Genomic DNA, 54,824 nt, shown 5'->3' on the forward strand with positions numbered 1-54,824 from the left:
ACGGCCCGAACGCCCCGGGCACGTCTCGCCAGGCGATCCCACACCGGTACCGATAAATAATGCCCTCGACCATCGAGCGGGCATCCTGAAAGGGCCTGCCCCGCTTGCCTGTCCGAGTCGGAAGCAAATCTTCAATCAACGACCACTGAGCATCGGTGAGCAACTGAAACCGCGACATGACTCAAGCCTCGGGCACAACATCCAAAATCTTTGCCAGACACGCCCTAGCCGAAGCGGCCGGAGATGTAGTCCTCGGTGGCCTTTTGGCTCGGGTTGGAAAAGATCTTCTCGGTGTCGTCGACTTCGATCAGCCGCCCAGGTTTTCCGACCGCCTCTAAGTTGAAGAACGCCGTGTAGTCGCTGACCCGCGCCGCCTGCTGCATGTTGTGGGTGACGATGACGATGGTGTAGTCCTGTTTCAATTCGCTGATCAGCTCTTCGATGGCCATCGTCGAGATGGGGTCCAGCGCCGAACACGGCTCGTCCATCAGCAGCACGTCGGGCTGCACGGCGATGGCCCGCGCGATGCACAGGCGCTGCTGCTGGCCGCCGGACAGTCCGCCACCGGGCCTGTCCAACCGGTTCTTGACCTCATCCCAGAGATTCGCCCCGCGTAGCGAATACTCGGCCGTCTCGTCGAGCACCTTGCGGTTGCGCACCCCCTGCAGCCTCAGGCCGGCGACCACGTTGTCGCGAATCGACATGGCGGGGAACGGGTTCGGCCGCTGGAACACCATCCCGATGGCCCGGCGCACGCCGACCGGGTCGACGCCGGCGCCGTAGATGTCTTCGTCGTCGAGCAGCACGCTGCCCTCGACCCGGCCGCCGGGCACCACCTCGTGCATGCGGTTGAGGGTGCGCAACACCGTCGTCTTGCCGCACCCCGAGGGGCCGATGAACGCGGTCACGCTGCGGGGCAGAACCGACAGCGTCACATCCGAGACCGCGTGAAACGATCCGTAATAGATGTTGACGCCCTTGAGGTCCAACCGTTTGGCCACTTAGTGCTCCTGCCTATGACTTCCTGGCGCTCAAAAATTTCGCTATCACTCGGGCCGCGATGTTGATGGTGGCGATCACCAGGATGAGGGTTAATGCGGCGCCCCACAACCGATCCGTGGGGATGGGGTTCAGGCCCGCACCCGCCGACGTCTGGTTGAACATCATGCCAGGCAGCGTCCCCATGAACCCGCCGAAAATGTCGAAGTTCATCGACTGTGCGTACCCCACCAGGATCAGCAGCGGCGCCGTCTCGCCCATGACCCTGGCCATCGCCAGCAGTATCCCGGTGACGATGCCCGACAGCCCGGTGGGAATGACCACTCGGACAATGGTTTTCCACTTGGTGATGCCCAGCGCGTAACTGGCCTCGCGAAGATCCACCGGCACGATTCGCAGCATCTCCTCGGTGGCGCGCACGATCACCGGGAGCATCAACAAGACCAGCGCCAGCGATACCGCGAACTCCGACCGCGACAGCCCCAGCGTCGCCACGCACAACGCGTAGATGAACAGCGCCGCAACGATTGACGGCACACCGCTCAAGATGTCCACCATGAACGAGGCGGATCTGCCCAGTGGGGTCCCGCCGCCGTACTCGACCAGATAAATCGCGACCATCAACCCGAGGGGGACGGAGATGACGGCGCATACCAATCCCTGCAGCACGGTGCCGACCAGCGCGTGGTAGGCGCCGCCACCGGTCACGAATGCCGTCATCCCAGCTTGCGAGTGCGACCACCACGTGGTCGACGCGATGGCCGTGAACCCTTTGGCCACCACCGACCACAACACCATCACCAGCGGGGTCACAGCCACCAGCAGCGACAGCGAAACCAGGAGCGTCGCAACGGAATTCGTGATACGGCGGCGCCGGCTGACCGGCGAGAAGGTCCGCGGCTTGAGGGGGCGGTCCAACATCGAGGTCATTGCGCCCCCTTCCGCGCCGCCCCGGCGACGGCGCCGCGCGCCAGGGCGTCGACCACGAAGGTGAGCACGAAGAGCGTCAGCCCTGCGGCGATGTACGCGCCGGCCTTGTATCGGTCGTCGAATTCCGCCGCCGCGCCGGCGATCTTGGTCGCGAAGGTGGAGCCGCCATCGAACAGCGACCAGCCGAACGCCGACTGGGTGCCGCGCAGGATGATCAGCAGCGCCACCGTCTCGCCCAGCGCACGGCCCAGCCCCAGCATCGACCCGCTGACATAGCCCGACCGCCCGAACGGCAGCGTGACCGTCTTGACCACTTCCCAACGGGTGGCACCGAGCGCCAGCGCGGCCTCGATCTGGTCTTGCGGCGTCTGGACGAACACCTCGCGCGTCACCGCGGTGATGATCGGCAAGATCATTACCGCCAGGACGATCCCGCCGGTGAAAATGGTGCCGCCGCCGGCGGGCGACGCGTTGCCGTTGGCGAACAGGAAAAACCAGCCCAGGGACCCATTGAGCCAGGTGGCGACGGGACGCAGCTGCGGCGCCAACACGTACAGACCCCACGCTCCGTAGATGATCGACGGCACCGCGGCCAGCAGGTCAACCGAGTAGGCCAGCGGCGCGGCGACCCGCCGCGGCGCGTACTGCGTGAGGAAGATGGCGACGCCCAACGCGACCGGCATGGCCAGGATCAGCGCGAACAGCGACACGAACACCGTGACCTGCACCAAGCTGGCGATGCCGAAGTGCATCGCCGAGGTGTCCGTGGTGACCCAGGTCCCGCCGTAGCTGAAGAAGTTCTCCCTGTTGCGGTGCAGCGCCGGTATCGCGCGCCCGAGCAGGAAGGCCGCAATCGCGGCGATGACCACGATGATGAACACGCCCGACGACTGCGCCAGCCAGCGGAAGATCCGGTCCCCCATACGGGGCCGGCCGTCGCCCCAGGGACTGATGGGCGTCGCCCGCAACTCCGGAAACGGCGCGGCGACCACCGCACCCGAACCCGCGTCATTGGGATTTGCCCCTGAAAACCCCGTCACTGTGATCCCGTCACAGTCCTGTTATCGCTCCTTGAATGCCGATTCACTTGGCTACTGCATCGCATCGATCGCCGTAACCAGTCGCTCCCTGACTTTATCGGGCAGCGGCACGTACCCGGCCCTAGCCAGCTCGCCCTGCCCGCTACTGGCGGCTATGGCGAGGAACGATTTGATGGCCGCGGAGGTCTGGGCGTCGTAACCCTTCGAGCACACGATCTCGTAGGTGACCAGCAGCAAGGGATAGACGCCTGGCTCCTCGGAGCCGTACATCGCGTGGAGGTCGAGCACCAGGTCATCGCCCTCGGCCAAGAATTTCGCGGCTTTGACGGCGTTTCGTGCCGTGTCGTCGGTCAGCGGGATCACGCCGCCGCGGGTGGCGATTTTGGCGTAGGGCATGCGGGCCTGGTCGGCGAAGCCCTTCTCGACGTATCCGATAGAGCCCGGGGTGGCCCGCACCGCCTGGATGACGCCGGCCGACTTAGCGGCACCCTCTCCGACGCCGCCCTGAAATTCGGTGCCGACCCCTTTGGACCAGCTCTGCGGCGCGGCCGCGGTCAGATACTTCTGCACGTTGTCGGTGGTTCCCGACGAGTCGATCCGGTAGATCGGGGTGATCTTGGTGTCGGGCAGTGCCGTGCCCGGGTTGAGGGCCAGCAGGATCGGGTCATTCCAGCTGGTGATCCTGCCGGTGAAAACCTTGGCCAGCGCGTCACTGTTGATCACCAGGCCCGGATTTCCGGGCAGGTTGTAGACGATCCCGATCGGACCGAAGACCAGCGGCAGATCCCACGCCGGATTCCCGTTGCAGCGTCGGGCGGCGGGGCCGATCTGGTCGGCGACCAAGGGCGAGTCCGCGCCAGCGAAATCGACGTGTCCGGCGATGAATTGCTCACGGCCGGCGCCCGACCCGGTTGGGTTATAGGACAGGGCCTTGCCCGGGCAGTACTGGCCCCACACTTGGTTGAAGACCGTGATCGCGTTCTCTTGGGCTGTCGAGCCTTCCGCCGTCAGCTTGTTCTTGCCCCCGCAGCCCGCCGTGCCGGTGACGCCGGGCACGCTGGGCGCGGTGGCCCCGGGACGGTTCTCGTCGCTACCGCAGGCGGTCAGCGCTCCGGCACCCAGCGCTGTCGCCAACGCCGCGGCGACCAGCGCCCTGCCCTGCCTGTCGAGCCTCACCAATCTCGCTTTCATGATGCGTTCCGGACGCCCGTGGGTGCCGCGGCCGTCTCTGATGTGAGGTTGCCAAGCGACGGCGAAACTATGCGCCGACGCCGGCCATAGCAACGTCTGGGTAGCCAGGACCAGACTAGCGATTCGGGTCGCTGGCGCTGGTACCCGCGGTCAGTTGGCCGCGGGCAGGACCGCGTATGCGGTGTCGACGCTGTAGGTGGTGAAGCCCAAGCGCTGGTAGGTGCGCACCGCGGCGACGTTGTCCGACTCGACGTAGAGCATCACGGTGGGGTCGGCTGCGTCGGCCAGGCGCCGCGCCAGCCACTCGATGCCGACGGCGGTCAGCGCCTGCCCCAGTCCGCGGCCCTGCGCCGACGGATCGACGCCCACGACGTACACCTCGCCCAGGCCGGGGCGATCGTGGTGCAGCTTCGTCCAGTGGAAGCCCAACAGCGCGCCGGCCTGATCACTTTGGGAGTCGCCGAACGCGAGGAACAGGCCCGCCGGGTCGAACCAGGGTTCATCACGCCGCTCCGCCAGCTCGACGTCCGTCCAGCCGCCCTGCTCGGGGTGCTGGGCGAACGCGGCGTTGTTGACCCGCAGCAGCTCGGCGTCGTCGGAGGGGCCCGCGTAGGTGCGGATTTCCACCCCGGGCACCGTCGGCACAGTGCCGGGCAGACCGCGCAAAGAGCGCCGCATTTGCAGCAGTTCCCGCACCGGGGTCAGGCCCAACGCGGACGCGGTCGCGCGGGCCGGTTCCAGCGTACCGTGCGCCCAAAACCGGTTGCCCGCACCGGTTTTGGCCAACGCCGCGCGCGCGAGCGTCGACCCGATGCCGCGGCGGCGCGCCTGCGGGTGCACCACGAGTTCGGCCATCCCGGTTTCGCCGTCGCGCGGCGGGCTCAGGTTGAGGTAGCCGACGATCGCGTCGGCGGCCGTCGTGGCTGTATCCTTGAGCAGCAGATGCTCGGTGCGGTCATGGCCGAGCTCGCGTAGTACCTGCTCGCCCACGGGCGCGACTCCGTCGTATTCGGTTGCCGCGCCGATGAGTTCGCGTACGCCCCGCTGCTCTTCGGCGGTCAGGGTGCGGCGCCAGTCGGGCGAAGTCACTGCGTGTGCAAGGGATCGGTCAGCGAATCTTGGATGTCCTGCGGTTCGGATTCGGATTCGGGTTCGGCGGCGTCGGCGTCCTCCGGCTCGGCAACCGGCGTGCGCCCGCGCGCCGGGCGGACGGCCTTGTACCCCACGTTGCGCACGGTGCCGATGAGCGCCTCGTACTCGGGGCCGAGTTTGGCCCGCAAGCGACGCACGTGCACGTCGACGGTGCGGGTGCCGCCGAAGAAGTCGTATCCCCACACCTCGTGCAGCAGTTGTGCGCGGGTGAATACCCGCCCGGCGTGCTGCGCCAGGTACTTGAGCAACTCGAATTCCTTATAGGTCAGATCCAGGGGGCGGCCCCGCAGCCGGGCGGTGTAGGTGCCTTCATCGATCACCAACTCGCCGAGGCTGACCTTGCCGGCGCTCTCCTGGTCCGCGAGCCCGCCACGCCGGCCGACCACCAGCCGCAACCGCGCGTCAACCTCGGCCGGCCCGGTGGTGGGCAGCAGGATGTCGTCCAGACCCCAATCGGAGCTGACGGCCACCAGCCCGCCCTCGGTGACCACGGCCAGCACCGGAACCGACCGGCCGGCCGTGCTCAGCAACCGGCACAGTCCGCGCGCCGATGACAGGTCGGTGCGCGCGTCGACGATCACCGCGTCCGCGGTTCCGGCCTCGAGTAAGGAAGAGGGCTCTGCCGGCGCCGTCCGGACCGTGTGCGGAAGCAGGGACAACGACGGCAAGACCGGGTCGGGATGCAGCTCCGAGGTCAGCAGTAGTAGCTCCAACTAGCCCCTCCAGCTCGGGGGAACGGCATCTCCCAAATTCACGACGCCATTAAGCGTTAGTTACCAGGTCATCTAACGATAACGTGTCACCTGTTTTTTTCGCGTGGTGGACGAGCCAGTGTGAGCCCCGCCACGACGGATCCGGCGGCGACCCGCGCCGCGACGCTGCGCCACAATGTGCGGGTGCGCAAGGTGCTGTTTACCGTGACCGCGACGGCGATCCTGGTCGCGGTGATCGCCGTCAGCGCGATCGGCGTCGATTACGGGACCAGCATCTATGCCGAGTACCGGCTGTCGTCCAGCGTCCGCAAAGCGGCCAACCTGGGCACCGACCCGTTCGTCGCGATCGTGGCGTTTCCCTTCCTTCCCCAGGCGATGCGCGGCAGGTACAGCCAGGTGGAGATCAAGGCCAATGCCGTCGACCATGCGATGACCGGCAGGGCCACGCTGGAGGCCACGATGTACTCGGTGGACCTGGCGCAGGCCTCGTGGTTGATCGGCCCGGATGCCAAGCTCGCCGTGGGCAAGCTGGAGAGCCGCATCATCGTCGACTCGACGCACCTGGGCCGGTTCATGGGCATCAGCGACCTGATGGTCGAGGCGCCGCCCAAGGAAACCAACACCTCCACCGGGGGCGTGACCGCATCGGGCATCTCGGACAGCCACGGCCTGGTTTTCACCGGGACACCCAAAGCGGCGGGCTTCGATCGCCGGGTCAGCGTCTCGGTCGACCTCTCCATCGCCCCGGACGACCCCGCGACGCTGGTCTTCACCCCGACCGGCGTGCTGACCGGATCGGACACCGCCAACCAGACCGTTCCAGCGGATAAGCAGGACGCAGTGCTGCATGCGTTCAGCGGCCGGCTGCCCGACCAGCGGCTGCCCTTCGGTGTCGCGCCGACCACCGAGGGGGCCCGAGGATCCGACGTCATTATCGAGGGCATCACCCGCGGAGTAATTGTGACCCTGCCGGCGTTCAAGCAGTCATGACCGACCACGACGCAGCGGGGATACCGCCCGCTTGCGGCGGACGAAACGATGAGGCGGGGGTACCTCCCGCTTTCGGGGGAGAGTGGGGCGGATGACCACAGTCGTCGTGATCATCGCGGTGCTCGCGGCGGCCACCCTCGCCGGCTGGTTGCTGACCCGTCGCTCCGGAACCATCAGGGAAGTCGACGCCGGGCCGGACGTGGACGCCGACGCCGACATCGCGGCGCTGGGGCTTTCTCGCAGTGGCCCCACGGTGGTGCATTTCAGCGCGCCGTGGTGCGGGCCGTGCGACCGGGTGCGCAGGGTCGTGGAGCAGGTCTGCGAGGACCTGGACGACGTGGCTCACGTCGAGATCGACCTGGATGCAAACCCCGACGCCGCGCGCCGGTACGCGGTCCTGTCCCTGCCCACGACGTTGATCTTCGACGGCGCCGGCCGGCAGCGGTATCGCACCTCCGGAGTGCCCAACGCGGCCGACCTGCGGTCCGCGCTGGAACCGCTGTTGGCTTGACCGCGGTGTCATTGGGTAAGCTGACCGACGTGTCAGCCCGCCCCGAGCCCATGCTCATCCAGCGTCGCGCAGTTGAACTGTGCCGCACGCCGGGCTGTTGTTGTTGCTGTTGCTGCTGAGTAGCCGCGTTTTCGCGTAGCACTCGGAGCGGCCCCGGATCCAAACCGCGGCACGTCTCCATGCATTTCCGTCAGCAATAGGGGTATCGAGGAGCAGCACCTTGCCGAGCAGCAACACCACCGCGCAGCGTGACCTGGTCGACGTGCGCGGCCCACGATTCGCCGCATGGGTCACCACCACAGTCCTAATGCTGGCGCTCGTCGTCTCGGCGGCCAGTGCGCCGGCCGCGGCGGTGATCCTGGCCGCTCAGGCCGTCATCTTCGCCGTCGGCGCGGTCGGCGGGCCGCGCAAGCATCCGTATGGCCGGATCTTTGCCGCCGTCGTCGCGCCGCGCCTGGGCCCGGTGCAGGAGCGCGAACCGACCCCACCGCTGAAGTTCGCCCAACTCGTCGGCCTGATCTTCGCCGCGCTGGGAGCCGGCGCGTTCGCCACCGGCGCCGTCCCGGTCGCCGTCGTGGCCACCGCGGCCGCTCTGGCCGCCGCGTTCCTCAACGCGGCCTTCGGCATCTGCCTGGGCTGCCAGCTCTACCCGCTGGTCGCCCGCTTCCGACCCCCCGCGCGTTCCACCTGACCTGCTGTAACAAAAGCGATTGAAAGGATCCACTCCATGGCACGCTCCGACGTCCTGGTCTCCACCGACTGGGCCGAGAGCAATCTCGAGGCCCCAGGCGTCGTCTTCGTCGAGGTCGACGAAGACACCAGCGCTTACGACGCCGGCCACATCCCCGGCGCGATCAAGCTGGATTGGCGCTCCGATTTGCAGGACCCGGTCAAACGCGACTTCGTCGACGCCCAGCAGTTCTCCAAACTGCTCAGCGAGCGGGGCATCTCCAACGACGACACCGTGATCCTTTACGGCGGCAACAACAACTGGTTCGCCGCCTACGCCTACTGGTACTTCAAGCTGTACGGCCACGAAGACGTCAAGCTGCTCGACGGCGGCCGCAAGAAGTGGGAACTCGACGGTCGCACGCTGACCAACGAACCGGTCAGCAGGGCGGCGACCTCGTACACCGCCGCCGGGCCCGACAACAGCATCCGGGCGTTCCGCGACGACGTCATCGCGGCCATCAACGTCAAAAACCTGGTCGACGTGCGCTCCCCCGACGAGTTCTCCGGCAAGATCCTGGCGCCCGCGCACCTGCCGCAGGAGCAAAGCCAGCGGCCCGGCCACATTCCCGGCGCCATCAACGTGCCGTGGAGCAAGGCGGCGAACGAGGACGGCACCTTCAAGTCCGACGAGGAGCTGGCGAAGCTCTACGCCGACGCCGGCCTGGACGGCGACAAAGAAACGATCGCCTACTGCCGCATCGGCGAGCGATCGTCGCACACCTGGTTCGTTCTTTATGAATTGCTCGGGCATCGGAATGTGAAGAACTACGACGGCAGTTGGACGGAATACGGCTCCCTGGTGGGCGCCCCGATCGAGTTGGGAAGCTGATATGTGCTCTGCACCGAAACAAGGACTGACGTTGCCCGCCAGCGTCGACCTGGAGAAGGAAACGGTGATCACCGGTCGCGTCGTGGACGGCGACGGTCAGGCAGTGGGTGGCGCGTTCGTCCGCCTGCTGGACTCCTCGGACGAGTTCACCGCCGAAGTGGTGGCGTCGGCCACCGGTGACTTTCGGTTCTTCGCCGCACCGGGATCCTGGACCTTGCGCGCGCTGTCGAAGGCCGGCAACGGCGACGCCGTCGTGGCTCCGTCGGGTGCGGGCATCCACGAGGTCGACGTCAAGATCGCCTGACTCGCCAGCCGCCCCCGACGGGGTCGCCGCGCGACGAATAGACTTGTCCGCGTGGTGCTGTTCTTCGAGATCATGCTGGTGGTGGCGGTCGTGGTGATTTCATGGTTCGCCCTGTACACCCTCTACCGGCTCATCACTGACGAGTCGTGAGTCCCGACGAACCGCTGAGTTCGGCCGGCTCCGGCGACCGGGCGGTGGCCGCCGCCGCTGAGCGCGCCAAGCTGACCGCCGGGCGCAACATCCCCTCCTACGATGACCTGCCGCTGCCCGCGGACACCGCGAACCTGCGCGAAGGCGCGAACCTCAGCGACGCCTTGCTGGCGTTGCTGCCCCTGGTCGGTGTCTGGCGGGGCGAAGGCGAGGGCCGCGGACACGACGGCGACTACCGGTTCGGCCAGCAGATCGTGGTCTCGCACGACGGTGGCGATTACCTGAACTGGGAAGCCCGTTCATGGCGGCTGAGCGAGACGGGGGAATACGAGGAACGTGGCCTGCGTGAGACGGGTTTCTGGCGTTTCGTCACCGATCCCGACGACCCCGGCGAATCCCACGCGATCGAACTGCTCTTGGCCCACTCGGCGGGCTATGTCGAGCTGTTTTACGGCCAGCCCCTGACGCAGTCGTCGTGGGAGCTGGTCACCGACGCGTTGGCGCGCAGCAGGTCGGGTGTGCTGGTCGGCGGGGCCAAACGGCTCTACGGCATCGTCGAAGGCGGCGACCTGGCCTACGTCGAGGAGCGAGTGGACGCCGACGGCGGTCTGGTGCCGCATCTTTCGGCGCGGCTATCCCGTTTCGCCGGTTAGCAGTAATCACCCCGAACATGGAACGGCCCCCGAGCCGTATTCCCGGTTGGACAAAAGCCGGAAGCTCGGGGGCCGGGTGACTGCGGGGAATTCGCTAGCGCACGCGTGACGCCAGCTCTTCCGAGCAGGTGCTGCTAGCGCGCAGCCACCTCACATGTCCATGAAGCTATCAATTTTTGGGACCACCTCCTTCCTTGTGTACGACCGACCGTACCGACGGATCGACCAGCCGACAACACAATTCAGCGCTCAGCGATCGCTGACGATGGCGGCGTCGACCAGGCCGGCGAATTCCGCCGCCATCGGTGCCAGCGGCAACGGGCGGCCATCGAGGGTGTGCACCCGGGCCGCCAACGTCATGCTGGAGATCAGCCAAACACCTTGGGCTGCAACCAGATCCGCGACGCGCAGCGCCCGGTAGTCGCAGTCATAGCCCTTGTCCCTGGCCACCTCGAACAGGGCCTGCTGGGTGGTGCCGCGCAGGATCGGATACCACGGCGGCGGTGTCAGCAGGCACGGCTGACCGTCCGGCGTCTCGGGGGCGGTGGCGATCACCACCGTCGACCGCGGACCTTCCAGGACGTAGCCGTCGGTGCTGACGAAGATCACGTCGCCGGCGTCCTGGCGGGCGGCATGGCGCAGGGCCGCCATATTGACCGCGTAGGAAAGGGTCTTGGCACCGGCCAGCAGCCACGGCATCGCGTCGACCCCGGTGGCGGGCAGCCCGCGATCGAGCGTGATCGCCGCCAGCCCGCCCCGCCGGACCGCCGTCACCCGGTCCGGAACCGCGTTGACCATCACATAGGCCGTCGGCGTCGAACCGCCCTCGCGCCCGCGGCTGTAGATCAACCGCATCGCGCCCTCCTCGGCGGTGGCGGCGCACCACTGGCGGGTGGCCGCCCCGATCGCGCTGCGCCACCGCGGCAGCTCGGGCGCGGGCAGATCGGTCATGGCGGCCGACTGGGTCAGCCGCTGCAGATGCGGCTCGATCAGGCAGGCCCTGCCGTCGCGGACCAACAGCGTCTCAAAGACTCCGTCGCCGCGGACCGCCGCCAGGTCGTCGGCGTGCAGCAGGGGCGCGTCGGGCGAATGCATTTCGCCGTCCAGCGTGACGATCACACCCGTCTGGCCGGCCATGGTCGAGAAGCCTATCCAATGTGGCCCAAGGTGCCCGCGGCGCGACCGGAAGCATGTCGACGCCGGGGCCTGGTGAGCGTGAAGCTAGCCGCACATTCGGCTGTGAGCGTGAAGCCAGCTTCGCACTCGTTGAAGGTGCCGGCCGGTCCGTAGAGTTGACTCGTGACCCGCGCTGTTCCCGCACCCGAAACCGGACCCGACGCCGGCGCCGTCTGGCATTACGGCGATCCGCTGGGCGAGCAGCGTGCGGCCGACAGCGAAGCGCTGTTGGTCGACCGCTCGCACCGCGGCGTACTCACATTGGCCGGCAAAGACCGGCAGACCTGGTTGCACAGCATTTCGACGCAATTCGTCAGCGACCTCCCCGACGGCGCCAGCACGCAGAACCTCAGCCTCGACGGACAGGGCCGCGTCGAGGATCACTGGATCCAGACGGAGCTGGGCGGCACCACCTACCTCGACACCGAACCCTGGCGGGCCGAGCCGCTGCTGGCCTACCTGCGCAAGATGGTGTTCTGGTCCGAGGTCACCCCGGCCGGGGCGGAGCTGGCCGTGCTGTCGCTGCTCGGCCCGAAACTGGCTGACCGAGCGATTCTCGACGCGCTCGGGGTGGATGCGCTGCCCGCCGAGCTGACCGCGGTTCCCACCGGCGACGGCTTCGTGCGCCGGATGCCGGGCGCCCCGGCCGGCCGGCTCGAACTGGACCTCCTGGTTCCGCGCGCCACGGCGGGCGAGTGGCGAAAGCGCCTGACGCGGGCCGGAGTGCGGCCCGGCGGTGTGTGGGCCTATGAAGCCCACCGGGTCGCGGCCGTGCGACCCCGCCTCGGCGTCGACACGGATGAGCGCACAATTCCGCACGAAGTGGGGTGGATCGGCAGCCCCGGCGTGGGGGCCGTCCACCTGGACAAGGGCTGTTACCGCGGGCAGGAGACGGTCGCGCGGGTGCACAACCTGGGCAGGCCGCCGCGGATGCTGGCACTGCTGCACCTCGACGGGTCGGTCGACCGGCCGTCGACCGGCGATCCGGTGCTGGCCGGCGGCCGCACGGTCGGCCGTCTCGGCACGGTCGTCGAACACGTGGATCTCGGGCCGATAGCGCTGGCGCTGCTCAAGCGCGGGCTGCCCGCGGAGACGGATTTGGCGACCGGTCCGGACGCCTCGGTCGCCGCGGTGATCGACGCCGATTCGCTGCCCGGAACCGAACGAATCGGCGCGGGGCGGCTGGCTGTTGAACGGTTGCGGGGCGGTGCGGGATAATGAACGGTAACGTCCGCCACAGCGAGCAGGGGGCGCCAACGCCCGGTGGCGGGGCACGGTAAACTGTTGGCAGGACAATACGACACCAGGAGATCGGAGCCGCCTACTCGTTAGGCCGCTCCGTTATTGCGCGAGGGGGTTCCCCCATGGGCCGCGGCCGGGCTAAGGCAAAGCAGACCAAGGTTGCTCGAGAACTCAAATACAGTTCTCCACAGACCGACTTCCAGCGGCTTCAGCAAGAGCTGTCCGGAACGGGTTCGGACGCGTCCACTGAACTGGACAGCGACGGATCCGACGAATCCTGGGAAGACCAGGACAGCTGGCGTCGCTAAAACCAACGCTTCGGCGGTGATGCGTAGCGCACCGGGGCCGCGCTGGTCCTGCCCGAGCCCAAATTCCTAGAACCTCGGGTGCTGACCGACCATCTTGGCCCGGGGACCCTCTTTTCCGCCTTTGCCGACGGTGCCCAGCACCCAGCAGCTCAAGTGCCGGGCGGTCAGGATGGCCAGGGCCCGGTCGGTGTCTTCGGGGGCCACGACGGCGATCATGCCGACGCCCATGTTGAACGTCTTCTCCATTTCCTCGCGCGTCACCCGGCCGCGCTGGGCGATCATGGCGAACACCGGCGCGGGCGTCCAGGTGCCACGATCCATCTCGGCGACCAGGCCGTGCGGGATGACGCGTTGCAGGTTGCCGGCCAGCCCGCCGCCGGTGACGTGGCAGAACGTACGCACATGGGTTTCGGCCGCGAGCGCCAGGCAGTCCTTGGCGTAGATTCGGGTGGGTTCGAGCAGCTCCTCGCCCAGGGTGCGGCCGAACTCCTCCACATATCCCTCGAGGTTCATGCGGTCGATCTCGAGCAGCACGGTGCGCGCCAACGAATATCCGTTGGAATGCAGACCCGACGAACCCATCGCGATGATGACGTCGCCGGGTTTGACCCGGTCGGGCCCCAGCACGTCGTCGGCCTCGACGACACCGATGCCGGTGGCCGAGATGTCGTAGTGGTCGGGTTCCATCAGACCCGGATGTTCGGCCGTCTCGCCGCCCAGCAGCGCGCAACCGGCCCGCACACATCCCTCGGCGATGCCGCTGACGATGGCGCTCAAGCGTTCCGGCACCGTCCGGCCCACCGCGATGTAATCCTGCAAGAAAAGCGGCTCGGCGCCGCACACCACAAGGTCGTCGACCACCATGGCCACCAGGTCAAGCCCGACGGTGTCGTGCTTGTCCATCGCCTGGGCCACCGCGAGCTTGGTGCCGACGCCGTCGGTGGAGGCCGCCAGCAGCGGCTCGCGGTAATCGCCACGGAGCGCGAACAGGCCGGCGAATCCGCCCAAGCCGCCCCGGACCTCGGGTCGCGTGGCTTTCGTCGCCAGCGGCTTAAACAATTCGACGGCGCGGTCGCCGGCTTCAATGTCCACCCCGGCCGACGCGTAAGTGATGCTCTGACCGCCTTGGTGGCGCCCTGGACTCTTTCCGGGATCCGTCATCGCGATAAAGGCTACCGGGCGGCGCTGACGGCCGGGATCAAACGTCGATGAAGGAGCGCAAACCGAGTTCCCTCAGTGCACGACCGGCACTTCGTCGGGCGCAAGTTCCTCGAGCCCGGCGCCGCGGGCGGCATTGGCGAGCATGTGCTCGATGACGTTCTTGCCCAACGCGGTTTCCCCGGGCAGTTCGATCGGGTACTGGCCGTCGAAGCAGGCGGTGCACAACCGCGAGGCCGGTTGCTCGGAGGCCGCGACCAGGCCGCGCAGCGAGATGTAGCCCAGCGAGTCGGCGCCGATGGCATGCCGCACCGCTTCGAGCATCTCCTTTTTGTCCTCGACCGCGTTGGCGATGAGCTCCGCCGGCGACGGGAAGTCGATGCCGTAGAAGCAGGGCCATTTGACCGGGGGCGAGGCGATCCGCACGTGCACCTCGACGGCGCCGGCCTCGCGCAGCATCCGCAGCAGCGCCCGCTGGGTGTTTCCTCGCACGATCGAGTCATCGACCACGATGAGTCGCTTACCCCGGATCACCTCGCGAAGGGGGTTGAGCTTCAGCCGGATACCGAGCTGGCGGATGGTCTGGGACGGCTGGATGAAGGTGCGCCCGACGTAGGCGTTCTTCATCAGCCCCTGGCCGAAGGGAATGCCCGACTCCTGCGCGTATCCGACGGCGGCGGGCGTGCCCGACTCGGGGACGCCGATCACCAGGTCGGCCTCGACGGGACGTTCGCGGGCCAACCGGCGTCCGATCTCCACCCGGGTCGCGTGGACGGACCGTCCGACGATCGTGCTGTCCGGTCGCGCCAGGTAGACGTACTCGAAGACGCAGCCCTTGGGGGTGGGGTTGGCGAAACGCGTGGAGCGGACGCCGTCGGCGTCGATCGCCAGCAGTTCACCCGGTTCGATGTCGCGGACGAACGAGGCGCCGACGATGTCGAGCGCCGCCGTTTCGGAGGCCACCACCCAGCCGCGGTCGAGCCGTCCCAGCGAAAGTGGCCGCACGCCATGGGGATCGCGACAGGCGTAGAGGGTGTTCTCGTCCATGAACGTCAGGCAGAACGCGCCGCGCACGGTCGGCAACAAATCCAGCGCGGCCTGCTCCAGCGTCGCGTCGGCCGCGCCGTGGGCCAGCAGCGCGCCCAGAATGTCGGAGTCGGTCGTCGCCGGCGCCGGGGCGCGTTTGGCGATCAGCCCCTCGTCGCGGGCGCGGGCCGCGAGCTCGGCGGTGTTGACCAAATTCCCGTTGTGCCCCAACGCCACCCCGGTGCCGGCCGCGGTGTTGCGGAACACGGGCTGGGCATTTTCCCACGTCGTGTCGCCGGTGGTCGAGTAGCGGCAGTGCCCGATGGCGACGTGGCCCTGCATGGCCCCCAGCGTCTGCTCATCGAACACCTGGCTGACCAGGCCGAGATCTTTGAAGACCAGCACCTGGGAACCGTCCGCGACGGCGATGCCGGCGGCCTCCTGGCCACGATGCTGCAGCGCGTACAAGCCGTAATAGGTGAGTTTGGCGACGTCCTCGCCGGGGGCCCAGACCCCGAATACACCGCATTCTTCTCGGGGCGCGTTGAAGTCCTCTTCGGGTTCTTGGACGGTCACGATTGGGCGGCTCCCCGGGGAACGGTTGGTGACGTAACGGAGTCTACGGGCAGCGACGCCGCGCCGACGAATCCGCCGGGCGTGTTGAGGCACAAAATGCCAGCGCAAACAGCTGAACCTGCAGTTCAGGGTTATGTTCAGCTCAGATCGAACAGCGGCAGCCAGTGTTCAATCTCACCCGCTCGTGAGCCGGAAAGGCGCAGCGCATTGGTGCGCTTGGCCTCGGCGAACGGCACCTCACCGGTGGCCAGCAGCAGCCAGGTCCGCGGTTCGGTTTCCACCACATTCGGCGGTGTGCCGCGGGTGTGCGTGGGCCCGGCGATGCACTGCACCGCGACGAACGGCGGGACGCGCAACTCCACGCTGCGCCCGGGCGCCACGGCCGCCAGGGTGCGGGCGGTCAGCCGGACGGCCGTCGCCAATTCTTGCCGGTCGGGCTCCGGCCCGGACTCGTCGCGCAGCCAGTCCGCGACGGCCAACACGGCCTGCCGGGTCTTGGCCGGATCGGCTTTCTCGCGGGGGGCCATGCCCTAGGGTCTCAAAATCATGGAGCCCCGTCGCGAGAGGACGCGGCCGCCGTACAAGACCGCCGGCCTGGTGACGGTCGCGGTCATGGCATTGCTCGGGTCGCTTCTGTACCTGCAATTTCGGGGCGCCCTCACGCCGACCACGAAGCTGACCATGGTGGCCGCCCGGGCGGGCCTGGTGATGGATCCCGGCTCAAAGGTCACCTACAACGGGGTGCAGATCGGCCGGGTGTCCAGCATTTCGGAGGCCACGCATGCCGGCAGGCCGGCCGCCAAGATCGTCTTGGACATCACCCCGAAATACGTCAAGCAGATCCCGGCCAACGTGACGGCGGCCGTCCAGGCGACCACCGTGTTCGGCAACAAATATGTCGCCCTGAGATCGCCGAAATACCCTGCGAAGCAACCGATCACACCGTCGACGGTGATCGATGCGACATCGGTGACCACCGAGTTCAACACCCTTTTCGAGACGCTCACCTCGATTGCGGAGAAGGTCGATCCGGTCAAGGTAAATCTCACGCTCAGCGCCGCCGCTGCGGCGCTGAGCGGGATGGGCGAGAGGTTCGGCGTCTCGATTGTCAATGGTAACGCCGTCCTCGATGACCTGAATCCGCGAATGCCGGTTCTGCGCAACGATATTCGTCGATTGGCGACTTTAGGAGATACCTATGCGAACGCCTCGCCCGACCTTTGGGACGCGCTCGACCACGCGGTGACGACCGCGCGCGCACTCGACTCGCGGCAACGCGACCTCGATGGCGCGCTGCTGGCGGCCGCCGGGCTGGGCAACGCCGGCGCCGACGTCTTGGGCCGCAGCGGGCCATTCTTCGTCCGCGGCGCAGCCGACCTGGTTCCCAGTAGCCAACTGCTCGACGAATACAGTCCCGAAATCTATTGCACGATCCACAATTTCGCCGAAGTCGCACCGCGAATCCACAACGCGCTGGGCGATAACGGCTACTCGCTGGGCGCCCACGCGTCGGGAGCCATCGCGGGAGCCCCCAATCCCTACATCTGGCCGGAGAACCTGCCGCGCATCAACGCCAGAGGCGGGCCGGGCGGAAAAGCGGGCTGTTGGCAAAAGATCACCCGGGATCTGTGGCCCGCGCCGTTTTTGGTGATGGACACCGGCGCCAGCATGGCCCCGTACAACCACTTCGAGGTCGGCTCGCCGCTCGCGGTCGATTTCGTGTGGGGCCGCCAACTCGGCGACTACACCATCAATCCCTGACGATCAGCAGCGCGCCGACTGCACCGCCAGCACCGCGATCGCCCCGGCTTCGTTGATGGCCAGGTGCGCCAGCATGGGTGCGGCCAGGCTGCCGGAACAATCGGCCAGCCAGCCGAACAGCCAGCCCGCGATCCCGGTGACCACCACGGTGGCGGCCACCGGCTCGCCCGTCGCGCGCGCGTCGGCGATGTGCGAAAGACCAAACGCGGCGGCCTGTAGCAACCGCCCGCCGCGTGCACCGAAAGCGGCGGAGCCGACGGCGGCCAGCGCCCCGCGGAAGGCGGACTCCTCCGACCACACGGTGCCCAGGGGTATCCGCAGCAGGAGCCAGTCCGGGGCCGCCGCCGGCGGCTCGCGGCCGGCCATCGACCGGCGCACCGGCGCCAGCTGGGCGGTCGCGGCCACGGCGCCCGCCGCGGACAGGGCGACCGGGCAGCCCATGCGCAGGCCGGACGATAGCCGGGGCGGGCCCAAGCCCAGCGGTGCGCGCGTGATCACCACCAGCAGCCCGCCCACCACCGCCTGCAGCGCTGTCCGCCAGGCCGCCGGCAGCCTAGGGCTGACGAGACTCCAGCCGACCAGGGCGGCGGCCAATGATAGCGCTTTGGTCCGACGAAAACGCCTGCCGGGCATCAGGATACGCCGCGAGCAGTCATCCGAAGAGCCGCGGCAGCACCGCCTCGGAGGTCTCGCGCAGTTCGGCCAGCGGGATCGTGAACAGGCCCTGGACCTCCAGCGCGTCGGAGGCCTGGTCGACCACACCGATGCGCACCGCCGGCAGTCCTCGCGCGTCGCACATCGACCGGAACCGGCTCTCCTCGGTGCGCGGCACCGCCACCAGCACGCGGCCGGCCGACTCGGAGAACAACGTCACGAACGGATCGGCACCCTCGGGAAACACGATGCGGCAACCGGTTTCACCGGCCAGGGTCGCTTCGACGACGGCCTGCGCGAGGCCGCCTTCGGACAGGTCGTGTGCCGCGGACACCAGACCGTCGCGCGATGCCGCGCCCAGCACCTCGCCCAGCAGCTTCTCGCGGGCCAGGTCGACCTGGGGCGGCAGCCCGCCCAGATGGTCGGCGGTCACCTGAGCCCAGACCGAGCCGTCGAGCTCGTCGCGGGTATCGCCGAGCAGCATCAGGGTTTCCCCGGGCTCGGTGCCCAGGCCGGTGGGGATGCGACGGCCGACGTCGTCGATGACGCCGAGCACCCCGACCACCGGGGTGGGCAGGATCGCCGCCGAGCCCGTCTGGTTGTAAAAGCTGACGTTGCCGCCGGTGACCGGAATCCCCAGTGCCACACAGCCATCGGCCAGGCCCTTGACGGCCTGCGAGAACTGCCACATCACACCCGGGTCCTCGGGCGAACCGAAATTCAGGCAGTTGGTCACCGCGACGGGGGCCGCTCCGGTGACCGCCACGTTGCGGTATGCCTCGGCCAGCGCGAGCTGGGCCCCGACGTACGGATCCAGCTTCGTGTAGCGGCCGGACGCGTCGGTCGACAAGGCGATGCCGCGGCCGGTGGACTCGTCGACGCGCAGCACACCGCCGTCGGCGTGCTCGGCCAGCACGGTGTTGCCGCGCACGTAGCGGTCGTACTGCTCGGTGATGAACGCGCGGCTGCACAGGTGCGGGCTGCCCAGCAGCGCAAGCAAAGTGGCGCGCAGTTCGTCACCGGTGGCCGGTCGTGGCAGCCGGGTCGACCTGTCCGCGTTCAGGGCGTCCTGCGTGTCGGGGCGGGCGACCGGCCGCTGGTAGACCGGGCCCTCGTGGGCGACGGTGCGCGGCGGGACGTCGACGACGGTCTGGCCGTGCCAGGTGATCCGCAACCGGTCACCGTCGGTGACCTCGCCGATCACGGTGGCCAGCACGTCCCACTTGCGGCACACCGCCAGGAACGCGTCGACGTTGTCGGGGGTGACCACCGCGCACATCCGCTCCTGGGACTCGCTGCACAGGATCTCTGCCGGGGTCATGCCGGTGGTGCGCAGGGGAACGGTCTCGAGTTGGATCGCCATGCCGCCGTCGCCGGCCGAGGCCAATTCCGAAGTGGCGCAAGATAACCCAGCACCGCCCAGGTCCTGTATGCCGACCACCAGGTGACCGGCGTACAGCTCGAGGCAGCACTCGATGAGCACCTTCTCCATGAACGGGTCGCCCACCTGCACCGAGGGCAGCTTTTTGCGCGAGTTCTCGGCCCCTCCGTCGGCGCTGAAGGTGTCCGACGCCAGGACCGAGACCCCGCCGATGCCGTCCAGCCCGGTGCGGGCCCCGAACAGGATGATCTTGTTGCCGGCGCCCGAGGCGAAGGCCAGATGCAGATCCTCCTGGCGCAGGACGCCGACGCACATCGCGTTCACCAAGGGGTTGCCGGCGTAGCACGCGTCGAAGACGGTTTCGCCGCCGATGTTGGGCAGGCCCAACGAGTTGCCGTAGCCGCCGATGCCGCGGACCACGCCGTCGAGCACGCGGCGGGTGTCCGGCGCGTCGGCCGCGCCGAACCGAAGCTGGTCCATCACCGCGACCGGTCGGGCGCCCATCGCCATGATGTCGCGGACGATGCCGCCGACGCCGGTGGCCGCGCCCTGGTAGGGCTCGACATAGGACGGGTGGTTGTGCGATTCGACCTTGAAGGTGACCGCCCATCCGTCGCCGATGTCGACGACGCCGGCGTTCTCGCCGATGCCGGCCAGCATGCCGCTGCGCATCTCGTCGGTGGTGGTCTCGCCGAAGTAGCGCAGGTGCACCTTGGATGACTTGTAGGAGCAGTGCTCGCTCCACATCACCGAGTACATCGCCAGCTCGGTGTCGGTGGGGCGGCGGCCCAGGATCTCGCGGATGCGCTGGTATTCGTCGTCTTTGAGGCCCAGCTCGGCGAACGGTTGCGGCTCGTCGGGCGTGGTGGCGGCGTGCTCGACGGTGTCGATGGCCTGGGCGGGCGCGGTTGTCACGGGGACAGTCTAGAGAGCTGGTCCCCGCGGAGCAGGCGGACGCTTTCGGCGTCGGCCGGATAGAACAGCTCGACGGCCAGTTCGGCGAGCGTGACGTCGAGCGGGGTCCCAAACGTCGTCAGCGTGGTGAACATCGACAGCCGTTGACCGCCGCCGGCATCGAGCTCGAACGGAACGAGCAGCGAAGCGCTGTCGGCCGGCGAGCGCCATGCCCTGGCCGCGCTCGCGACTCCCGGATACCCGCGCACCTCGTCGTCGAGCGCCTGCAATCTTGGGTCGCCGGTGAGCGCGATCGTGCGCCGCAGCTGGTCCAGCAGGTAGCCCGCCCAGTCGGGGAAATTCAGGGTCCGCCTGGCGAGGCCGTCGGGGTGCAGCGACAGCCGGTACATGTTGGCCGGTGGGCCGAGCAGATCTTCGGGCAGGCCGGCGGTCAGCGCCGACGCCGCGGCGTTGGCGCCCACGATGTTCCAGCAGCGGTCGATCACGACGCCGGGGTACGGGTCGTGGGCGTCGAGGAGGCGCTGCACGGCGTCACGGGCCGGGGACAGCGCGGCGTCCTCGAGCGGACGCGACTGGTAACGGGGCGCGAAGCCGGCCGCAAGCAGCAGCGTGTTGCGCTCCCGCAGCGGAACGTCGAGGCCCTCGGCGAGGGCGAGCACCATCTCCGCGCTGGGGCGCGAGCGCCCCGTTTCGATAAAGCTCAGGTGCCGCGCCGACACTCCCACAGACAGCGACAGGTCGAGCTGACTGACCCGTCGACGCTCTCGCCAGTCGCGCAACAGGGCGCCTACCGCCGCGTGGCTCACCAGGCCACGGTAACCACCCCGCGTACCCGTGGCGATGACCTCGGAGGTAATTGTGCCGCCACACCCCGTCGGGACACGCTTGGCACGACGCGCCCCGCCGGAGCGCCCGAACCAAGGAGGAACGATGACCGACGTCCAATCCGCACCCAAGTTCAGCGCCGAGACGTTCGCGGCGTTTTGGGCCGCGCCCACCATGTCGGGCGGCTTCGACATCCTGGCCGACGACATTGTGGGCTACTGGCCGGGCGACCCGGAGCCGGTCCGGGGCATCGAGCCTTACACGGCGAAGATCGCCGAAATACTAAACGCCGCACCGGATTTAAAGCTTGAGGTGATCGACAGCGCCACCGTGCCGGGCGACGACCCCGGAGAGGAACTGGTGTTTTTGCACTACGTCGGCCGGGGCACCGGCCCCGACGGACCGTTCCGAATTCGGGGGCTCGACCGGGTTCGCACCCGCGACGGGATCGTCGTGGAAAACGTCATCCGTTACGACCCGCTATTTCTCGCCCGGGGCTGAGCGGCGAGCTACTGGCCCACGACGCAGAACACGTTGCCCTCGGGGTCGGCCAGCACCACCCAGCGGAAGTGGTCGCCGAATCGGTGCCGGCCGACCTCGGTCGCTCCGGCCGCGGTCAGCCGGGACGCCTCGGCGTCGACATCGGCCGCACCCAAATCCAGGTGCACGCGGTTCTTTCCGGGCGTCGGATCGGGCACCTTCTGGAATCCGAGCCGCAGCCCTTCCGAAAAGGTCACCGCGGTGAACTCACCGGCGAGCACATCGTGCGTCGTGCCGCCGAACTGTTCGGCCCACCAGCCGGCCAGCTTCGCCGGGTCCTCACAGTCGAAGGTCAGCATCTCCACGTTGAGGGCCATACGGCAGACCCTATGCCGCTAATCGGCGGAAAGGAACGCGTGCATCGCGGCCGAGTAGGCGGCGACGTCCTGCGCGCCCATCAGCTCACGCGCCGAGTGCATCGCGAGCTGCGCGGCGCCCACGTCGACGGTGGGAATGCCCGTGCGCGCGGAGGTCAATGGTCCGATCGTCGACCCGCACGGCAGGTCGGCCCGGTGTTCGTAGCGCTGCAACGGCACTCCGGCCCGCTGGCAGGCCAGCGCGAAGGCCGCGGCCGTGCGGCCGTCGGTGGCATAACGCAGGTTGGGATGCACCTTGAGCACCGGTCCGGCGTTGACCGCTATCTGATGGCCGGGCTCGTGCCGCTCCGGATAGTTGGGGTGGGTGGCATGCGCCATGTCGGCCGAAGCCAGTAGCGAGGCCGGCAGCCGGCGCAGGTAGTCTTCGCGACTACCGCCCGCCGCCAGCACAATTCGCTCGAGCACGGTACCCAGCAGGTCGGATTGCGCGCCGTGGTCCGACGACGACCCGACCTCCTCGTGATCGAAGAGCACCAACACCGGCAGCTGGGCCGCGGGCTCTTCTACGGCCAGCAACGCCTGCAGCCCCGCATAACAACTGGCCTGATTGTCCAGCCGCGGCGCGCTCAACAGGCTGGCGTCGGCGCCGATCACGGTGGCGGGCGTCAAATCGTGGGTCATCAGGTCGGCGGCCAGCACGTCGGTTGCCGCCACTCCGGCGCGGTCCGCGACGTAATCGACGAACGGCCGCGCCGTCTCGCCGACACCCCAGACCGCGTTGACGTGTCGCTGCGGGTCCAAGGTGAGCGACTTGCGGTCCTCGGCCAGGTGAATGGCCAGCTGCGGCACCCGCAAGATCGGCTCGTCGATCCGCACCAGCCGGTGCGCGATTCCGCCGGGTTCGTCGGCCGCCCGCACCGACAGGCGCCCACTGATGCCCAGATCGCGGTCCAGCCAAGAGTTGAGCCACGCGCCCCCATACGGCTCCAGCGCCACCACCCGCCAGCCGCCGACCACCCGGTCGGGATGCTGCTTGACCCGGAGGTTCGGGCTGTCGGTGTGTGCCCCGACGATCCGGAACGGGCCGGGCGCCCCGGCCGAGTTCCACGCGACCAGCGAGCCGGCCCGCACCGTGAAGTAGCGGCCCGGCTCGGAAGGCCACGGTTGGGTCTCGTCCAGTTCGGTGTATCCGGCAGCGGTCAACCGAGCGGCCACCGTGGCACAGACATGAAACGGCGACGGGGACGCATCGATGAATCCGCCGAGTCCTTGCGCGCTCGCTGAGGACATCACCTGGTTTCGAGGCCCGCCGGACATGTTGAACATCATGGCTGTCCGCCGCCGCGGTCTTCACGCTAGGGTCGATTGCGCGCTCCTTGCTCGCGCCGCTTCCGGCGCTCACCGTCGCCACGCTAGGGTCACCCACGTGCCCCCCGTCCAACCGCAACCGATCCTCGCGCCGTTGACGCCAGCGGCGATCTTCCTTGTGGTGACCATCGATGACGGCGGAGAGGCGACGGTGCACGACGCACTGCCCGGAATCCCCGGACTGGTGCGCGCGATCGGCTTCCGTGAACCGCAGAAGCGGTTGTCGGCGATCGCCTCGATCGGCTCGGACGCGTGGGACCGCTTGTTCTCCGGACCACGCCCCGCCGAACTGCATCGGTTCCCCGAGCTGAACGGACCGCGGCACAGCGCTCCCGCCACCCCCGGGGACCTGTTGTTCCACATCAGGGCCGAGAGCTTGGATGTCTGCTTCGAGCTGGCCGACCGGATCCTCAAATCGATGGCGGGCGCGGTCACCGTGGTCGACGAGGTGCATGGCTTCCGCTACTTCGACAACCGCGACTTGCTCGGCTTCGTTGACGGCACGGAGAACCCGGACGGCGCGTTGGCCGTCAGTGCGACCGCAATCGGCGACGAGGACCCCGACTTCGCCGGCTCTTGCTATGTGCACGTGCAAAAGTACGTGCACGACATGTCGTCATGGAATTCGATCTCGGTGACCGAGCAGGAGCGGGTGATCGGCCGGACCAAACTGGACGACATCGAACTGGACGACGACGTCAAGCCGGCCGACGCCCACATCGCGCTCAACGTCATCACCGACGACGACGGCACGGAACTGAAAATCGTGCGGCACAACATGCCGTTCGGAGAACTCGGCAAGGGCGAGTACGGCACGTACTTCATCGGCTACTCGCGGACGCCGCAAGTCACCGAACGGATGCTGCGCAACATGTTTCTGGGCGATCCTCCGGGTAACACCGACCGCATCCTCGACTTCTCCACCGCCGTCACGGGCGGAATGTTCTTCTCCCCCACCCTCGACTTCCTCGATGATCCGCCGGCACTGCCCGCAGCGTCGGCGGCGGAAACTCCCGTTGCACAGCACGGCTCACTTTCGATCGGCAGCCTGAAAGGAACCTCATGAACAACCTCTACCGCGACCTGGCACCGGTCACCGACGCCGCCTGGGACGAGATCGAAACCGAGGCGACCCGCACCTTCAAACGCCACATCGCCGGGCGCCGAGTCGTCGACGTCAGCGAGCCGGGCGGACCGATCGCCGCCGCCGTCAGCACCGGTCGTCTCGCCAACGTGGCATCGCCCACCGAAGGTGTCGAGGCTCATCTGCGGGAGAGCAAACCCCTTGTGCGTCTGCGGGTTCCGTTCACCTTGTCGCGCTATGAGATCGACAACGTCGAGCGCGGCGCCAACGATTCGGACTGGGACCCGGTCAAGGCGGCCGCCAAGAAGTTGGCGTTCGTGGAAGACCGGGCCATCTTCGAGGGCTACGCCGCGGCGTCGATCGAGGGCATCCGCTCGGCCAGTTCGAACAAGTCGCTGACCCTGCCGGCCGACCCCCGCGAAATTCCCGACGTCATCACTCAGGCGATCTCCGAACTCCGGCTGGCCGGCGTCGACGGCCCGTACTCGGTGCTGCTGTCCGCCGATGTCTACACGCGGGTCAGCGAGACCACCGAGCACGGGTATCCAATCCTCGAACACATCGATCGACTGGTTCCCGGCGACATCATCTGGGCACCGGCCATCGACGGCGCCTTCGTGCTGACCACCCGCGGCGGCGACTTCGACCTGCAGCTCGGCACCGATGTGTCGATCGGATACACCAGCCATGACGCGGACACCGTGCAGCTGTATCTGCAGGAGACGCTGACCTTCCTGTGCTACACCGCCGAGGCATCCGTCCCGCTGAACCCTTAGGAATAAACGCCGGCGAACCGCTGCTTACCGGAGAACAATTCAACTTCTCTCCTGAAGGCAGGATTTCGATGGCAACATCACTGGCCGGCTCCACCGCTTTGGTGACCGGCGCTACATCAGGTATCGGCCGGGAAATCGCACTGCAGCTTGCACAGCGCGGCGCCGAGGTCGTGGTGCAGGGCCGCGACGCCGAACGCGGCGCCAAAACGGTCCGCGATATCGAAAACGCCGGTGGTAAAGCGGGTTTCGTCACCGCGGACCTCAACGTTGCCGACGATGTGCGACGGTTGGCCACCGAGGCCGGGCCGGTGGACATCCTGATCAACAACGCCGGCATCTACCAGTTCGGCCCTACCGTCGACACCGTCGATGTGACCTTCGACGAACACGTGAACGTCAACCTGCGTGCGCCGTACATCCTGGTGCAACAGTTGGTGCCCGCCATGGCCGCTCGGGGTAGCGGCGCCGTGGTCAATGTGAGCACCCTCGCAGCGTCGGTCGCAACGCGCGGGGCGGGGATCTACGGGGCCACCAAGGCCGGCCTGGAGCAACTGACCCGCGTGTGGGCCGATGAATACGGCGAGTCGGGAGTGCGGGTGAACGCGGTGGCCGCCGGGCCCACGGACACGCCCGGGACGGCGGCGATGCCGGAAGCCCTGGCGACCATTGCGGCGACCACCGCGCTCAAGCGGGTGGCCGATGCGAGCGAAATCGCCAGTGCCGTGGTCTTTCTCGCATCTCCAGAGGCGAGCTATGTCACTGGTGCCGTCTTGCACGCGACCGGAGGTCAGCAAGGAATCGCCGCCTGAGGACTAGAGATCGAGCACCACGTCGGTTTCCGGTGCCGCCGAACAGATCAGGACTGAACCGTCGCCGGGCGGCTCCAGCGGCTGCTGAACGTAAGTGGTTGCGCCGGCGACGATTCCGGTGACGCACAGGTGACACACGCCGCTCCTGCAGGAGAAGCGGGTTGGCACGTCGCAGGCTTCGGCGAGGTCGAGGATGCTGCGGTACTCGGGTGACCAATTGACCGTCAACCCGCTCCGGGTGAAGGTGATGGGCGGTCCGATGCCCGGCGGTCCGGCAGGCGGGTGGGGCGGCTTGCGCTCGCCCGTCTCGACAACGCCCGGGTTGATCGCGGGCAGTGCGCCGAACAGCTCGCTGTGAATCCGGCTCGGGTCGAATCCCAGGCCGGTCAGGGCATCGCGCATATCCGTCATGAATTGGATTGGACCGCAGAGGTAAACGGTGGCGTCGGTTGGCAGGCCCAGTTGCGCGATGGACTCCCGGCGCAGCCGGCCCTGCGTTTCGGTGTAAAAAACCCGCTGCCGGGCGTGCGGTAACGATCCGATGAGCGTCTCGACTTCGACTGCGAACACTTGCGTTTCGCGGTTACGGGTGACGTGTAACCACCAGATGTCGCGGCGACTCCCGGCAGTGGACAAGGCATGCAGCATCGCCAGGACCGGTGTCGCTCCGATGCCGGCGGAGAACAGGACGACCGGACCGCTGTCGTCGGTCAGGTAGAAGTCGCCGCGGGGAGCGGCCGCGGCGATCACCGACCCCGGCTTGATGTGGGTGTGCAGCCACCGGCTCACTACGCCATGGTCCTCGCGCTTGACACTGATGCGGTAATAGCCGGCGCAGGAATCATCCGACAGGGAATAGCTGCGCAACGGTGCGGGATCGCCGGCGTCGGCGAGCCTGACCGTCAGGTACTGTCCGGGCAACGCCGGTGGCAGCGGCGCTGCGTCGTCGGCCTGGAGCCGGATCGAGAGCACTTCCCCGCTTTCCCAACAGGTTTCGGTGACGCGCAAATTACGGAAGCCCTTCCAACCCGGTTCGACTATGGGTGGTGTCGCCGCGGATGTGGCGCCATCGTGCGCGGCCAGCAGCTCGTGAAACGATTGCTGCCAACCCGGGCTCAACGCCGGAATGTCGACGGCCTTGCGCAGCGTCTCGATGTTGCGATCGGGTAGATAAAGAAGCGCGTCCACGTCGACGACGCTGAGTTCATGGCGGCCTCGGCTTGTCCGCACGATGTCGTCGCCGGCGCGCACGTGTCCCTCGGTGATCACGCGGAAGTAAAACCCCGGGCGATGCTGGGACACCAGCAGATTGGGCATGTCGGGCTCGTCGAGGCGAAGGCCGACCCGAAAGCAGGTGACGCGCGGCCGGGTCACCTCGAACTCGGCGTCACCGATGCGATAGCGGTCGCCGATGCAGACGTCGTCATCGGCGAGTCCGGTCACGGTGAAGTTTTCACCGAAGTGCCCGGCTCGCAGATCGTCGCGCCCCAGGTAGCTCTTCCAGAAGTCGTAGGACTCGCTCTGGTACACCATCACCGCGCGCTGTTCACCGCCGTGACCGGCGAGGTCACCCTGACCGTCGCCGTCGATGTTCAGGCGGCGCACCATGACGGGTCCCTCGGTCGGAACCTTCCAGATCCCGGTGTAGACGGTTTTGTCCCGCCATTCGACGTTCTTGGGCATGCCCACGTTCACCGAAACAAGCCTGCCCACCATGTCACCTCAAACCAGCTCGCATTCGCACCGAGCCCTAACTGGGATGGTTCGCCCAGAATATGGCAGGCCGGTCCGCGCGGCAATACATCGGCTGCACGGACTGTTGTCGCTCGCCGCGGTGGTGCATAATGGGTCGCATAACCCAGAATGTTGGGCTGATTTTTGCGGATCATCTATCGGACGCCGCCGCGGCGGACGACGGTGAAACCCGTTGAGTCAGGAGCAACGTCATGCCTGCTGTTCACCATCGCTACGCCACCGTCGACGGCCGTCGACTCTTCTACCGCGAGGCGGGAGACCCGGCCGCTCCGACCGTGCTCCTCCTGCACGGGTTTCCCACCAGCTCGTACATGTTCCGTCACCTGATACCGGCCCTCGCCGACGATTACCGCGTCATCGCGCCGGATCACCTGGGCTTCGGGTTGTCCGACGCGCCACCGGTCGACGAGTTCGACTACACCTTCGACGCGCTGACCGATCTGACGGCAAACCTGCTGCGAGGCCTCGGCGTCGACCGATACGCCATGTACGTCCAGGACTACGGCGCGCCGATCGGCTGGCGACTCGCGCTGCGCGACCCGGCCGCGATCACCGCAATCATCAGCCAGAACGGCAATGGGTACGACGCGGGTTTCATCGAGAGCTTCTGGAAGGTCGTGCAGGCGTACCAACAGGAGCAGACGGCTGACGCCGAGGCGGCGGTGCGCCAGTTCCTCACCCTGGATGCCACCCGTTGGCAGTACGTGACCGGGGTGACCGACGAGACGCTGGTGGACCCCGAATCCTGGCAGCACGACTACGCGCTGATCTCTCGTCCGGGCAATGACCTGGTGCAGCTCAGGCTGTTTCGCGACTACGCGACCAATGCTCCCCTTTATCCGCGCTTGCACGACTACTTCCGGGCCAGCCGGGTGCCCCTGCTGGTGGTCTGGGGCCGCGGCGATGAGATCTTCGGCCCGGCCGGTGCCGAGGCCTTCGCCGACGACCTGGCCGACGCCGAGATCCACCTGCTCGACGGCGGACACTTCCTGTTGGAGTCCGCGCTCGATGACGTCATCCCCCTGATCAGGAACTTCCTCGCCCGGCGGATCAAGGCCTGATCCGTTCTGGGCTGAAGATCCCATAAATGGGGGCGCTCCCGGGTTAGCCTGACGCGATGGCCCATTCCGATGTTCGCGACGAACGGTTGACCGCCAAAGGACGCGCCACCCGCGACCGGATCGTGCGCGCCGCCGCCGAGTTGATCGTCACCGAGGGCCTGTCCGCGTCGAACATGGACAGTGTCCGGCGGGCGGCTTCGGTCAGCGGCTCGCAACTCACCCACTATTTCGCCGACAAGGCGGCGCTGATCCGGGCGGTGATCCGCCGCCAGATCGGCGTGGTCTTGGACTTTCACCGCCAGCCCACGCTTCGGGGCCTGGGTTCCTTTGACGACTTCGAGCGGTGGATCGACCTAAACATGCGCTACCTGCGGCGCATCGGCTATTTCGGCACCCCCACCTATCACGCGCTCACCGCCCAGTTGGCGAAGTCAGACGACGCCACGCGCGACGCGTTGGCCGCCGGTTACCGACAGTGGATTGATCTGTTGGAGCAGGCAATTGCGTGGATGAAAGACGACGGGTTGCTGGTTCGCGATGCCGATCCACACCGGCTGGCGTTGGTGATCGTCACCGCGCACCAGGGCGGTGGCGTGCTGACCTTCACCTACCAAGAGGAGTGGCCGCACGCCGACGCGATTCGCTTCGCGGTCAACTACCTGCGGCTGTTCGCCGCCGACCCCGCCGAGCGAGCACCCCGTGCGGCGCGCCGGGCCCGCGGGCGTCGCCCGGCACGACGGGTCGGCTGACCGATTGGTGCCGAAGGCGGCGAAGTGACCGAACGCAACCCACCGCGCTTCACCCGCAAGGGCCTGGCGACGCGCGCACGCATCATCGAGGTCGCCGCGCGGCTGATGTTCGAGCGCGGCGTCGCCAACACGAGCATCGATCAGGTACGGCGCGCCGCCGCGGTGGGCGGATCCCAGATCTCGCACTACTTCGGTGATAAGCGCGACCTGACCCGCCACGTCGTCGATGCGCGCCGCAATGACGTGCGAGCCTTCCACACTCGGCCGCAGTTCGCCGGACTCGACAGCATCGATGCCCTGCAGGCGTGGGCCGATGCCTGCGTGGCCGACATCGACGCCGTGTACCGCGTCGGCGGTTGTGTCTATGGGTCCCTGGCCGGTGAGCTGATAGAGGCCGACCGCGAGATACACGATGACCTGTCCGCGGGATACGACCAATGGATCGACCTGTTTCGGGCCGGCCTGGAGTCGATGCGTAAGCGCGGCGACCTGCGCCCGGAGGCCGACGCGCGCCATCTGGCCGTATCTCTGGTCGCCGCACACCAGGGCGGCGCGATGGTCACCCACGTGACCGGCGATCCGCAACCGCTGCGGGCCGCCGTCAACGCAGCGGTCGACTATGTCCGCTCCTTCGCGGTGCAACCCCCGCGGCGTAAGGGTCGGTCCGCGCCGTCTTGCGGTGGGCGCAAAGGCTGAGTAATGGCCTTTCGCTGGACATGGTCGAGGTGAACGCCCATAATAATGGGTTAGTTAGCCCATTATTATGCGGTCGCGCCACCCGGCGCCGTCGCCCGCCAACGAAGTGAAAGAGGCAGCCGATGTCCATGCTTGCGGGCGATCATCCTGGCGGGGCTCGGCGGTTCGGACAGCTGGCGCCCATCGGCAAATTCAACGGGTGATGCGGAAACAAAACGCCACTGCGCGAACGGATTTGGAGGAGAGGACGGGCTTCACATGGGTCTGGCATGGCAGCAAGGCCCGCTGGCGGCGGGATCGCTCGGACACTTCCTGACCGAACAACCGATGCCACCGCGGCTGCTGTTCGCCGAGCCGCTACGGCGCCGGATGCGGGTGCGCTTTGCGGATCGGTGGATCGTCGACAGCGAGGACGTGATCCTCTTACACGAACCGGGCCGCTACCCGGTCGCCTACTTCCCCCTCGGCGATATCGAAGAAGGAACGCTGCTCGCCGAGGACCGGGTGACGCAGCACCGCGATCTCGGGGCCACCCGGTGGTTCACCGTTGGGGCATCGGGACGCGAGGCCAACCACAGCGCCTGGGAACACACCGAGCTGCCGGCGTATGCGGCGGTGCTCGACGGCCGGGTGGCGTTTGCCTGGCGTGCCATGGAAGCCTTCTTCGAAGAGGAGGAGCGAATCGTCGGGCACGCCGCGGACGCCTATCATCGCATCGACATCCGCTCTACCGCGAGACATCTCGTAGTTCACGACGGCGACCGGGTGATCGCCGATACCCATCGTCCGTTGGCCTTGTATGAATCCGGCTTTGCGCCCCGATGGTACGTCCCACGCGAAGATACCGACGAGTCCGCGCTGAAACTCGTTGATACTGAGACGTTTTGCCCGTACAAGGGAATCTGCTCCTACTACGACATCGGCACCCACCAACGGGCGGCATGGTCTTACGTCGACGCTTGGACGGAGGTCGCGCGGGTCCGCAATCTGGTGTCCTTCGAACCCGACAAGATCGATGCGCACCTCGACGGCAAGCAACTCCAGCTCGAGCCCGGCCAGACGGTCATCCCACACGGCGTCGACCGCGGACTCGACACGGACGAGGTCTCGGGGCAGCGCCGGAGCGCCTCATGAGGGCGTCCGTGGAAGTGGTGATCCTGCCCGTCGCGGAACCCGATCGGTCGCTACGGTTCTACCGCGACCAGGTTGGCTTCGACCTCGACGTCGATTACGCCCCGACCCCCGAATTCCGGGTCATCCAGTTGACGCCCGAGGGCTCTGGCACCTCAATCCAATTCGGTGTGGGGTTGACCGACGCGCTGAGCGGCTCAGTGCGGGGCCTCTATCTCGTGGTCTCCGACATCGAGGCCTGCCGCGCAGAGCTGACCGGTCGCGGCGTAACCGTCGGCGAGATACGCCACAAGGACACCGACGGCGGCTGGCGCGGCAGATTCCTCCCCGGAACCGATCCGGACCGCGGTGACTATGCGAGCTTTGCCGACTTCCGCGATCCCGACGGCAATGCTTGGGTAGTGCAGGAGCGGAACCATCGGCAGGCCTGAAACGGCCCAGGGGCATTGCGTACGGAGCGGGAGGTAGCGGTGGCGGCGCGAGAGACCAGCCCTGAACGGCTGCGCGGATTCTCCGACGGCGTGTTCGCCGTGCTCATCACCATCCTGGTGTTGGAGCTCAAACCGCCGACAACCCATGGCTTCCGAGCCCTGCTCCCGCTGTGGCCCACCGGGCTGAGCTATGTGGTCAGCTATCTGTTCATCGCGATCGTCTGGGTCAACCATCACCACATGTTCAACTACGCCCAGGTCGCGACGTCGCGGTTGGTCTGGTCGAACTTCGCGCATCTGTTTTCGGCGTCGCTGATCCCGTTCACCACCGAGTGGATTGCCGACAGCAGGCTGGCCCGGGCGCCGGTGTCCCTGTACGCCGCGGTCTTCGTCCTGGTCAACATCACCTACCTGGCGCTGTGCTGGGAAGCGGTGGATCGGCCCTCCCATCAAGACGTTCCAGCGCGGATGCGCCGCATGCTGCAAATGCGGTCGTTCATCACCCTCGGCGTGTTCCTGACGGCGGCGCTGGTCGCCTTGCGGTGGCCGGTGGCGGCGATGTTGTTGATCGTGTTGTGCCTGGTGGGGTATCTGCGACCGGACATCCCCCAGCGAAAGAATGTTGAGCCCCAGTCGTGACAACACCGTCCGTCCTGATCTTCGACGTCAACGAGACGTTGCTCGATATCGAGTCGATCGCACCGCTTTTCGGCGAAGTGTTCGGCGATGAAGGTGTGCTACGCGAATGGTTCGCGCAATTGATCATGTACTCGATGACCATCACGCTGGCCGACCACTACGTGACGTTTCCCGTGCTCGCCCAGGGGGTGCTGCGGATGCTGGGTGACATCCACCGGGTGGACGTCACCGACAACGATCTAAACCGCCTGCAGGCACAACTGCTCGCCATGCCGGCACACCCCGATGCCGCCGAGGGACTTGCGGCGCTGCGTGACAATGGTTTTCGACTGGCAACCTTGAGCAACTCCCCGCCGAATCCGGACGGCCCGACGGCACTGCAAAGTTCGGGGCTGGCGGGTTTCTTCGAACACCAACTGAGCGTCGATGCGCGCAGCGTCTTCAAGCCCTCGCCCGCCGTGTACCGGTACGCATGCGAAACGATCGGGGTCCCTCCGGCGGACTGCATGATGGTCGCCGCCCACGTCTGGGACACCATCGGCGCGCAGAGTGTCGGATTCAGCGGGGCGCTGATCACCCGGCGCGGCAACGCACCGCTGCCGGTGGACGGGCCGCCGCGGCCGCACATCGTCGTCAGGGATGTGCGCGAGCTCGCCGAGCGACTCATGTCCGGATCATAATTGACCAATGGCTACCGCAGACGGATTCCATCCAGACTTCGACGAGAGCGCGACACCGCTCGCACGCAACCGGGTGCGCCACATCAAGGCGTCCGAAATCAGCTCCGACACCGCACAGTCCGAGGGGCTGCGGCGCTTCGCCGCCCTGTCCGGCCAGTCGGTCGGCGCGGAGAAGCTCTGGATGGGCGAGACGCACGCGTCGCCGGGATCGGCCTCGGACAATCACCATCACGGCGAATCGGAAACCGCCATCTATGTGCGAAGCGGAAACCCGGAGTTCGTCTTTCACGACGGCACCGACGAGGTCCGCATCGCCACCGCACCCGGCGATTACGTCTTCATCCCGCCTTATCTGCCCCACCGGGAGGAAAACCCCGACCCCGACACCACGGCCGAGGTGGTGATCGCGCGCAGCACCCAAGAAGCCATCGTGATCAACCTTCCCGCGCTGTATCCGCTGGCCGACTCTTAGTACACGGCGATCTCGATCAGGTTTCCGTCGACGTCACGGCAGTAGTGCGAGGTCATCTCGCCCAGAGCCCCTGCTTTGGTTACCGGTCCGGCGATCAGCTCTACCCCACACGCGGCGAGGTGGGCGCGAACGGCATCCGGGCGGGCGCGCGTGACAAAGCACAGATCTTGTGAGCCGGCCGCCTCGACAAACCCGGTAAACCAGTCGGGGTCGTCGGCCAACGCCCCGACCGGTCGCAGATTGATCTTCTGGTTCCCGAAGCGCAGCGCCGTCCGGCGCGACGGCCCGAACGTCTCGCGCCGCATGCCCAGCACCCGCTCGTACCACGCGGCGGTGGTTTCGACGTCGCGGCAATTCAACACGATGTGGTCAAACCTCTCCACGGCGAACGTCACTCTAACCCTCCCGACTCGCGCGAAGCTGGGCCGTCAGCGCGGCCGCCAGATCGTCGGCGGCCTGCTCATCGAGCGCCTGGTGACCGAAAGCCATTCGGTACCATAGCAATCCGAATACTTGGTCGACGACGATTTCGGGCCGATTCATCGGCGGGATTTCACCGCGGGATTGGGCCCGGCTCAACATCCGCGCCAACTCGTCGCGGCGCGCCGCGGTGAACGCCGCCAGCCGCTCCATCGTCGCCCCATCGCCCAGCGCCTCCCGTAGCGCGCCGATCAGCAGCGTCCGATGGGCGGCTGCGGCGGAGAAGGTCGAGCGCAGAAACGCGCGCAGATCACCGTCCAGGCGCCCGGTGTCCGGTATCGGCGCGGCTTGCTGCGCGCGGCGCACCATCGCATCGAGCAGCACCGCGCTTTTCGACGGCCACCAGCGGTAGATCGTCTGTTTGCCTACGCCTGCCCGCTCGGCGATGGCGGACACCGTGATCTGGACATCCCCGCCCGCGGCGGTTAACAAGTCCGCGGCAGCGTTCAGGATTGCCCGCTCGGCCGCCTCATTGCGTCGGCTGCCCGTATGCACCCGTCGGTTCACCGTCACAGCTGCAGGCTAGCGCGACATATTGACGAGACCAGTAGTCTCGACAATGCTGAGGACCATGAGCATGACTGGACTTCTCCCCAACCGCAAACGCCGCTGGGTCAGCCGATTTCATCGGTACATTGCCAACCCGGTCACCCGGCGTCTGCCCACCCAGGTGCTGCTGGAGACCACCGGCCGGGTCAGCGGGCGGGCACGACGCACACCGGTGGGGGGACGGCGCGAGGGCAGAGCGTTCTGGCTGGTATCCGACCACGGCGAGGCGGCGGATTACGTTCGAAACATCAAGGCCGACAACCGCGTTCGCATCCGAATTCGCGGCCGCTGGCGACCGGGGACCGCTGCGCTGCTACCCGAGGATGACCCGGTTGCCCGATTGGCCGTCCTGCCACGGTTCAACAGCTCTCTGGTGCGCGCACTGGGCACCGATCTGCTGACGGTGCGGATCGACCTCGACCGGCCGTAGCGGGCCAGATCCATACCGCCTTTACCCCGGCGACACGAAACGTTTTAATACATCTCATGGCCCCCGACCAGCTGGATCTCAACGTTGCCGACCTCCGGATATCCCGCGGCAGTGTGCCGGCCAGCACCCAGCTCGCCGAGGCCCTCAAGGCGGCGATCGTCAAACAGCGCCTGCCCCGCGGCGCGCGATTGCCCACCGAGCGAGAACTCGTCGACCGCACCCGCGTGAGCCGGGTTACCGTGCGGGCGGCGGTCGGGCTGCTCGAACGCCAAGGATGGCTGGTACGAAAGCAGGGCCTGGGCACCTTCGTGGCCAACCCGGTCAAACAGGAACTCGGACCCGGCGTGCGCACCATCACCGAGGTTCTGGCCGGCTCCGGGATCACGCCGAACGTCGACGTCTTGTCGCACCGCGTCGAAGACGCGCCGCAGCGGATCGCCGAAACGCTCGGCCTGTCCAAAGTCCTCTGTGTGCACAGGCGGTTCCGTGACGGCGATCAGCCCCTCGCCTTGATGATCGCCTACCTGCCAACAGGATTGGGCAAGGCCGTGGAGCCGCTGTTGAAGAGCGCGACCGACGAGCAGACCGCGCAGGCGATGGAAAGCACCTACACCATGTGGGAGCGGCGGCTCGAGATCCCCGTCGCCCGGGCCAACTATGAGATTCACGCGGCCGGCGCATCGCTGGAAGTGGCCGGCGCCCTCAACCTGCCGCTGGGTTCACCCGTGCTGGTTCTCGAACGCACCAGCTACGGCCACGACGGCAAGCCCCTCGAGGTGGTCGAATTCCATTATCGCCCTGAGCGATACAGGTTTTCGGTCACGTTGCCGCGCACGGTGCCCAACCCCGGCGCCGGCATCGTGGAACGGCGCGAGCAGGCGTAACGGCACTCAGCGAATTCTCAACGAATTCTTCGGTACCGCATCGCCTGGCTCCAAGCATTCGCAAAGCCGTCGGCCGCAACATCGACTCATGACGAATGAGCAGCTGTGCGCGAACCTGGTCGAACGCTACCTGCGCACCCGCGGGCGGCGCTATTTTCGTGGCCACCACGACGGCGACTACTTCTTCGTCACCAGCGCTCCGCGGCGCCTGCACATCCACTTCGAGATTTCGCCCGCGCATGACGACGTGTTGATCATCCGCGTCAGCCCCGGGTGCTACTTCCCGGCGGCCGACCGCCCCTGGCTGACGTACTTCACCGACAGGTGGAATCGTCTTGACCGCCACGTCACCGCGATCGTGCACGGCTCGTCGGATCCGCAGCGGATCGGCGTGGTGGCGCGTAAGTCGCAATGGGTCCGAAACGACGTCTCGTTCGACGATTTCGCGTCCTTCGTCGACCGGACCGTCGCGGACGCCACCGAGCTCTTTGAGGAACTGAGCCCGCCCCTCGAACCGCCTTTTAGGCAGCGGTCATTGCTGCGCGACGCCGGCTGAAGTCCCGACGAGCGAGGAAACCGGCGATGCATCCGGGCACGGCTCGCCCGGCCTGGCGCGTATCGCGCCCCCGAGATACTCCCGATAGGCCGCCACTGTTCGAGCCTGCGGGCCAACCAATTGCCGCGGGTCAGGAACAGCTGGGTCTCTTGGGCGCCGATCGAGCCGACGGCCACCGACAAATCCGACCGGATCACCGGCAACGAGACCAGCGGGCTGATGATCTCGTTGCCCGTCCACGTCGCCGACCCCGTGGAGCGGGCCCGGCTGGTCGCGCTGGCCACCGGGATCGCCAAGGAGGACCACGAAATCCTGGGCCCACAGCTCTACGGAAAAATGATGGCCTACCTGCCGACCGCCTTCGCCCCCGCCGCGTTTCGATGGCTGGGCCTGCGCGATGCCCCGAACAAGCTGATGAACGTCGCGGTGTCCAGCGTGGTGGGCCCGCGCGAACGGGGCCACTTCGGTGGCGCGGCCGTCACCGAGATCTACTCCACCGGCGTGCTGTCTCCCGGCGCCCCGGTCAACATCACCGTGTGGAGTTACGTCGACCGGCTCGGTCGCGGTGCTCACCGACGACCGGACGTTCAACGACCCGCACGAGGCCACCGATGCCATCGGCGCGTCCTTCGCCGAATTGCGTGATGCCGCAGCCGTTTCCGCTCAGCCGGCCAGCACGCCGTCGAGCACCGAATAGAACAGGCCCAGGCCGTCATCCGACGGCCCGGTGAGGGCTTCGATGGCATGCTCGGGGTGTGGCATCAGACCCACCACGCGGCCGTTGGCGGAGCTCACCCCGGCGATGTCGTGCAGCGAGCCGTTGGCGTTTTCGTGGTAGCGGAACACCACCCTGCCCTCGCCCTCGAGCTCCTCGATCACCTCGGCGGGCGCCACGTAGCGTCCTTCGCCGGATTTCAGCGGGACCAGCAGGTCGGCGTCGGGCTCGAAGCGCGACGTCCATGCCGTCGAGGTGGAGACCACCCGCAGCCACACGTCGCGACAGATGAAGTGCAGACCCACGTTCCGCGTCAGCGCTCCGGGCAACAGACCCGCCTCACAGAGCACCTGAAAACCGTTGCAAATGCCCAACACCGGCAGGCCGCGCCGTGCGGCGTCCACCACCTCGGTCATCACCGGGGCAAACCTGGCGATCGCACCGGCCCGCAGGTAGTCGCCGTAGGAGAAGCCGCCGGGCACCACCACGGCGTCGACGCTCTTGAGATCGGCGTCGGCGTGCCAGAGGCTGACCGGCTCGGCTCCGACGCGGCGCGCCGCACGCGCGGCGTCCACGTCGTCGAGCGTTCCGGGGAAGGTGATGATCCCGATGCGTGCCGTCACTGCGTCTCCCGGCTGATATTCCAGTCTTCGATTACGGTGTTCGCCAGCAGCGTTTCGGCAATCTCGGCGAGCGCCGAATCATCGACGCTGTCGTCGACTTCGAGCTCAAAGCGTTTGCCCTGCCGCACTTCCGAGATTCCCGGATGTCCGAGGCGGCCCAGCGCGCCGACAATCGCCTGCCCCTGCGGGTCGAGGATCTCCGCTTTGGGCATCACGCTTACGATCACCCGGGCCACCGGCGCTCCTTTTGACGAAGTTGGTTTCCGCGCCAACTCTACCGGCGAAAAGCGCAGCTCGCGGTTACGGGCACGAGGCGATGTAGGCCTCGCACAGCGGTGCGCTCATGGCGCCCAGCACCGGATCGTCCGCCATGGCCGGCCAGGACACCTGCGGCGGGGCGGTCGACCAGAGCGTGACCTCGCTGATCGTGCTGCTGGCCGGGTGGGCGAACAGATAGGTGTGCATCACCACCGGCCCGCTGATCACGGCGGCCATTCGGTTCGTCTCGTCGCTGGTCAGCGACGGTGACTCCTGTGGTGCGCGCTGCTGGCAGGCCCGCAGCGCGGCGACGGCATTGCTGAACGCCGCAGCCGCGGTCGCGCCACCTCGGGCCGTGTCCCCCCGCCAGTGCAGGATCTGGGCTTGTAGTTGCCATTGCCCGTCGGGATGCTGGACCGTCGAGCGTGCCGCCACGGCCGAGTCGCGGGGGTCCTGCGGTATCGCCGGCGCCGCGCACAGCTCCTCGAACCGGAACCGCGGCCCGGGGACCGAACCGGTCGTCTGCACCGCCTGGCCGGCCAGCGCGGGCCAATGGTATACCGCGTCCAGCGGCACCGCATGCTGGTTGATCCACGCGGTGTTCGGGATCCGGTCGCACAGCCCCGGGCAAGTCTCGGGGTCGGCGTGCGCAGGAATGACGACCACCAGAGCAACTGCGAAACTGCCGGCGACCAGCATCGTGGCCAGGATCACGCGCATCGGCAGCTTGTCCATCAAGGCACAATCGTAGTTATGCAACTGACGCATTTCGGCCATTCGTGCCTACTTGCCGAGTTCGACCAAACCCGCGTGCTCTTTGACCCCGGTACCTTCGCGCACGGCTTCGAGGGGATCACCGGCTTGACCGCCATCTTGATCACCCATCAGCATCCCGACCATGTCGACACCAAACGGCTGCCGGCGTTGCTCGAGGGCAATCCGGATGCGGCGCTTTACGCCGACCCGCAAACCACCGCGCAACTGGGCGCGCCCTGCCGGGAGGTCCATGTCGGCGACGAGCTGCACATCGGTGAACTTACCGTCCGCGCCGCCGGCGGCAAGCACGCGGTCATCCACCCGGAAATCCCTGTAATAGAGAACATCTCGTTTCTGGTGGGCGACGCCGACCATCGCGCCCGGTTGATGCATCCCGGTGACGCGCTGTTCGTGCCCGACGAGCCGGTCGACGTCTTGGCCACGCCCGCGGCCGCGCCGTGGATGAAGGTGTCCGAGGCGGTCGATTACCTACGCGCGGTGGCTCCGCAGCGTGCCGTCCCGATACACCAGGGGATCATCGCCCCGGACGCGCGAGGCATCTACTACGGACGGCTCACCGAGATGACCTGCACCGACTTCCAGGTGCTGCCCGAAGAAGACGCCGTCACGTTCTAGCGGGGTTGGCCTCGCGGAGGGCCTAGGTGATGTCGTCGGCGGCGCCGCGGCCGGCGGCACGGCCGGAGAAGATGCAGCCGCCCAGAAAGGTGCCCTCCAGCGCGCGGTAGCCGTGCACACCCCCGCCCCCGAATCCGGCCACCTCGCCGGCGGCGTACAGACCGGTCAGTGGCGTGCCGTCGGCCTTGAGCACCCGCGATGCCAGGTCGGTTTCGATGCCGCCCAGCGTTTTTCGGGTCAGGATATGCAGCTTGACCGCGATCATCGGCCCCGCCTTCGGATCGGTCAGCCGGTGCGGGGCCACCACCCGTCCCAGCCGATCACCCAGATAGTTGCGGGCGGCGCGGATCGCCGTGATCTGCCCGTCCTTGCTGAACTTGTTGGCGACCTCCCGATCCCGCGCGGTGACCTCGGCCTCCACCGTGGCATAGTCCAGCGGCTGCACATCGGGCAGCTTGTTCATCGCGGACACCAAGTCGCGCAAGGAGTTCGCGCTGACGAAGTCGACGCCCCGGTCGACAAACGCCTGCACCGGCGCCGGCGGCCCGGAACTGGCCCGATTGCGCAGCAACTCCCGAATGCTCTGCCCGGTCAGATCGGGATTCTGCTCCTGCCCGGAGAGCGCAAACTCCTTTTCAATGATTTTGGCGTTCAACACAAACCAGGTGTAGTCGAATCCCGATTTGGTGATGTACTCCAAGGTGCCCAGCGTGTCGAAGCCCGGATACAGCGGCACCGGCAACCGGTTGCCGTTCGCATCGAGCCACAGCGAGGACGGGCCGGGGATGATGCGGATGCCATGCAGCGGCCACACCGGATCGTAGTTGGTGATGCCCTCGACGTAGTGCCACATGCGGTCGGGGTTGATCACCCGCGCGCCGGCCCGTTGCGCAATGCCGATCATCCGGCCGTCGACATGGGCCGGCACCCCGCTCAGCAATTGCTCGGGGACGCGGCCCATGCGTTTGGGCCAATTCTTGCGCACCAGTTCGTGATTGGCCCCGATGCCGCCACTGGTGACGATCACGGCGTCGGCACGAAATTCGAACTGTCCTACCGCTTTTCGCGACGACGCGACACCCCGCGGGGTGGCCGATGGCTTGAGCACGGTGCCTCGCACGCCCGTCACCGCCTCGCCCTCGACGATCAACTCGTCCACCTGATGGCGGTGCGCGAACCGCACCGATGAGCGGTCGCGCAACTGCCGGGCGAAAATCTCCACCAGCGCGGGCCCGGTGCCCCAGGTGATGTGAAAGCGGGGAACCGAATTGCCATGCCCCTGCGCGCCATACCCGCCGCGCTCCGCCCAGCCCACCAACGGGAAAAGCTTGAGCCCCCGCGAACGCAACCAACTGCGTTTCTCCCCCGCGGCGAAATCGACATAGGCATGGGCCCATTGGCGTGGCCAATAATCCTCGGGCCGGTCGAACGCCGCCGTGCCCAGCCAGTCCTGCAACGCCAATTCATGGCTGTCGCGAATCCCCAACCGGCGCTGCTCGGGGCTGTCGACGAAGAACAGCCCGCCGAAGGACCAGAACGCCTGGCCCCCCAGGTTGGCGCTGTTCTCCTGGTCGACGACGAGCACCCGCAAGCCGCGATCCACCAGTTCGCAGGCGGCGACCAGGCCGGCCAGTCCCGCTCCGACGACGATGGCATCAGCGTGGAACCCCGCAACCGAAGAATCGCTCATGTCGGACCAGGGTAGCGTCCCGACGAGCAGGTCAGGCGGTCGCTGCCTCAGGCGGCGTCGAGCACGGCCCTGCGCTGATCCCAGCGGTACACGCTGGGGGTGCAACCGTGCATCAATGCCAGGTCGACCGCGTCCACCATCGCCTGCAGCGGCCCGGATTTCCGCAGGTGACGAGCCGCGACCGCGACCCGCACGACACCGCCGCGCCGAGCGATCCGTTCGGCGGACAGCACCACCATCCGGCACCACCACGGCTCGGTGAGGAAGCCTTCGCCGATGCCGAGCACTCGGGCGCGGACCGTGGTATGGCGGACCAGGTCGGTGATTCCATGCAGATCGGCCAGCAACCGAAATCCGTTGCCCGGCAACGCTTTGACAACACCCGGCGACACCACCCAGCCGGGCGCCGCGAACAGCCGGGTGCGCAGCCCGAGATGCTCGAGCACCCGGTCGGCGGCCATCAATCGCAGATTGGCCTCGTGCGCCCGCAGGATCGCGAACTCGCCGCGGCGCTTCTTGGTGGCCGCGTCGTCGTAGCCGTGCAGCACGATGGCGTCACCGCCGGCGCGTCGGGTGGTCAGCCACTCGACGGTTTTCGGGTCGTGGTCGAGCCGGTAGTCGCCGGACAGGCGAGGAGCCACGAGTAACGACACCGGTACCTTGCGGGCATCCATTTGCGCGCAGAACGCCTCGACGTCGGGCAGGGTGCGTTCACCGATCCCCGAGACCGAGACGATCAATTTTCCAGACACACCAGCAGTTTGCCGATCCCAAGTGTCGGGATGGTGAAGGACACGCAGACAGCAGGCGTATATGCGTGCGCCCCGGCGGGCTAACTGATCTCGGCGGCCGGGCGAACCCCCGCGACCGCGAGTGGCGCAACCGTGGGGCCGGGTGATCAGTTCGATATGCTAAGCAACGCCATGGATGAGGCCTCGTACGCGGCGGCCAAGACGCCGCCGCCCCACGCCCCCGCCGGGCGGCCGGGTGTCGAGGAACGGGTATATCCCGACAAGCTCGATGCCGCGCTGTTGCGGGTCTCCGGCGTGTGCATTCTGGCCACGGTGATGGCGATTCTGGACGTCACGGTCGTCAGCGTCGCCCAACGAACCTTCATCGATCAGTTCGCGTCCTCGCAGGCCGTCGTGGCCTGGACGATGACCGGCTACACGCTCGCCTTGGCGACCGTGATCCCGATAACCGGGTGGGCCGCCGACCGGTTCGGCACCAAACGCCTGTTCATCGGTTCGGTGGTGGCCTTCATCCTGGGCTCGCTGCTGTGCGCGGTCGCGTCAAACATCCTGCAGCTCATCGCCTTTCGGATGGTGCAGGGAATCGGCGGCGGCATGCTGCTGCCGTTGGGATTCATGATTCTGACCCGCGAAGCGGGCCCGGGACGGCTCGGGCGCCTGATGTCGATCCTGAGTATCCCGATGCTGCTCGCACCGATCGGCGGGCCGATCCTGGGCGGCTGGCTGATCGACACCTTGAGCTGGCGGTGGATTTTTCTGATCAACGTGCCGATCGGAGTCGTTACCGTCGCGCTGGCCGCCATCGTGTTCCCGCGCGATCATCCGGCGCGCTCGGAAACCTTCGACGCCGTCGGCGTGCTGTTGCTCTCGCCGGGCCTGGCGATGTTCCTGTTCGCGGTGTCCTCGGTCCCGGGCCGGGGCACCGTGGCCGACCGCCACGTCGTGATACCGGCGATGATCGGCCTGGCATTGATCGCGGGCTTCGTCGCGCACGCCTGGCATCACGCCGATCATCCCCTGATAGATCTGCGGCTGTTCCGCAATCCCGTGCTCACCCACGCCAACGTGACGATGCTGGTCTTCGCCGGGGCGTTCTTCGGCGCCGGCCTGCTGCTCCCGAGCTATTTTCAGCAGGTGCTGCACCAAACGCCGATGCAGGCGGGCGTGCACATGATCCCGCAGGGGCTGGGCGCCATGCTGACCATGCGGCTGACCGGTCCGCTGGTGGACCGGCAGGGGCCGGGCAAGATCGTGCTGGTCGGGATTGCGCTGATCACCGCCGGCCTGGGCGCCTTCGCCCTCGGGGTGGCCACCCAGGCCCACTATCTGCCGACGCTGCTGGTCGGCCTGGCGATCATGGGCCTCGGGATGGGCTGCACCATGATGCCGCTTTCGGTGGCGTCGGTGCAGGCGCTGGCGCCCCACCAGATCGCCCGGGGAACGACGCTGATGAGCGTCAGCCATCAGGTGGGCGGCTCGGTGGGAACCGCGCTGATGTCGATGATCCTGACGAATCAGTTCAACCGCAGCCCCGACATCGTCGCAGCGAACAAGCTTGCCGCGCTGAACCAGAAGGCGGCCGCCCACGGGGTACCGGTTGACCAGACCGCGCTACCCCGCCAGTCGCTCGTCCCGGGGTTTTGGAGCCATGTGTCGCACGATCTTTCCCACGCGTACACGGCGGTATTCGTAGTCGCCGTCGTGCTGGTGGTTTGCACCTTCATTCCGGCGTGGTTTCTGCCCAAAAAACCCGCGAGCGAAACCGCCGGCGAATAACGCGGGTCCCACCGCGGGTGGATGGGTCGGCTAGCGGAGGCCGGTATAAATGTCCTGGTAGACGTGCTCGGTAGGATGAGGTCAACCGGCACTGGAAAAATGCTCGCGGGCAGCAGCTTGAATTCTTGCCGAACGCAAACGCCTAAAAGCTTCAGCGGACGGGTACCGATATCGTTATGCTCGGCAACACCATGCAGAAGGCCTACTCCGGCTCGTCCTTGGATCCGGTACCCATCGCTTCTCCCACCGGACAACCCGATACGGATGAACTCGCCTACCCGGACAAGCTAGACTCCGCGCTGCTGCGCATCGCAGGGGTGTGCGGATTGGCCTGCATCATGGCGATTCTCGACAACACCGTCGTCGCTGTCGCGCAACGCACTTTCATCGCCCAGTTCGGTTCGACCCCGACCGTCGTGTCGTGGACGATCGCGGGCTACATGTTGGCGTTCGCAACCGTGATCCCGGTCACAGGGTGGGCAGCCGATCGGTTTGGCACCAAACGACTTTTCATGGGTTCGGTGGTGGCGTTCACGGTGGGTTCACTGCTGTGCGCGGTCGCGCCGAATATATTGCTGCTGATTCTATTTCGGGTGCTGCAGGGCGTCGGTGGCGGTATGCTACTGCCGCTGAGTTGGGTGATACTCACCCGCGAGGCCGGTCCGAAGCGGGTGGGCCGTCTGATGGCTATCGGAGGAATCCCGATTCTGCTCGGCCCGATCGGTGGGCCGATATTGGGCGGCTGGCTTATCGACTCCTACGGCTGGAAGTGGATCTTCCTGGTCAACATTCCGATCGGGGTTGCCACATTTTCCCTCGCTGCAATCCTGTTCACTAAAGACCGCCCGGCTCCCTCGGAAAAGCTCGACATCATCGGCCTCCTGCTGCTCTCGCCTGGAGTAACGATATTTCTGTGCGGGGTGTCGTCCATCCCGGGAAGACACACGATTGCCGACCGCTACGTGTTGATACCCGGGATCACCGGCCTGGCGTTGATATCTGCGTTTGTCTTGCATGCGTGGTATCGCTCGGATCACCCGCTCATCGACCTGCGGCTGTTCAAGAATCCGGTGGTGACCGAGGTCAACGTGACGCTGCTGGTTTTCGCCGCCGCCTCGGTAGGTGCCACACTGCTGATACCGACCTACTTTCAGCTGGTTTTGCAGCAGACTCCCATGCAGTCCGGTCTGCATCTGGCGCCGGTAGGACTAGGCGCGATGGTGACCCTGCCACTCGCCGGTGCCCTCACGGACAAACGCGGCCCCGGCAAGATAGTGCTTATTGGACTCCCTGTGATGGCCGCAGGTCTGGGGATCTTCACGTGGGGAATCGCCCGGCAGGTCGATTACGCGCCGGCACTACTGGCAGGCCTGACGATCGTCGGACTGGGCGTGGGGTGCATAACAACACCGCTTTCTGCGGCGCTGATGCAGTCGCTGGCCCCGCATCAAGTCGCTCGCGGGACGACGCTGGTCACCGTTAACCAGCAATTCGGTGGGTCTATCGGCGCCGCCTTGGTGGCAGTGGTGCTGACCAATCAGCTCAATCGCAATGACAACATCATTGCGGCCAGCAAGCTGGCGGCGCCTCAACAGGGAAGTAGGCCGGGGTCGCCCGTTGATCCCTCGGCGATCCCACGGCAGGCCGTGCCACCCGACCTGGCGGACATCCTGTTGCACGGCCTTTCACACGCCTTCACGGTGGCGTCTGGGCTGACTGTCGCGTTGGTGGCGTTCACGCTCGTGCCGGCGGTGTTCCTGCCGAGAAGACGACCGGAACCGACGATCGACGAATAGCGCCGAACACCCAGCAACGGCTTTGTCGCTGCCGGCGAGCTGGCTGGTCTAGGCCGTGTGCCTGGCTGATGCTCGCCCATGTTCCGGCCAACCTTATGCGCAGGGATGCTCGATCGGCCCGAATCCGACGATCCGGCTATTGCTGCTTGTCGACATGCAGGTTGTCTTCTTGGCCGTGGCCGTCGCCGTAAGCCCCGGCGACAGCCAACAGCCACGCGTACTGGAAGGCCGTCTCCTCCCACGCCTTGTAGCGGCCACTGACGCCGCCATGCCCGGCGTTCATCTGGGTCTTCAACAGCACCGGGCTGCCGTCGCGGTTGGCGTGCCGCAGCGCCGCAACCCACTTGGCCGGCTCCACGTAATAAACCCTCGTATCGTTGAGCGACGTCATCGCCAAGATCGCCGGGTACCGCTTGGCCTGCACGTTCTCATACGGCGAATAGGACTTCATGTATGCATAGACTTCCTTGTCCGCCAATGGGTTTCCCCATTCGTCCCACTCGGTGACGGTCAGCGGAAGGGACGGATCCAAGATGGTGGTCAGCGGGTCGACGAACGGGACCTGCGCGAGAATTCCGGCGAAGAGCTCCGGCGCCAGGTTGGCCACCGCGCCCATCAACAACCCGCCGGCGCTACCTCCCAACGCGACCAGCTGATGCGGCCGGGTGACGCCGGAGTCCACCAAATGCCTTGCAACCGCGACGAAGTCGGTGAAGGTGTTCTTCTTCTCCAAGAGCTTGCCGTGCTCGTACCACAGCCGGCCCATTTCGCCGCCGCCACGCACATGGGCGATCGCGAACACCATGCCGCGGTCCAGCAGCGACAACCGGGGAATGGAGAAGCTCGGGTCGGTGCACAGCTCGTAGGCGCCATAGCCGTAAAGCAATGCGGGTGCCGGGAATTCGATATCGGCGCGGTGCACGACGGACACCGGGATCCGGGTTCCGTCGTCGGCAACGGCCCAGTCACGCCGCTCCACATAGTCGTCGGGCCGATAGCCGCCGAGCACGGGTTGCTCGCGCAGCAGCGTGCGCTCACCGGTGGCGAGGTCGATGTCATAGACGCGCGCCGGAATCACCAGGGATCCCGCCCTGATCCGCAGCTTGGGTGCATCCCAGTTAGGATTGCCGGCCAGCCCGGACGTCATCAGCTCGGAGTCGAAGGAAATCTCTTCGGGCCGACCATACGTGCCGTCGGCGTTGATGGGCCACAGCTGCAGCCGGGGCAGCGCCTCCCGCCGATAGCCGACGACGAGGTGGCCGGCGAAGGCGTCCACCCCGTCGAGCCGGACGTCGTCGCGGTGCGGTATCAGGGTGCGCTGCTGTGTCGGATCACTGACCGGCGCCTCGGCGAGGGTGAAGTTGACCGCGCCGTCGTTGTGCAGGATCAAGAACCGGTCCTGCCCGCCGATCACCGCGTGCTCGATCGCGTACTCGACTCCCTCGCGGCGCGGCAGCACGACCGTGAACGGTGCCTGCGGATCGGCGGCGTCGGCGTAGCGATACTCCGAGGTGATCGAGGATCCCGAGGCGATGAAGACATAGGCCTCGCTGCGCGTCAGACCCACGCCCAACCAATACTTTTCGTCGGCCTCGTGATAGACCAGCTCCGGCTTTGCCCCCGAGCCCACCCGATACCGCCACACTTTGTCGGGACGGTGGGCGGCATCCAGGGTCAGGTAGTAGACGGTGCGGTTGTCGGCGGCCCAGGTCGCGCCCGCCCCGATGTCAGTGATCACGTCCGGGTACAGCTCGCCGGTACGTAAGTCCTTGAACCGCAACGTGTAACGTTCATCGCCGAGAGTATCGACCGAATACGCCAGCAGGTTTCCATCCAGGCTCACCGTCGCGGCGCCCAGGGAGAAGAATTCGTGGCCCTCGGCCTCGGCGTTGGAGTCGAGCAGGACCTGCTCGCCAGGGATCTCGGTGCATTCATCCAGGATCGGCGGGTCCCAGTCGTCGGATCCGCTTATCGGACAACGGCACTGGACGCGGTACTGCTTGCCTTCGTAGGTGCGCGCGTAGTACCACCACTGGCCCTGGCGAGTGGGCACCGACAGATCCGTCTCCTTGGTGCGCGCCTTGATCTCGGCGAGAATCTGCTGCCGCAGCGGCTCGAGGTCCGCGGTCATCTGGTCGACGTAGGCGTTTTCCGCCTCGAGATGGGCGATGACTTCGGGGTTGGTCTTTTCGCGCAGCCACTCATACGGGTCGATGAAGACGTCGCCGTGATGCTCGCGCCGACTCTCCACCCGCTTGGCGACGGGGGGCACCGACGTGTTTAAGTGCGTTTCGGTCATGCGCTGGGACCGATCCAGTCGTCGAAGCTCAAGCCGGAGATTCGTTCGTAGGCCTCGATATAGCGGCCGCGAGTGGCCTCGATGATGCCTCGCGGCAGTGGCGGCGGGGGCTGCGAACCGTGGCGGTCCCAGCCGGACTCGGGGCCGGTCAGCCAGTTGCGGACGAACTGTTTGTCGAAGCTGTTCTGAACGACGCCGACCTGATACTCGTCGGCCGGCCAATACCGCGACGAATCCGGGGTGAAGATTTCATCGGCCAGCAGCAGGTTGCCGTCGCGGTCGGTGCCGAATTCGAACTTGGTGTCCGCGATGATGATTCCCTTCCGGAGCGCGTGGTCGGCGGCCTGAACGTAGATCTGCAGGGTGCGGTCACGAAGTTGGTTGGCGGGTACGGCACCGACCATCTCGATCACCCGCGCGAATGAGATGTTCTCGTCGTGATCACCCAGTGCGGCTTTCGTCGCCGGGGTGAACAGCGGCTCGGCGAACCTGCTGGCTTCGACCAATCCGGGCGGCAGGGTGATGCCGCAGACCTTTCCGGTCGCCTGGTAGTCCAGCAGCCCCGAGCCGGTCAAATAGCCGCGCGCCACGCATTCCACCGGAAGCATGTCGAGCTGACGCACCACCAGCGCGCGGCCCCGGACCTCGTCGGGGATGCGCGGATCGTCGGGCGGCCCGGCCAAATGGTTGGGGGTGTCGACCAGGCCGAAGAAGAAGACGCTCATCGCGGTGAGAATGCGGCCCTTGTCCGGGATGGTGCTGTCCAGGACGAAGTCGTAGGCCGAGATCCGGTCCGTGGCGACCAGCAGCAGATGGTCGTCATCGACGCGATACAGCTCGCGGACCTTGCCGCTGGCCAAATGCTGATAGTTGGACAGTGCGGGCATCCGGTCAGCCTATCGGGCGCCTGCAAACCGGGTTTGTGCTGGGATCGGGGCTATGACACCGCGGTTTCTGCCCTACTCCACCAGGCCGGCCCGGCTGGCCGTCCAGCTGCTCAGCGACCTCGCCGCCGTCGTGTGGACGCTGCTCTGGCTGCTCGTCGGGCTTGCCGTCTACGACGCCATCGCCACCATTGCCGACGCCGGGCGGCAGGTCGAGAGCGGCGCCAACGGCATCGCCGGCAACCTCGCGTCCGCCGGCCACGGGGCCCAGCACATTCCGGTGGTGGGCGACACGGTCAGCAAGCCGCTCAACTCCGCCAGTCATGCAGCGCTGGACATCGCGGGCGCGGGCCACGATCTGGACACGGCGGCCAGCTGGCTCGCCGTGCTGCTGGCGATGGCGGTCGTCGCGGTCCCGATCCTCATCGCGGTGCTCCCGTGGTTTTTTCTGCGGCTTCGGTTCTTTCGGCGCAAGTTGACGGTGACCGCGCTGGCCGCGACGCCGGCCGGAACGCAATTGCTGGCGCTGCGGGCGCTGACCAACCGCCCGGCCCGGAAACTGATGGCCGTCAGCGCGGATCCGGTGGGCGGGTGGCGCCGTGAGGATCCGGTGACCATCGGCGCGCTGGTCGCGCTCGAACTACGGTCGGCCGGTATCGCGGTCCGCGGGGCTTAGGAGCAGCGCCCGCGCTAACAGCAGCAGCCCGGCGACGACCACAACAAGCCACGCCGCCAATGCATCCCAGAAAAACACCAGCGAAACGGTGAGCAACGATCGCTGGCCGATCTCGACCGCCATGGCAAAACTGGCCGCGGAGTACATGCCCAACGGGAATACGAACGCCCACCACGCACCGGCGAACTGCAGCATGTTGGGATGCCGCCTGATGCGGTGCAACGCGAAGTAAATCAGCGGTGGTATCCACAGCGTGGCCGCCACCCAGGTCACTATGGTGACCACCCGCACCGGCCCCGCCATCCAGGCGGGAGCCACCGCATGGATGTTGTCGCCGGCCAGCGTCGCAATCGCCATGCCGCCCATCAGGATCCACGTGTCGGGTTCAAAGCCGTCCCGGTCCTGCCGTTCGTTGACCACCCGCCACATCGTCAGCCAGGTCATCAGGCCGTAGACGCACAGCGCCACCACCCATCCCGCCACGGCCACCGCCAGCCACCAGTGATGGCCGGTCTGCCGGGCCGCCCGGGCGATCACGATCGCCAGGCCCGAGGTCCCCACGCTGCCCAGTTGCCAGGCGCCGTGTGCCCGGTCGCGCAGCTCCGTCCATCGGTGCGCCAACATGTTTCGCGCGCTGAACAGGATCAGCATCAGCCAGGATGTCAGGCAGAGGGCGCCGAGCACCCGCACCACCCACACGTTGGACGACAAGCGGGTGTCGATCACCGCGCAGGCGGCCACGAAGGTGATCAGTCGCAGAGTGACGTCGGGATCGGTCAGATCCCAGCGCAGCCCCTGGCCCGGGCCGCACGCCTTCAGCACGACCAGGGCAACCAGAAACAAGAGCCCGAGGCTGGCGATGACGCCCACGGTGTCGCTGATCAACCGGTACCCGTGATTGCGCGCGCCGATCGACAAGATTCCCGTCGCCATCACCGCCGCGAACACATCGGGTGCGGGGTCGACATCGGCGAGCCGGATCGTCACGGCTCTTCGTTGAGCTCCACGACGAGGTGGCGAATGCCGGTGTGCCGATTGCTGCGGGCCCATTCGACCGGCCGGACGACCCGCACCCCGCCGAACCGGGACAGCAGCTCTTCGAACAGCACCCGCAGCTCCAGCCGGGCCAGATTGGCGCCCAGGCAATAGTGCACACCCTGTCCGAAGCCCAAGTGTGGGTTGGGCTTTCGAGTGATATCGAATTCGTCGGCACGCTCGAACACACCGGCGTCGCGATTGGCCGAGCCTTCCCAGATCTGTATCTTCTGCCCGGCCTCGATCGACTGGCCGCCCAGCGTGACGTCGCGGGTGGCGGTGCGCCGCTTGGAGGGCGACGGCGACGTCCACCGCACCATTTCCTCGACGGCCGTAGGCAGTGCCCCGAGGTCGCCGCGCAGTGACCGCATTTGGTCCGGGTGATCGGCCAGCGCCAGCAGGCCGCCGGCGACCGCGTTGCGGGTGGTCTCCGCGCCGGCGCTGAACAAGAGACTGAAGAACAGGTACAGCTCGAGGTCGGACAGGGCCGATCTGTGATCACCTTCCGAGTCATCAAGCATCGCGTTGGCCACCGCCGACAACATGTCGTCGGTCGGGTTTGCACGCTTGGCTGCGATCAGCCGCTGGCCGTACTCATACATCCGCGACCCGGCCTCTTCGACAGAGAGCTGCGACAGGGACGCCTTGCGCGAACCACCGAAATCGAATTGCGGTTCGATGGCCTCGAACAGCCAATGCCGTTCGGATTCAGGAACGCCCAGCAGGATGCAGATCATCTGCATCGGGAGCTCGGCGGCGATATCGACCAGGAAGTCGAACGGCTCACCCGGGACCACCGCGTCCAACAGCCGCCGCGCCCGGCTGCGCAGGTCGTTTTCGACGGAGGCGATCATTCGCGGCGTCAGGCCGGAGCTGACCAGTCGCCGAATCTGTGAATGCCGCGGATCGTCCATCATGTTGAGCACCTGACCGGCGATCGCCAGGTCCTGCAACAACGTCCCGCCATGGGGTCGGGTGCCACCGGTGACGGACGAATAGGTCACCGGATCCTTGAGCACCTCAAGCGTTTCCGCGTAAGTGGCGACCGACCAGAAGCCTTCACCGTCGGGGGTGTTGTCGGTCGGCGAGTGCCAGTACACCGGCGCCTCGCGCCGATGGATGGCGAACAGCCGGTGCGGAAATCCGTTGGCGAAGTTGTCCAGATCGGTTAAGTCGATCTTCGCGAGCTCGCCGGCCGGCGTCACAGGATCGCACCCGGGGCGTACTTTGCCGCGTCCGGGTAACGGTTCACCAGCTCCTCCACCTGCGCAGCCACCTCGTCCACCTGGTCGCCCGCGGCGCCGGTGAACGCCTGCTTGTCGGCCAGCGCCGCGTCCAGCGCCGCCCGGTCCAGCGGCAGCCGCTCGTCGGCGGCCAGCCGGTCCAGCAAGTCAGGCTCTGCGCCGTGCTCGCGCATCGCCAGCGCGGTGGCCACCGCGTGTTCGCGGATCACGTGATGGGCGGCTTCGCGGCCCACGCCGGCGCGCACCGCGGCGATCAACACCTTGGTGGTGGCCAAAAACGGCAGATAGCGGTCGAGCTCGCGACCGATCACCGCCGGATAAGCGCCGAATTCGTCGAGCACCGTCAAGAAGGTCTCGATCTGGCCGTCGATGGCAAAGAAGCTGTCCGGCAACGCGACTCGGCGCACGACCGAGCAGAACACGTCGCCCTCGTTCCATTGCGCACCCGCCAGTTCGGCGGCCATCGACGCGTAACCGCGCAACACCACCTGCAGACCGTTGACCCGTTCGCAGCTGCGTGTGTTCATCTTGTGCGGCATCGCCGACGAACCGACCTGTCCCGGCGCGAATCCCTCGGTGACCAGTTCGTGCCCGGCCATCAGCCTGATGGTGTGCGCCAGCGACGACGGGCCGGCGCCCAGCTGCACCAGCGCGGAGAGCACGTCGTGGTCCAGCGAACGCGGATACACCTGCCCGACGCTGGTCAATACCGTTGCGAAGCCCAAGAATTCGGCGACCCGCCGTTCGAGCTCGGCGAGCTTGGCCGCGTCGCCATCCAGCAGGTCGAGCATGTCCTGCGAGGTGCCCATCGGGCCCTTTATCCCGCGCAGCGGGTAACGGTCGATCAGCTCCCGCAGCCTGGTCAAAGCGATCAGCGTCTCCTGGGCCGCCGAGGCGAACCTCTTGCCCAGCGTGGTGGCCTGCGCGGCGACGTTGTGGCTGCGTCCGGCCATCACCAGGTCGCGATAGGCCACCGCCCGCTCGGCGAGCCGCGCCGCGACCGCGACACCGTGCGCGAAGACCAGTTCCAGCGAACGCCGGATCTGCAGTTGCTCCACGTTCTCGGTCAGATCACGACTGGTCATGCCCTTGTGCACGTGCTCGTGACCAGCCAGCGCATTGAATTCCTCGATGCGCGCCTTGACGTCGTGGCGCAGCACCCGTTCGCGGGCCGCGATCGAGGCCAGGTCGACATCCTCGATCACCCGCTCGTAGTCGGCGATCGCCTCGGAAGGCACCGCAACGCCCAGTTCGGCCTGCGCGCGCAACACCGCCAGCCATAGCCGGCGCTCGCCGATGACCTTGGCCTCCGGCGACCAGATCGCGACCATCTCGGCGCTGGCGTACCGGGTCGCCAGCACATTCGGAATGCTCACTTGGTCCTCACGAACACACAGCTTACGGTCGCGGCCATAGCCTATGCGGATGTACTTCGCCGGCGTCGACCTCGCCTGGGCGGGTCGCAACCCGACCGGCCTGGCCGTCGTCGACGGCGGCGGCGCCCTGGTCAGCGTATGCGCGGTCCGCGACGACGACGAGATCCTGGCCGCGCTGCGCCCCTACGTGCGGGACGATTGCCTGGTCGCCTTCGATGCGCCGCTGGTGGTGAACAACCCGACCGGGCAACGTCCCGCCGAGACCGCCCTCAATCGCGATTTCCGCAAGTACGAGGCCGGCGCCCACCCCTGCAACACCGGCAAGCCCGAATTCGTCACCGGCCCCCGTGCGGGCCGGCTGGCCGCGGCGCTGCGCCTGGATCTGGACCCGCGGTCGCCGGCCGCCCGCCGGGCCATCGAGGTCTACCCCCACGCGGCCACCGTCGCCCTGTTCCGCCTCGAGCGCACCCTGAAGTACAAGGCCAAGCCCGGCCGCAGCGTCGAGCGGCTCAAGTCCGAGCTGTCGGCCCTGATGGACGGCGTCGAGCGACTGGCCCGGGCCCCGGTGCCACTACGGGTGGCCGGCCACGACGGCTGGATCGCGCTGCGCCGCACCGTGACGGCCGCGCAACGCAAGAGTGAACTGCGCCGCGCCGAAGACCCGGTCGATGCCGTGGTCTGTGCCTACGTGGCGTTGTACGCGCAGCGCAGGCCTCAGGACGTGACCATCTACGGCGACCTCGACACCGGTTTCATCGTGACGCCGTCGCTGCCGGTGGACCCGATCCACCCGTAGCGGCGGTCAGATTTCCACGGGCCGCTGATCGATGGGCGCGAGCACCTCGATGAGATCGACCACCGCGCCCTGCGCCGCCGCGCGTGGGTCCCGGCCTTCCACCAGGGCCGAGACCACCGAGCCATCGACCGCGCACACCAGCGTGCACACCAGTTCGATGTGCACGGACCGGCCCGAGCGCTCGATGGCCTCGGCCACGGCCTCGGCGCGCTGGCGCAGGCTGCGGCGCATCGTCTCGCGCAGTTCGGGCAGCCGGGTGCACGCGATGTGGCGCTCGTAGCGCGAGATCAGTTGATCGGTACGGCCCGGTCCGGACACGTCGCCGACGAGCAGGTCGGCCAACACCTCGGCGATGGTCTCGGGTCCCCGGCGCCGGCGCGACAAGGCGCTGACCCGCGACCGCAGCTGCGCCACCTCGATCATCGCGATGTGTTCGACGGCGCGGGCGATCAGATCGTCGAGAGACGAAAAGTAATAAGTGGTCGACGCCAACGGTAATCCGGCCCGGCGCGCGACCGCCCGGTGCCGCACCGCTTCGAACCCGCCCTCGGCCAGCAGCTCGGCGGCTGCGCTGACGAGCGCATACCGCCGACGTTCTCCTTTTGGAGTAACCGCTGCAGTCACGACTAGCCATCGTGCCAGCCAAACTGGTACTGCATTGCCATTTCGGCCAAACGGCCCGGGCATAATGGCCCGCATGCCCGACTTGAGCCGACGCGCCCTGCTCGGCCTCGGCGCCAGCGCGGCCCTAGGCGCGGCCGGCGCCTACGGGCTCGACATCCTGTTAGAACCGCGGACATCTCACGCCGCGCCGACACCGACGGCCGGCACCCGGATGCCTTTGGCCCCGCCGCCCGGCCCGCCCCGCGATCCGGCTCCACCGGCGGCG

General features: G+C 67.2%; 59 protein-coding genes and 2 pseudogenes. 31 read left to right on the plus strand and 30 right to left on the minus strand.

The genetic code is table 11. The features are described from left to right. The 7 genes from BST14_RS31695 to BST14_RS13300 form a co-directional block, all read right to left on the minus strand. Nucleotides 1-178 (minus strand): transposase (locus BST14_RS31695; RefSeq protein ID WP_142279208.1); only part of this gene is annotated, 178 nt, incomplete at its 3' end. A gap of 46 nt (nt 179-224) precedes the next feature. After that, on the minus strand, nt 225-1,001 hold the full coding sequence (gene pstB / locus BST14_RS13275) for a phosphate ABC transporter ATP-binding protein PstB (RefSeq protein ID WP_066865555.1): 777 nt from the start codon (nt 999-1,001) through the stop codon (nt 225-227). Nucleotides 1,002-1,014: 13 nt separating this feature from the next. Next, the gene (gene pstA, locus BST14_RS13280; protein WP_083064889.1) at nt 1,015-1,929 is read right to left on the minus strand and encodes a phosphate ABC transporter permease PstA; all 915 of its coding nucleotides are present in this window, start codon (nt 1,927-1,929) and stop codon (nt 1,015-1,017) included. After that, nucleotides 1,926-2,969 (minus strand): phosphate ABC transporter permease subunit PstC, encoded by a 1,044-nt coding sequence (gene pstC, locus BST14_RS13285; protein ID WP_083064890.1) that lies wholly within the window; start codon nt 2,967-2,969, stop codon nt 1,926-1,928. The genes pstA and pstC overlap by 4 nt, the downstream gene beginning before the upstream one ends. Before the next feature lie 51 nt (nt 2,970-3,020). Then, a complete protein-coding gene (gene pstS, locus BST14_RS13290; protein ID WP_438502159.1) occupies nt 3,021-4,160 on the minus strand; it encodes a phosphate ABC transporter substrate-binding protein PstS in 1,140 nt (379 codons plus the stop codon). A gap of 150 nt (nt 4,161-4,310) precedes the next feature. Beyond that, the gene (gene mshD, locus BST14_RS13295) at nt 4,311-5,249 is read right to left on the minus strand and encodes a mycothiol synthase (RefSeq protein ID WP_083064891.1); all 939 of its coding nucleotides are present in this window, start codon (nt 5,247-5,249) and stop codon (nt 4,311-4,313) included. After that, nucleotides 5,246-6,025 (minus strand): winged helix-turn-helix transcriptional regulator, encoded by a 780-nt coding sequence (locus BST14_RS13300; RefSeq protein WP_083064892.1) that lies wholly within the window; start codon nt 6,023-6,025, stop codon nt 5,246-5,248. The genes mshD and BST14_RS13300 overlap by 4 nt, the downstream gene beginning before the upstream one ends. Nucleotides 6,026-6,202: 177 nt before the next feature. On the opposite strand from BST14_RS13300, the gene lmeA reads away from it, so the two are divergent. From lmeA to BST14_RS13330, 6 genes are all read left to right on the plus strand, one after another. Next, nucleotides 6,203-7,015, plus strand: coding sequence for a mannan chain length control protein LmeA (gene lmeA, locus BST14_RS13305; RefSeq protein WP_083064940.1), 813 nt, complete (start codon nt 6,203-6,205; stop codon nt 7,013-7,015). Between the two features lie 91 nt (nt 7,016-7,106). Beyond that, nucleotides 7,107-7,526 carry a thioredoxin family protein gene (locus BST14_RS13310; RefSeq protein ID WP_083064893.1) on the plus strand — a complete coding sequence of 140 codons (420 nt, stop codon included), beginning with the start codon at nt 7,107-7,109 and terminating at the stop codon, nt 7,524-7,526. A gap of 220 nt (nt 7,527-7,746) precedes the next feature. Beyond that, nucleotides 7,747-8,217: a DUF4395 domain-containing protein gene (locus tag BST14_RS13315; protein WP_083064894.1), complete on the plus strand. Its 471-nt coding sequence runs from the start codon at nt 7,747-7,749 to the stop codon at nt 8,215-8,217. Nucleotides 8,218-8,253: 36 nt separating this feature from the next. Further along, nucleotides 8,254-9,087 carry a sulfurtransferase gene (locus tag BST14_RS13320; RefSeq protein WP_083064895.1) on the plus strand — a complete coding sequence of 278 codons (834 nt, stop codon included), beginning with the start codon at nt 8,254-8,256 and terminating at the stop codon, nt 9,085-9,087. Nucleotide 9,088: 1 nt separating this feature from the next. Continuing rightward, nucleotides 9,089-9,391 (plus strand): DUF1416 domain-containing protein, encoded by a 303-nt coding sequence (locus BST14_RS13325; protein ID WP_066880637.1) that lies wholly within the window; start codon nt 9,089-9,091, stop codon nt 9,389-9,391. 146 nt (nt 9,392-9,537) lie between these two features. Then, entirely contained in the window at nt 9,538-10,194 is a 657-nt protein-coding gene (locus BST14_RS13330; protein WP_083064896.1) for a heme-binding beta-barrel domain-containing protein, read from the plus strand. A 249-nt stretch (nt 10,195-10,443) separates the two neighbouring features. Here the strand turns inward: BST14_RS13330 and BST14_RS13335 are convergent, their stop codons facing one another. After that, on the minus strand, nt 10,444-11,313 hold the full coding sequence (locus BST14_RS13335) for an aminodeoxychorismate lyase (RefSeq protein WP_142279395.1): 870 nt from the start codon (nt 11,311-11,313) through the stop codon (nt 10,444-10,446). A gap of 180 nt (nt 11,314-11,493) precedes the next feature. Between BST14_RS13335 and ygfZ the strand changes: the two genes are divergently transcribed. Continuing rightward, nucleotides 11,494-12,588 (plus strand): CAF17-like 4Fe-4S cluster assembly/insertion protein YgfZ, encoded by a 1,095-nt coding sequence (gene ygfZ / locus BST14_RS13340; protein WP_083064898.1) that lies wholly within the window; start codon nt 11,494-11,496, stop codon nt 12,586-12,588. A gap of 146 nt (nt 12,589-12,734) precedes the next feature. Continuing rightward, nucleotides 12,735-12,920 carry a DUF3073 domain-containing protein gene (locus BST14_RS13345; RefSeq protein WP_083064899.1) on the plus strand — a complete coding sequence of 62 codons (186 nt, stop codon included), beginning with the start codon at nt 12,735-12,737 and terminating at the stop codon, nt 12,918-12,920. Nucleotides 12,921-12,986: 66 nt separating this feature from the next. Here BST14_RS13345 and purM read toward each other — a convergent pair whose 3' ends face one another. From purM to BST14_RS13360, 3 genes are all read right to left on the minus strand, one after another. Further along, complete coding sequence (gene purM, locus BST14_RS13350) at nt 12,987-14,081, minus strand: phosphoribosylformylglycinamidine cyclo-ligase (protein WP_083064900.1); 1,095 nt, start codon at nt 14,079-14,081, stop codon at nt 12,987-12,989. 72 nt (nt 14,082-14,153) lie between these two features. Continuing rightward, nucleotides 14,154-15,680, minus strand: coding sequence for an amidophosphoribosyltransferase (purF, locus tag BST14_RS13355; protein ID WP_083064901.1), 1,527 nt, complete (start codon nt 15,678-15,680; stop codon nt 14,154-14,156). Nucleotides 15,681-15,817: 137 nt separating this feature from the next. Then, the gene (locus BST14_RS13360) at nt 15,818-16,207 is read right to left on the minus strand and encodes a sterol carrier family protein (protein WP_083064902.1); all 390 of its coding nucleotides are present in this window, start codon (nt 16,205-16,207) and stop codon (nt 15,818-15,820) included. Nucleotides 16,208-16,226: 19 nt separating this feature from the next. Here BST14_RS13360 and BST14_RS13365 point away from each other — a divergent pair, with 19 nt between their 5' ends. Beyond that, entirely contained in the window at nt 16,227-17,441 is a 1,215-nt protein-coding gene (locus BST14_RS13365) for an MCE family protein (RefSeq protein WP_083064903.1), read from the plus strand. 3 nt (nt 17,442-17,444) lie between these two features. On the opposite strand, the gene BST14_RS13370 is transcribed toward BST14_RS13365, so the two are convergent. Genes BST14_RS13370 through BST14_RS13380 form a run of 3 tightly spaced genes read right to left on the minus strand, consistent with a single transcriptional unit; the run spans nt 17,445 to nt 21,197 of the window. Continuing rightward, nucleotides 17,445-18,074 (minus strand): Rv0804 family intramembrane glutamic endopeptidase, encoded by a 630-nt coding sequence (locus BST14_RS13370; protein WP_211280720.1) that lies wholly within the window; start codon nt 18,072-18,074, stop codon nt 17,445-17,447. A gap of 19 nt (nt 18,075-18,093) precedes the next feature. After that, entirely contained in the window at nt 18,094-20,367 is a 2,274-nt protein-coding gene (purL, locus tag BST14_RS13375) for a phosphoribosylformylglycinamidine synthase subunit PurL (RefSeq protein ID WP_142279396.1), read from the minus strand. A gap of 20 nt (nt 20,368-20,387) precedes the next feature. Beyond that, complete coding sequence (locus BST14_RS13380; protein ID WP_083064906.1) at nt 20,388-21,197, minus strand: helix-turn-helix domain-containing protein; 810 nt, start codon at nt 21,195-21,197, stop codon at nt 20,388-20,390. A 124-nt stretch (nt 21,198-21,321) separates the two neighbouring features. On the opposite strand from BST14_RS13380, the gene BST14_RS13385 reads away from it, so the two are divergent. Further along, on the plus strand, nt 21,322-21,717 hold the full coding sequence (locus tag BST14_RS13385) for a nuclear transport factor 2 family protein (protein ID WP_083064907.1): 396 nt from the start codon (nt 21,322-21,324) through the stop codon (nt 21,715-21,717). An 8-nt stretch (nt 21,718-21,725) separates the two neighbouring features. Here the strand turns inward: BST14_RS13385 and BST14_RS13390 are convergent, their stop codons facing one another. Next, nucleotides 21,726-22,073, minus strand: a complete 348-nt coding sequence (locus BST14_RS13390) for a VOC family protein (RefSeq protein ID WP_083064908.1) — start codon at nt 22,071-22,073, stop codon at nt 21,726-21,728. Nucleotides 22,074-22,091: 18 nt separating this feature from the next. Next, nucleotides 22,092-23,363, minus strand: a complete 1,272-nt coding sequence (locus tag BST14_RS13395; protein WP_245845397.1) for a M18 family aminopeptidase — start codon at nt 23,361-23,363, stop codon at nt 22,092-22,094. A gap of 136 nt (nt 23,364-23,499) precedes the next feature. On the opposite strand from BST14_RS13395, the gene BST14_RS13400 reads away from it, so the two are divergent. From BST14_RS13400 to BST14_RS13410, 3 genes are all read left to right on the plus strand, one after another. Then, nucleotides 23,500-24,507, plus strand: a complete 1,008-nt coding sequence (locus BST14_RS13400; protein ID WP_083064909.1) for a Dyp-type peroxidase — start codon at nt 23,500-23,502, stop codon at nt 24,505-24,507. Continuing rightward, the gene (locus tag BST14_RS13405) at nt 24,504-25,301 is read left to right on the plus strand and encodes a family 1 encapsulin nanocompartment shell protein (protein WP_083064910.1); all 798 of its coding nucleotides are present in this window, start codon (nt 24,504-24,506) and stop codon (nt 25,299-25,301) included. The genes BST14_RS13400 and BST14_RS13405 overlap by 4 nt, the downstream gene beginning before the upstream one ends. A 68-nt stretch (nt 25,302-25,369) precedes the next feature. Beyond that, nucleotides 25,370-26,110: an SDR family NAD(P)-dependent oxidoreductase gene (locus BST14_RS13410; RefSeq protein WP_083064911.1), complete on the plus strand. Its 741-nt coding sequence runs from the start codon at nt 25,370-25,372 to the stop codon at nt 26,108-26,110. Between the two features lie 3 nt (nt 26,111-26,113). On the opposite strand, the gene BST14_RS13415 is transcribed toward BST14_RS13410, so the two are convergent. Next, nucleotides 26,114-27,823, minus strand: coding sequence for an MOSC and FAD-binding oxidoreductase domain-containing protein (locus tag BST14_RS13415; protein WP_083064942.1), 1,710 nt, complete (start codon nt 27,821-27,823; stop codon nt 26,114-26,116). Nucleotides 27,824-28,056: 233 nt separating this feature from the next. Here BST14_RS13415 and BST14_RS13420 point away from each other — a divergent pair, with 233 nt between their 5' ends. The 8 genes from BST14_RS13420 (at nt 28,057) to BST14_RS13455 (ending at nt 33,724) form a co-directional block, all read left to right on the plus strand. Continuing rightward, nucleotides 28,057-28,926 carry an alpha/beta fold hydrolase gene (locus BST14_RS13420; protein WP_083064912.1) on the plus strand — a complete coding sequence of 290 codons (870 nt, stop codon included), beginning with the start codon at nt 28,057-28,059 and terminating at the stop codon, nt 28,924-28,926. A 56-nt stretch (nt 28,927-28,982) separates the two neighbouring features. Continuing rightward, on the plus strand, nt 28,983-29,675 hold the full coding sequence (locus tag BST14_RS13425; RefSeq protein ID WP_083064913.1) for a TetR/AcrR family transcriptional regulator: 693 nt from the start codon (nt 28,983-28,985) through the stop codon (nt 29,673-29,675). 24 nt (nt 29,676-29,699) lie between these two features. Next, nucleotides 29,700-30,371: a TetR/AcrR family transcriptional regulator gene (locus BST14_RS13430; protein ID WP_083064914.1), complete on the plus strand. Its 672-nt coding sequence runs from the start codon at nt 29,700-29,702 to the stop codon at nt 30,369-30,371. Nucleotides 30,372-30,629: 258 nt separating this feature from the next. Further along, nucleotides 30,630-31,505 carry a DUF427 domain-containing protein gene (locus BST14_RS13435; RefSeq protein ID WP_083064915.1) on the plus strand — a complete coding sequence of 292 codons (876 nt, stop codon included), beginning with the start codon at nt 30,630-30,632 and terminating at the stop codon, nt 31,503-31,505. Continuing rightward, entirely contained in the window at nt 31,502-31,933 is a 432-nt protein-coding gene (locus BST14_RS13440; RefSeq protein ID WP_083064916.1) for a VOC family protein, read from the plus strand. Before BST14_RS13435 ends, BST14_RS13440 begins: the two co-directional genes overlap by 4 nt. 39 nt (nt 31,934-31,972) lie before the next feature. After that, nucleotides 31,973-32,572: a TMEM175 family protein gene (locus tag BST14_RS13445; protein WP_083064917.1), complete on the plus strand. Its 600-nt coding sequence runs from the start codon at nt 31,973-31,975 to the stop codon at nt 32,570-32,572. Beyond that, nucleotides 32,569-33,252, plus strand: a complete 684-nt coding sequence (locus BST14_RS13450; protein WP_083064918.1) for a haloacid dehalogenase type II — start codon at nt 32,569-32,571, stop codon at nt 33,250-33,252. The genes BST14_RS13445 and BST14_RS13450 overlap by 4 nt, the downstream gene beginning before the upstream one ends. A 7-nt stretch (nt 33,253-33,259) precedes the next feature. After that, on the plus strand, nt 33,260-33,724 hold the full coding sequence (locus BST14_RS13455) for a cupin domain-containing protein (RefSeq protein ID WP_083064919.1): 465 nt from the start codon (nt 33,260-33,262) through the stop codon (nt 33,722-33,724). On the opposite strand, the gene BST14_RS13460 is transcribed toward BST14_RS13455, so the two are convergent. Both BST14_RS13460 and BST14_RS13465 read right to left on the minus strand, forming a co-directional pair. Further along, nucleotides 33,721-34,119 (minus strand): VOC family protein, encoded by a 399-nt coding sequence (locus tag BST14_RS13460; protein WP_083064920.1) that lies wholly within the window; start codon nt 34,117-34,119, stop codon nt 33,721-33,723. The genes BST14_RS13455 and BST14_RS13460 overlap by 4 nt on opposite strands. 1 nt (nt 34,120) lies before the next feature. Beyond that, on the minus strand, nt 34,121-34,717 hold the full coding sequence (locus BST14_RS13465; RefSeq protein WP_211280721.1) for a TetR/AcrR family transcriptional regulator: 597 nt from the start codon (nt 34,715-34,717) through the stop codon (nt 34,121-34,123). Between the two features lie 64 nt (nt 34,718-34,781). Between BST14_RS13465 and BST14_RS13470 the strand changes: the two genes are divergently transcribed. The 4 genes and pseudogenes from BST14_RS13470 to BST14_RS13485 all read left to right on the plus strand — a co-directional run. Further along, nucleotides 34,782-35,183, plus strand: coding sequence for a nitroreductase/quinone reductase family protein (locus tag BST14_RS13470; protein WP_083064944.1), 402 nt, complete (start codon nt 34,782-34,784; stop codon nt 35,181-35,183). Nucleotides 35,184-35,239: 56 nt separating this feature from the next. Further along, nucleotides 35,240-36,067: an Rv0792c family HTH-type transcriptional regulator gene (locus tag BST14_RS13475; protein WP_083064921.1), complete on the plus strand. Its 828-nt coding sequence runs from the start codon at nt 35,240-35,242 to the stop codon at nt 36,065-36,067. Between the two features lie 88 nt (nt 36,068-36,155). Continuing rightward, nucleotides 36,156-36,623 carry a YbjN domain-containing protein gene (locus BST14_RS13480; RefSeq protein ID WP_083064922.1) on the plus strand — a complete coding sequence of 156 codons (468 nt, stop codon included), beginning with the start codon at nt 36,156-36,158 and terminating at the stop codon, nt 36,621-36,623. Nucleotides 36,624-36,788: 165 nt separating this feature from the next. Beyond that, nucleotides 36,789-37,320: pseudogene (locus BST14_RS13485) on the plus strand (WSD1 family O-acyltransferase); the annotation flags it as partial. Here the strand turns inward: BST14_RS13485 and purQ are convergent. From purQ to BST14_RS13500, 3 genes are all read right to left on the minus strand, one after another. Next, on the minus strand, nt 37,287-37,961 hold the full coding sequence (gene purQ, locus BST14_RS13490; protein ID WP_083064923.1) for a phosphoribosylformylglycinamidine synthase subunit PurQ: 675 nt from the start codon (nt 37,959-37,961) through the stop codon (nt 37,287-37,289). The pseudogene BST14_RS13485 and the gene purQ sit on opposite strands and share 34 nt — an antisense overlap. Then, nucleotides 37,958-38,197: a phosphoribosylformylglycinamidine synthase subunit PurS gene (gene purS, locus BST14_RS13495; RefSeq protein ID WP_083064924.1), complete on the minus strand. Its 240-nt coding sequence runs from the start codon at nt 38,195-38,197 to the stop codon at nt 37,958-37,960. The genes purQ and purS overlap by 4 nt, the downstream gene beginning before the upstream one ends. A gap of 64 nt (nt 38,198-38,261) precedes the next feature. Further along, a complete protein-coding gene (locus tag BST14_RS13500; protein WP_211280722.1) occupies nt 38,262-38,996 on the minus strand; it encodes an ATPase in 735 nt (244 codons plus the stop codon). On the opposite strand from BST14_RS13500, the gene BST14_RS13505 reads away from it, so the two are divergent. After that, entirely contained in the window at nt 38,973-39,611 is a 639-nt protein-coding gene (locus tag BST14_RS13505) for an MBL fold metallo-hydrolase (protein ID WP_083064926.1), read from the plus strand. The genes BST14_RS13500 and BST14_RS13505 overlap by 24 nt on opposite strands. A gap of 22 nt (nt 39,612-39,633) precedes the next feature. On the opposite strand, the gene BST14_RS13510 is transcribed toward BST14_RS13505, so the two are convergent. Both BST14_RS13510 and BST14_RS13515 read right to left on the minus strand, forming a co-directional pair. Continuing rightward, nucleotides 39,634-41,301, minus strand: coding sequence for an FAD-binding dehydrogenase (locus tag BST14_RS13510; RefSeq protein WP_083064927.1), 1,668 nt, complete (start codon nt 41,299-41,301; stop codon nt 39,634-39,636). 47 nt (nt 41,302-41,348) lie between these two features. After that, nucleotides 41,349-42,053, minus strand: a complete 705-nt coding sequence (locus tag BST14_RS13515) for a DUF2334 domain-containing protein (protein WP_083064928.1) — start codon at nt 42,051-42,053, stop codon at nt 41,349-41,351. A gap of 156 nt (nt 42,054-42,209) precedes the next feature. Here BST14_RS13515 and BST14_RS13520 point away from each other — a divergent pair, with 156 nt between their 5' ends. Continuing rightward, nucleotides 42,210-43,829, plus strand: coding sequence for a DHA2 family efflux MFS transporter permease subunit (locus BST14_RS13520; RefSeq protein WP_245845396.1), 1,620 nt, complete (start codon nt 42,210-42,212; stop codon nt 43,827-43,829). 176 nt (nt 43,830-44,005) lie between these two features. Next, nucleotides 44,006-45,625 carry a DHA2 family efflux MFS transporter permease subunit gene (locus BST14_RS13525; protein ID WP_083064930.1) on the plus strand — a complete coding sequence of 540 codons (1,620 nt, stop codon included), beginning with the start codon at nt 44,006-44,008 and terminating at the stop codon, nt 45,623-45,625. A gap of 136 nt (nt 45,626-45,761) precedes the next feature. Here the strand turns inward: BST14_RS13525 and BST14_RS13530 are convergent, their stop codons facing one another. Continuing rightward, complete coding sequence (locus BST14_RS13530; protein WP_083064931.1) at nt 45,762-47,924, minus strand: S9 family peptidase; 2,163 nt, start codon at nt 47,922-47,924, stop codon at nt 45,762-45,764. Further along, nucleotides 47,921-48,811, minus strand: coding sequence for a phosphoribosylaminoimidazolesuccinocarboxamide synthase (locus tag BST14_RS13535; RefSeq protein WP_083064932.1), 891 nt, complete (start codon nt 48,809-48,811; stop codon nt 47,921-47,923). The genes BST14_RS13530 and BST14_RS13535 overlap by 4 nt, the downstream gene beginning before the upstream one ends. A 52-nt stretch (nt 48,812-48,863) precedes the next feature. On the opposite strand from BST14_RS13535, the gene BST14_RS13540 reads away from it, so the two are divergent. Beyond that, on the plus strand, nt 48,864-49,484 hold the full coding sequence (locus BST14_RS13540; protein WP_083064933.1) for a hypothetical protein: 621 nt from the start codon (nt 48,864-48,866) through the stop codon (nt 49,482-49,484). Here the strand turns inward: BST14_RS13540 and BST14_RS13545 are convergent. From BST14_RS13545 to purB, 3 genes are read right to left on the minus strand one after another with little or no spacing between them, the layout of a single operon-like run. Next, the gene (locus BST14_RS13545; protein ID WP_083064934.1) at nt 49,449-50,471 is read right to left on the minus strand and encodes a tellurite resistance/C4-dicarboxylate transporter family protein; all 1,023 of its coding nucleotides are present in this window, start codon (nt 50,469-50,471) and stop codon (nt 49,449-49,451) included. The two genes, BST14_RS13540 and BST14_RS13545, sit on opposite strands and share 36 nt — an antisense overlap. Next, nucleotides 50,468-51,724: a cytochrome P450 gene (locus BST14_RS13550; protein WP_083064935.1), complete on the minus strand. Its 1,257-nt coding sequence runs from the start codon at nt 51,722-51,724 to the stop codon at nt 50,468-50,470. The genes BST14_RS13545 and BST14_RS13550 overlap by 4 nt, the downstream gene beginning before the upstream one ends. After that, on the minus strand, nt 51,721-53,139 hold the full coding sequence (gene purB, locus BST14_RS13555) for an adenylosuccinate lyase (protein WP_083064936.1): 1,419 nt from the start codon (nt 53,137-53,139) through the stop codon (nt 51,721-51,723). Before purB ends, BST14_RS13550 begins: the two co-directional genes overlap by 4 nt. Nucleotides 53,140-53,188: 49 nt before the next feature. Here purB and BST14_RS13560 point away from each other — a divergent pair, with 49 nt between their 5' ends. Continuing rightward, entirely contained in the window at nt 53,189-53,935 is a 747-nt protein-coding gene (locus tag BST14_RS13560) for a DUF429 domain-containing protein (RefSeq protein WP_083064937.1), read from the plus strand. A 6-nt stretch (nt 53,936-53,941) separates the two neighbouring features. Here BST14_RS13560 and BST14_RS13565 read toward each other — a convergent pair whose 3' ends face one another. Beyond that, nucleotides 53,942-54,559 (minus strand): TetR/AcrR family transcriptional regulator, encoded by a 618-nt coding sequence (locus tag BST14_RS13565; RefSeq protein ID WP_083064938.1) that lies wholly within the window; start codon nt 54,557-54,559, stop codon nt 53,942-53,944. A 61-nt stretch (nt 54,560-54,620) separates the two neighbouring features. Here BST14_RS13565 and BST14_RS13570 point away from each other — a divergent pair. Beyond that, a pseudogene (locus tag BST14_RS13570) lies at nt 54,621-54,824 on the plus strand (alpha/beta hydrolase); the annotation flags it as partial.

The organism is Mycobacterium arosiense ATCC BAA-1401 = DSM 45069 (assembly GCF_002086125.1).
Lineage (GTDB): Bacteria > Actinomycetota > Actinomycetes > Mycobacteriales > Mycobacteriaceae > Mycobacterium > Mycobacterium arosiense.

What these genes read in the sequence shown, in the direction of transcription:
- pstA (WP_083064889.1), bottom strand. Translation starts at nt 1,929, where the DNA reads ATGACCTCGATGTTGGACCGCCCCCTCAAGCCGCGGACCTTCTCGCCG.
- pstS (WP_438502159.1), bottom strand. Translation starts at nt 4,160, where the DNA reads ATGAAAGCGAGATTGGTGAGGCTCGACAGGCAGGGCAGGGCGCTGGTC.
- BST14_RS13310 (WP_083064893.1), top strand. Translation starts at nt 7,107, where the DNA reads ATGACCACAGTCGTCGTGATCATCGCGGTGCTCGCGGCGGCCACCCTC.
- BST14_RS13320 (WP_083064895.1), top strand. Translation starts at nt 8,254, where the DNA reads ATGGCACGCTCCGACGTCCTGGTCTCCACCGACTGGGCCGAGAGCAAT.
- BST14_RS13325 (WP_066880637.1), top strand. Translation starts at nt 9,089, where the DNA reads ATGTGCTCTGCACCGAAACAAGGACTGACGTTGCCCGCCAGCGTCGAC.
- BST14_RS13345 (WP_083064899.1), top strand. Translation starts at nt 12,735, where the DNA reads ATGGGCCGCGGCCGGGCTAAGGCAAAGCAGACCAAGGTTGCTCGAGAA.
- purM (WP_083064900.1), bottom strand. Translation starts at nt 14,081, where the DNA reads ATGACGGATCCCGGAAAGAGTCCAGGGCGCCACCAAGGCGGTCAGAGC.
- BST14_RS13360 (WP_083064902.1), bottom strand. Translation starts at nt 16,207, where the DNA reads ATGGCCCCCCGCGAGAAAGCCGATCCGGCCAAGACCCGGCAGGCCGTG.
- BST14_RS13365 (WP_083064903.1), top strand. Translation starts at nt 16,227, where the DNA reads ATGGAGCCCCGTCGCGAGAGGACGCGGCCGCCGTACAAGACCGCCGGC.
- BST14_RS13370 (WP_211280720.1), bottom strand. Translation starts at nt 18,074, where the DNA reads ATGCCCGGCAGGCGTTTTCGTCGGACCAAAGCGCTATCATTGGCCGCC.
- BST14_RS13385 (WP_083064907.1), top strand. Translation starts at nt 21,322, where the DNA reads ATGACCGACGTCCAATCCGCACCCAAGTTCAGCGCCGAGACGTTCGCG.
- BST14_RS13390 (WP_083064908.1), bottom strand. Translation starts at nt 22,073, where the DNA reads ATGGCCCTCAACGTGGAGATGCTGACCTTCGACTGTGAGGACCCGGCG.
- BST14_RS13395 (WP_245845397.1), bottom strand. Translation starts at nt 23,363, where the DNA reads ATGTCCTCAGCGAGCGCGCAAGGACTCGGCGGATTCATCGATGCGTCC.
- BST14_RS13405 (WP_083064910.1), top strand. Translation starts at nt 24,504, where the DNA reads ATGAACAACCTCTACCGCGACCTGGCACCGGTCACCGACGCCGCCTGG.
- BST14_RS13410 (WP_083064911.1), top strand. Translation starts at nt 25,370, where the DNA reads ATGGCAACATCACTGGCCGGCTCCACCGCTTTGGTGACCGGCGCTACA.
- BST14_RS13420 (WP_083064912.1), top strand. Translation starts at nt 28,057, where the DNA reads ATGCCTGCTGTTCACCATCGCTACGCCACCGTCGACGGCCGTCGACTC.
- BST14_RS13425 (WP_083064913.1), top strand. Translation starts at nt 28,983, where the DNA reads ATGGCCCATTCCGATGTTCGCGACGAACGGTTGACCGCCAAAGGACGC.
- BST14_RS13435 (WP_083064915.1), top strand. Translation starts at nt 30,630, where the DNA reads ATGGGTCTGGCATGGCAGCAAGGCCCGCTGGCGGCGGGATCGCTCGGA.
- BST14_RS13440 (WP_083064916.1), top strand. Translation starts at nt 31,502, where the DNA reads ATGAGGGCGTCCGTGGAAGTGGTGATCCTGCCCGTCGCGGAACCCGAT.
- BST14_RS13455 (WP_083064919.1), top strand. Translation starts at nt 33,260, where the DNA reads ATGGCTACCGCAGACGGATTCCATCCAGACTTCGACGAGAGCGCGACA.
- BST14_RS13470 (WP_083064944.1), top strand. Translation starts at nt 34,782, where the DNA reads ATGACTGGACTTCTCCCCAACCGCAAACGCCGCTGGGTCAGCCGATTT.
- BST14_RS13475 (WP_083064921.1), top strand. Translation starts at nt 35,240, where the DNA reads ATGGCCCCCGACCAGCTGGATCTCAACGTTGCCGACCTCCGGATATCC.
- BST14_RS13480 (WP_083064922.1), top strand. Translation starts at nt 36,156, where the DNA reads ATGACGAATGAGCAGCTGTGCGCGAACCTGGTCGAACGCTACCTGCGC.
- BST14_RS13505 (WP_083064926.1), top strand. Translation starts at nt 38,973, where the DNA reads ATGCAACTGACGCATTTCGGCCATTCGTGCCTACTTGCCGAGTTCGAC.
- BST14_RS13500 (WP_211280722.1), bottom strand. Translation starts at nt 38,996, where the DNA reads ATGGCCGAAATGCGTCAGTTGCATAACTACGATTGTGCCTTGATGGAC.
- BST14_RS13510 (WP_083064927.1), bottom strand. Translation starts at nt 41,301, where the DNA reads ATGAGCGATTCTTCGGTTGCGGGGTTCCACGCTGATGCCATCGTCGTC.
- BST14_RS13520 (WP_245845396.1), top strand. Translation starts at nt 42,210, where the DNA reads ATGCTAAGCAACGCCATGGATGAGGCCTCGTACGCGGCGGCCAAGACG.
- BST14_RS13525 (WP_083064930.1), top strand. Translation starts at nt 44,006, where the DNA reads ATGCTCGGCAACACCATGCAGAAGGCCTACTCCGGCTCGTCCTTGGAT.
- BST14_RS13530 (WP_083064931.1), bottom strand. Translation starts at nt 47,924, where the DNA reads ATGACCGAAACGCACTTAAACACGTCGGTGCCCCCCGTCGCCAAGCGG.
- BST14_RS13535 (WP_083064932.1), bottom strand. Translation starts at nt 48,811, where the DNA reads ATGCCCGCACTGTCCAACTATCAGCATTTGGCCAGCGGCAAGGTCCGC.
- BST14_RS13540 (WP_083064933.1), top strand. Translation starts at nt 48,864, where the DNA reads ATGACACCGCGGTTTCTGCCCTACTCCACCAGGCCGGCCCGGCTGGCC.
- BST14_RS13560 (WP_083064937.1), top strand. Translation starts at nt 53,189, where the DNA reads ATGTACTTCGCCGGCGTCGACCTCGCCTGGGCGGGTCGCAACCCGACC.